Genomic DNA, 55,647 nt, shown 5'->3' with positions numbered 1-55,647 from the left:
CGGGGGGGGGGGGGGGGGGGGGGGGGGGGGGGGGGGGGGGGGGGGGGGGGGGGGGGGGGGGGGGGGGAAGGGGGGGGGGGGGGGGGCCCCCCCCCCCTCCCCCCACCCCCCCGGGACCATCCATACAGATCCACACCGGTCCGCGCAGGCCGACACCAGTCGGATTCGCTCGCACTGGCGACCTGATCGAACGACCGTGCGTCAGCCTGTCGACGACCCCCCAGCCCCTCCGTCCGTCAGCGCTTCGCGACGAACACGTGGGAGGCCACGTCCGCGTCCAGCTCCGCCGCCTCGCCCCCGCTGCCGACCAGCACACCGCCGGGCGACTCGGTCACGCTGACCACCGAACCGGGCTGTACGCCCGCCCGGCGCAGCGTGTACATCAGCTGCGCGTCCGTCTGGATCGGCTCACCGATCCGGCGGATCACCACGGTCTTGCCCTCCACGCCCGGGTCCAGCTCGGACAGGCTGACCATGCCCTCCTCCAGGAACGGATCGGCCTCGGCCTTCTCGCCCAGCTCCTCCAGCCCCGGGATCGGGTTGCCGTACGGCGATTCGGTCGGGTGGCGCAGCAGCTCCAGCACCCGCCGCTCCACCGCCTCGCTCATCACGTGCTCCCAGCGACAGGCCTCGGCGTGCACCTGCTCCCACTCCAGACCGATGACGTCGACGAGCAGGCACTCCGCGAGGCGGTGCTTGCGCATCACCCGCGTCGCCAGCTTGCGCCCCTCGTCGGTCAGCTCCAGGTGCCGGTCGCTGGCGACGGCCACCAGGCCGTCGCGCTCCATCCGCGCCACCGTCTGGCTCACCGTCGGGCCGCTCTGGTCGAGCCGCTCGGCGATGCGGGCGCGCATGGGGACCACACCTTCCTCTTCCAGTTCGAGGATGGTGCGGAGGTACATCTCCGTGGTATCGATCAGTCCGGACATTCGTGCCCCTCGGATTGCGTGCGCTGGCCCTGCTCCCAATTCTGACCCATCACGCCGACAACCGTCCCGTGTAGGACGTCAAGGGCCGTTCCGGACTGCCCGAAAACGCCCCTCCAGCCCCTCCGGGCACCTCTCATTGCGCCGCCCACCGGGCCTTTCGGCCCTTGGATGGAAGTTCGTATTGACACGCCCTTGGTCCAGACCGCACGGTGAGCGGCGGACACGGACGACAACCTCACCCACTCCCACCCCGGAAGGCCATCGGCGTATGAGCGAGAGCAAGCTGGCCGGTCAGTTCTTCGACGCCGCGATCGGTCTGCTGGAGCGGGTCCGGGACGAGGAGTCCGCCCGCATCAACGAGGCCGGAACCGTCATCGCGGACGCCGTGGCCGCCGGGAACAAGCTCTTCGCCTTCGGCGCCGGGCACTCCTCGCTCCCCGCCCAGGACGTGGTCTACCGGGCCGGCGGACTCGCCCTGATGAACTTCCTCGCCGTGCCCGGCACCGTCGGCATCGACGTCATGCCCGCCACCCTCGGCAGCGCCCTGGAGCGCGTCGACGGCCTCGCCGGGGCGGTCCTGGACAGCAGCCCGGCCAGTGACGGCGACGTCCTCGTGATCATCTCCCTCTCCGGGCGCAACGCCCTGCCGGTCGAGATGGCCATGAACGCCCGCGCGATCGGCCTCAAGGTCATCGGCGTCACCTCGGTGGCCTACGCGACCGGCACCAGGTCCCGCCACGTCTCCGGGACCTTCCTCAAGGACCACTGCGACATCGTCCTCGACAGCAAGATCGCGGTCGGCGACGCCGAGCTCACCCACGAGGGCATCGAAGCCCCCTTCGCCCCCGCCTCCACCGTCGTGACCAGCGCGATCATGCAGGCGGTCATGGCCGCCGCGGCCGGCGAGCTCGTCTCCCGCGGCGTCGAACCGCCGCTCCTGCGCTCGGGCAACGTGGACGGCGGCCACGAGTGGAACGGCCGCGTCATGCAGGAGTACGGCGACCGCATCTTCTTCCGCCACTAGGTCGCCGTTCCTGGCCGTGCCGGGGCCCATCACCGCCCCGCCAGGTCCAGATCCGCCGCGACACGGGCCGCCACCTCCTCCGCGTACGCCGCGTCCGCGCGCTCGAAGGCGGCCCGGGACGGCCCCCGCAGGAACGTCAGCGTCCCCAGGCTCCGGCCCCGGCTGCGCAGCACCGTGCACAGGGCGTGCGCCGCGCCCTCGGGCCAGCGCCGGGCGCCCGCCCACACCCCGTCGGCCTGCCCGCGCGGGGAACTGGTCCGCACCGACCCGGCCCGGTCCAGCGCCTGCAGCGCCGGGTGGCCCGCCTCGTAGCGCACCGGGATCGTCCCGGGCTCGGGCAGCCCGGGCAGTCCGGGCGGGGACGCCGCCCAGCGCAGCAGCCGCGCGGGGTCCCGTACCGGCTCCGGCTCCAGTACGTCCACCAGCGCGTGCTCGGCGAAGCCCGCCAGGGCGAACTCCAGCCGTACCGCCGCCGCCTCGGCCGGGTCCTCGCACTCGGCGGCGGCCCGCCCGGCCCGGTACAGCTGATGGGACCGGAACCGCAGCTGCGCCGTGTCCAGCTGCGCCTGGCGGGCCTCGGTGACGTCCTGGAACAGCAGCGCGACCCCGAGCGGTACGGGTTCCTCCGCGAGCGGCGACGCCAGGCGCAGGAACCCGCACCGCCAGCACCGCCGCCGCACGCCCTCGGGGCCCCGTACGGACACCCACAGCTCCGCCGGGGCCGGGGGCGCGCCCTCGGCCAGCACGTGCTGCAGGGCCCCCTCCAGCTCCTCCACCCCCTGCGCCAGCAGCTCCCCCAGCGGCCGCCCGAGCAACGCGGTGCGGCCGGAGCCGAAGGCGCGGGCGGCATGGGCGTTGACCACGGCGGGCCGCAGGTCCACATCCACGAGGACGACGCCCCAGGAGGCGTCCTCCATCAGCGCCTCGCTCAGGGCGATGGAACGCTCCAGGTCGATCTGCGCGTGCACCTCGCTGAAGGCGCAGTACACCCCGGCCGGTTTCCCGTCGGCGCCCGGCACCCCCGCGGACTGGGTCCGCACGAGCACCCGCCCGCCGCCCTTGGTCAGCAGCGCGAACTCGTGCACCTGCCGCCCCGGTACGTCCTGGGCGGCCATGAGCCGGTCCTGCACGTCCTGCGCGTCGGCGGGCCGCACGGCCCACCCCGCGAACCCCTTGCGCCCCACGGCCTCGATCGCCGACCACCCCAGGATCCGCTCGGCCTCACGGTTCCAATGGGTGATCACGCCGTCGGCGTCGAACGCGCACAAGGCCGCGTCCATCCCGTCCAGCAGCGCTGCGAGCAGATCGTCGGCGGTCTCATCACGTCCGGATGCAGTCACCTGGGCCCCCTGCAGGTGTTCGCGTGTGCGGCACGTCACGTCATTGAACTCGAACGTGACGCAGCACACACCCACTTCCCGCAATCATCCCGGTATGTCCGGGATGGAGGGGTCGGCCGGTCAGCCGAGGAGCACCACGAGGAACAGGATCCCGCCGACCGTGGCAGCACCGATCACCAGGTTCGCCCCGGCCGACCGCGCCCACCACTCCCGCCGCGCGGCGGCCCGGGCGATGCGCGCCTCCGCACCCGGATCCTGCTGCCACCCGGGGCCGCGCAGCCCGGTCCACACACCCCGGATGCGGGCCACTTCGGTACGGACCCCCTCGACTTCCCGGTCGTCCACGCACGGCAGGGAGACGCGCTTGCCCCCGGACAGGTAGGCGTACGCGGAGAGCTGCCCCGCGCCGGGCACCGCCCTCGCCCGCCCGGGCCAGGCCTCGGCCCGGATGTCGTGCAGCTCCGCCCACCGCAGCCGCCGCACCCGCAGGAGGCTCCGTACGGCGATCCCCTCCTCGTCCAGGACGGTGAACCGGCGCGGCCGGGCGTACGCCATGAAGGCGATGAACAGGCCCGTCAGGACAGGCAGCGCCACCCTCCACCAGAGCGGCAGGCTGTCGTGAGTGGACGACTGATAACACCCGCCCACCCAGACGAGCCCCATCCACGCGTACGCCCCCGCAGCCGATCCCGCCCTGACCCGGTACTCGCGCGGCAGCATCCCCTGATCCATGTGGCCCCCCGCCTCCGCGGCAAGGGTAGGCGAGCGGGGGCAACGGCCAACAGGTGTCGGCGAGTCCTGTGAGGGCCCCGATACGGGGAGTACGGTCGCTTGTGTGGCGACCAAGAAGATCACGGTCACGACCTCCCAGCAGCAGCTGCGGGAACTCGTCGACTGGCTCCAGGAGGAGCACGGCCCTGTCACCGAGGGCGAGCGCGCGGACGCGTTCGAGGACTTGGAGCGGCTCGACGCCGAACACGAACGCCGCCGCGACCCGGCGGCTCCGGAGGCCCTGGATACGCCTGCTGAATCGGCCCCGTAAATCGGTTGAGCGCGCTCCGCGGCGGTGCCTACAGTGGCCGCACACGAGAAGGGAGGTGGTTGCCGCAATGTACGGAAACCGGACGCGTGAGGTGGCTGCGGGCTAAAGCGCCCGTTGTCGCACGCACCCAGTGCGGTGCCCGGCGGAGTCGCCGGCGCCAATCCCAAGCAGTCACCCGACCCGCGAGCTCGCCGGTACGTCCGGCCGGCTTCCCCCACTGCAGGGGGGAAACCCGAGCTCGCGGGTCGTCTGCGTGTACGGGCCCCCTACGGGGTCACGGGCAGAGCCGTTCCACGCGCCAGGTGCCGGCCTCCAGGACGTAGCGGAGGCGGTCGTGGAGGCGGTTCTCGTGGCCCTGCCAGAATTCCACCGCGTCGGGAACCACGCGGATGCCTCCCCACTGCGGGGGGACCGGGACCTGTTCGCCCTCGGGGTAGCGGGCTTCCAGTTCCGCGTAGCGGCGGTCCAGTTCCGCGCGGGAGGCGATCACCGTGGACTGGTCGCTGGCCCAGGCGCCCAGCTGGGAGCCGTGGGGGCGGGAGCGGAAGTACGCCGCCGTCTCGTCGCGGCCGATGCGCGAGGCCGTGCCGGTGACGATGATCTGGCGGGCGATGGGGTGCCAGGGGAAGAGCAGGGAGACGAAGGGGTTGGCGGCCAGTTCGCGGCCCTTGCGGGAGTCGTAGTTCGTGAAGAAGACGAATCCGCGCTCGTCGACCTGCTTCAACAGGACCGTGCGCGAGCTGGGGCGGCCGTCCGGGGTTGCGGTCGCGACGACCATCGCGTTGGGTTCGAAGACGTTCGCCTCCGCAGCGTCGCGGAACCAGCGCGCGAACTGGCCCATCGGCTCCTCGGCGAGGCTTTCCTCGGCGACGAGCTGGGAGCGGTACTGCTTGCGCATGTCGGCAGGGTCAAGGTGCTGATCGGTCACGCGGCCATCCTGCCGCAGCGGCGCGTCCGCGACTGTGCCGTATGTCACGCTTCCCCGCGCCAAGCGGAACGTACAAAATCTTGGGGCCGGTCCGACGGTCCCGAACGGATGACCATCGGCCGTGCCGGGCATCAACGGGGATGACCGCGCCGGACCGCGAATCACGCCGGGAGCCGCGCGTGTTCGCACTATTTGAGGAGCCGCCTGATGTCCGACTTCGTACCCGGTCTCGAGGGAGTCGTCGCGTTCGAAACGGAGATCGCCGAACCCGACAAGGAAGGTGGGTCGCTGCGATACCGGGGCGTCGACATCGAAGACCTCGTGGGCCACGTCTCCTTCGGGAACGTCTGGGGCCTGCTGGTCGACGGTGCCTTCAACCCCGGCCTGCCGGCCGCCGAACCCTTCCCGATCCCGGTCCACTCCGGTGACATCCGGGTCGACGTGCAGTCCGCACTCGCCATGCTCGCCCCCGTGTGGGGGCTGAAACCGCTCCTCGACATCGACGAGCAGACCGCGCGTGACGACCTCGCGCGCGCGGCCGTCATGGCGCTGTCGTACGTGGCCCAGTCCGCGCGCGGCCAGGGACGCCCGATGGTCCCGCAGAGCGAGATCGACAAGGCCGAGTCCGTGGTCGAGCGGTTCATGATCCGCTGGCGGGGCGAGCCCGACCCGCGCCACGTCAAGGCCGTCGACGCCTACTGGACCTCGGCCGCCGAGCACGGAATGAACGCCTCGACCTTCACCGCGCGCGTGATCGCCTCGACGGGTGCCGATGTCGCGGCCGCGCTGTCCGGCGCGGTCGGCGCCATGTCCGGGCCGCTGCACGGCGGGGCGCCCTCGCGCGTCCTCGGCATGATCGAGGAGATCGAGCGCACCGGCGACGCCGTGGCGTACGTGAAGAAGGCCCTGGACAAGGGCGAGCGGCTGATGGGCTTCGGCCACCGCGTCTACCGCGCCGAGGACCCGCGCGCCCGCGTGCTGCGGCGTACGGCCAAGGAGCTGGACGCCCCGCGCTACGAGGTGGCCGCCGCGCTGGAGAAGGCCGCCCTGGAGGAGCTGCACGCGCGCCGCCCCGACCGGGTGCTCGCGACGAACGTGGAGTTCTGGGCCGCGATCATGCTGGACTTCGCGGAGGTCCCGGCGCACATGTTCACCTCGATGTTCACGTGTGCCCGTACCGCCGGCTGGTCCGCGCACATCCTGGAGCAGAAGCGCACGGGCCGCCTGGTCCGCCCCTCGGCCCGCTACACCGGGCCGGGCGTGCGCAACCCGCGCGAGATCGAGGGCTACGCGGACATCGCCTCGACCGCCTGATCGTGCCGGCCGGCCGGCTGCCCCCGCACAGGGCCGCCGCTCGTCGACGGGCGCCGCATCCCCTCGGGGTGCGGCGCCCGTCGCGTTCCCGGGGGCCTCAGCCCAGTTCCGAGTCCAGGATCCGGGCCCACTGGGCGACCACCCGCGCCCGGCGGGTGGTGTCGTCGGTGAGGACGTTGGCCAGGCCCAGGCCGCGGGCCATGTCGAGCAGGCCCTGCACGGTTTCCCGTACGCCCGGTACGGACTCGTCCGCGGCCAGGAGTTCCACGGCGATGCGGTGGGTCTCGCGGCCCACGCGGGCCTCCAGCTCGGCCACGCGGGGCCGCAGCTGTTCCTCGTGGGAGGCCGCGACCCACAGCTGGAGGGCGGCGCGGAACATCGGGCCGGTGTACAGGTCGATGAGCGCCCCGACCACGTCGGCGCGGGCCGCCGGGGCAGCGCCGCGCGGGAACAGGTCCAGCAGCGCGGTCGAGCGCACCTCCGCCATGTACTCGACGGCCGCGGTGAACAGTTCCTCGCGGGTGCGGAAGTGGTGCTGGGCCGCCCCGCGCGAGACGCCGGCCCGCTCGGCGACGACGGCGACGGTGGATCCGGCCCAGCCCTGTTCCGCGAGGCAGGAGACGGCCGCTTCGAGGAGGTGACGGCGGGTGACCCGGCTGCGGGCCTGCTTGGGGCCGGTCTCCGCGGTCACCGCAGCCATGACGGGTCCCGTCGCTCGAAGCGGGCGCTGATGCCCTCGCGGGCCTCGGCGGAGGCGAAGTACCGGGCGGACAGTTCGGTGAGGGCGGCTCCGTCCCGCTCCAGGGCGGCCCGTACCGGGGCGGTGACCAGACGTTTCGTCGCGGCCACGGCCTCGGGGCCGGCCTTGAGGAGGCCTTCCAGGACGGGGGCGAGCACCTTGTCGACGTCCGCGTCGGTGGTGTGGAGGGTGAGCAGGCCGATGCGGGTGGCTTCGGCGGCGTCGAAGACCTCGGCCGTCAGGAAGTAGCGGGCCGCCGCGCGGGGGTCCAGGCGCGGGAGCAGCGGCGCCGAGATCACGGCCGGGACCACGCCGAGGTGGGTCTCGGTGAAGGCGTACGTGGACCCGTGCCCGGCGGCGGCGATGTCGCAGACGCCGAGCAGCCCGAGGCCGCCCGCGCGGACGTGGCCGGTGACCCGGGCGACGACGGGCTTGGGGAGTTCGGCGATCTCCCGGAGCAGGGCCAGGAAGTCGGCCGGGTCGCAGGGGGACTTGAGGTCGGCGCCGGCGCAGAAGGTGGTGCCGGTGTGGGTGAGGACGACGGCACGGGTCGCCGGTGCGGTTGCCTCGGCGGCCAGGGCGGTGCGGAGTTCTTGGACCAGGGTGGCGGAGAGGGCGTTGCGGTTGGCCGGGGAGTCGAGGGTCAGGGTGGTGAGGCCGGGCGTTCGCGCGGCGTGGACCAGTGGGGGCATGTCTCCTCCGGAGGGGGTGATCGGTCGGTCGGGATCCCCTCCGGGGAGGGTATGCGGGTCGCCTGCGGCGGGCTCCGGTGGGCCGGGGCTGTGCGCCGCCGCGGGTGTGGGTGCCGCTGCGCGGGGCGGAGTCCCCTACCCGCCCTTCGCCCGTTCCCAGAGCTCTGCCCTGACCCGGTCCTCAAACGCCGGACGGGCTGGAGGGGTCCCGGGCTGCGCCCGGACCCCCTGGGGCTCCGCCCCGGACCCCCGGGAACGGCGCCGCACGCGGCAACGGGTCCGGGCGCAGCTCTGGGAACGGGCGAAGGGCGGGTAGGGGAACTCGCCCCGCAGGGCCCACCCAGCCGCACCCGCCCACCGGCACCCGCCGGGGACGGCAGTGGCGGGCACCCCGACCACGCACCGCCGGACGGAGTCCGGCGCAGCGGGGCGAAGCCCGCGCAGCGGTGCGAGCTCCGCGTCAGGAAGGTGTCAGTAGGACTTGGGGAGGCCCAGGGTCTGGTGGGAGATGAAGTTGAGGATCATCTCCCGGCTGACCGGGGCGATCCGGGCCACCCGCGAGGCGACGATGAGCGCCGCGAGGCCGTATTCGCGGGTGAGGCCGTTGCCGCCCAGGGTGTGGACGGACTGGTCCACCGCCCGGACGCAGGCCTCCCCCGCGGCGTACTTCGCCATGTTCGCGGCCTCACCCGCGCCCATGTCGTCGCCGGCGTCGTAGAGGTGGGCCGCCTTCTGCATCATCAGGCGGGCCAGTTCGAGGTCTATGTGGGCGGCCGCCAGGGGGTGCGCGATGGCCTGGTGGGCGCCGATGGGGGTCTTCCAGACCTGGCGGGTCTTCGCGTAGTCGACGGCCCGGGCGAGGGCGTAGCGGCCCATGCCGATGGCGAAGGCGGCGGTCATGACGCGCTCGGGGTTGAGGCCCGCGAAGAGCTGGAGCAGGCCCGCGTCCTCGTCGCCGACCAGGGCGGAGGAGGGGAGGCGTACGTCTTCGAGGACCAGCTCGAACTGCTTCTCCGCCGCCTGGAGTTCCATGTCGATGGGGGTGTAGGCGAAGCCGGGGGTTTCGCGGGGGACGATGAAGAGGCAGGGCTTGAGGCTGCCCGTGCGGGCGTCTTCCGTGCGGCCCACGATGAGGGTGGCGTCGGCGATGTCCACGCCCGAGATGAAGACCTTGCGGCCGGTCAGGACCCAGTCGTCGCCGTCGCGGCGGGCGGTGGTGGTGATGCGGTGGGAGTTGGAGCCGGCGTCGGGTTCGGTGATGCCGAAGGCCATGGTGCGCGTGCCGTCGGCGAGGCCGGGGAGCCAGGCCCGCTTCTGGTCCTCGGTGCCGAAGCGGGAGATGACCGTGCCGCAGATGGCGGGGGAGACCACCATCATGAGGAGCGGGCAGCCGGCGGCGCCGAGTTCCTCGAGGACGATGGAGAGTTCGGCGATGCCGCCGCCTCCGCCGCCGTACTCCTCGGGGAGGTTCACCCCGAGGTAGCCGAGCTTGGCGGCGTCCGCCCACAGTTCGTCGGGGTGGCCGCCCTCGCGGGCCGTGCGGGCGAGGTACTCGCGGCCGTACTTGCGGCCGAGGGCGGCGACCGCCGCGCGCAGGGCCTGGTGTTCCTCTGTTTCGAGAAGCGTGGTGCCGAGCGTCGTGGTGCCGGGGGTGGAGCTCATGCTTCCTCCTGGACTACGGCGAGCAGGGCGCCGAATTCGACCTGTTGGCCGGTGACGGCGTGGAGCGCGGTGAGCGTGCCGGAGGCGGGCGCGAGGATGCGGTGTTCCATCTTCATGGCCTCCAGCCAGAGCAGGGGCTGCCCGGCGGTGACGGCGCTGCCGGGGGCGAGGCCCTCGGCCACGCGGACGACGGTGCCGGGCATGGGGGCGAGCAGGGAGCCCGGTTCGGTGCGGTCCTGGGGGTCCTCGAACCGGGGGACGGGGGTCAGGGCGTGGGAGCCGAGCACGGAGTCCACGTACGCCGTGTTCGATTTTTGTTTCACGTGGAACAGCCGCCGGACGCCGTCGACTTCGAGGGTCACCAGGTGGCGTTCGGCGGACAGGATGCGCACGCCGGGGTGGTCGAGGAGCTCCGGGGGGCCGGTGCGCGACGGGTGGTAGCGGACTTCGTACTCGGTCCCCGCGGCCGTGTAGCGGCGGCTCTGCGGCTGGGAGCGGAGGTTGCGCCAGCCGCCGAGGCGGGTGGCGAGGGGGGCGTCCGGGTGGGGGGCGGACTCGGCGAGGGCGGCGGCGAGCGCACTGAGTACGGGGGCGCGGTCCTCCGGGGCGGCCTCGGTGAGGGCGGGCAGGTGGCGCTCGTAGAAGCCGGTGTCGAGCCGGGCTGCCGCGAACTCCGGGTGCCGCAGGGAGCGTACGAGGAGCTCGCGGTTGGTGGTCAGGCCGTGGATCCGGGCCCCGGCAAGGGCGTGGGCCAGGGCGCGGACTGCCTCGGCGCGGGTCGGGGCATGGGCGATGACCTTGGCGAGCATGGCGTCGTAGTGGACGGAGACCGTGTCCCCGTCGGTGAAACCGGTGTCCACGCGGACCTCGCCGGGGACGGCGAGGGTGTGCAGGGTCCCGGTCTGCGGACGCCAGTCCTGGGCCGGGTCCTCGGCGTAGAGGCGGGCCTCGACGGCGTGTCCGGCGGGCGCCGGGGGGTGCAGGGGCAGGGCGGCGCCCTCGGCGATCCGCAGTTGCAGCGCGACGAGGTCGATCCCGAAGACCGCTTCGGTGACGGGGTGTTCCACCTGGAGGCGGGTGTTCATCTCCAGGAAGTACGGGCGGCCGTCGGCGGTGACCAGGAACTCGACCGTGCCCGCGCCCTCGTACGAGACCGCGCGGGCGGCGGCCACGGCGGCCTCGTGGAGCGTGCTGCGCAGGGCCTCGGGGAGGCCGGGCGCGGGGGCTTCCTCGATGACCTTCTGGTGGCGCCGCTGGAGGGAGCAGTCGCGGGTGCCGAGCGCCCAGACGGTGCCGTGGGAGTCGGCGAGGATCTGCACCTCGACGTGGCGGCCGCGCTCCACGTAGGGCTCGGCGAAGACCTCTCCGTCGCCGAAGGCGGACAGGGCCTCGGCGGAGGCGGCTTCGAGGGATTCCTTGAGGGAGTCGAGGTCCCGGACCACCCGCATCCCGCGGCCGCCGCCGCCCGCCGCGGCCTTGAGGAGCAGCGGGAGGTCGGCGGCGGTGGCCGCGTGCGGGTCGACGGGGTCGAGCAGCGGGACTCCGGCGGCGCGCATCAGCTCCTTGGCCCGGGTCTTGGAGGCCATGGCCTCCATGGCCTCGGGCGGCGGGCCGACCCAGGTGAGTCCGGCGGCGCGGACGGCGCGGGCGAAGTCGGCGTTCTCGGAGAGGAACCCGTAGCCGGGGTGGACGGCGTCGGCGCCCGCCGCGAGGGCGGCGCCGATGACCAGGTCGCCGCGCAGGTAGGTGTCGGCGGGGGCCGCGCCGGGCAGCCGTACGGCCGCGTCGGCCGCGCGGACGTGCAGGGCGTCGGCGTCGGGGTCGGAGTGGACGGCGACGGTGGCCAGGCCCAGCGCGCGGGCCGTGCGGAAGACGCGGACGGCGATCTCGCCGCGGTTCGCGACGAGGAGGGAGTGCAGGGGCGGGTTCTGGGTCGGGTTCAGGGGCGGGTTCTGCGGCGGGTTCAGAGTCATGTGCGGGCTCACATCCGGAAGACGCCGAAGCCGCCACGGGCGCCCTCGACGGGGGCGTTGTGGACGGCCGAAAGGCACAGGCCGAGGACGGTGCGGGTGTCGCGGGGGTCGATGACCCCGTCGTCGTACAGCCGTCCGGACAGGAACATCGGCAGGGACTCGGACTCGATCTGCGCCTCCACGAAGGCGCGCATGCCGGCGTCGGCCTCTTCGTCGTAGGGCTGTCCCTTCGCCGCGGCCGACTGGCGGGACACGATCGAGAGCACCCCGGCGAGCTGGGCGGGGCCCATGACCGCGGACTTGGCGCTGGGCCAGGCGAAGAGGAAGCGGGGCTCGTAGGCGCGGCCGCACATGCCGTAGTGGCCGGCGCCGTAGCTGGCGCCGATGAGGACGGAGAGGTGGGGGACCTTCGAGTTCGAGACCGCGTTGATCATCATCGAGCCGTGCTTGATGATGCCGCCCTGCTCGTACTCCTTGCCGACCATGTAGCCGGTGGTGTTGTGGAGGAAGAGGAGCGGGATGTCGCGCTGGTTGGCGAGCTGGATGAACTGGGCCGCCTTCTGCGATTCCGCGCTGAACAACACCCCCTGGGCGTTGGCGAGGATGCCGACCGGGTATCCGTGCAGGCTGGCCCATCCGGTGACCAGGCTGGTGCCGTAGAGGGGCTTGAACTCGTCGAAGTCGGAGGCGTCGACGATGCGGGCGATGACCTCGCGCGGGTCGAAGGGGGTTTTCAGATCGGCGGGGACGATGCCGAGGAGTTCCTCCGGGTCGTGGAGGGGTTCTTCGGCGCGGGCCGGATCGGGGTGGGCCTTGCGGTGGTTGAGGCGGGCGACGACGCGGCGGGCCTGGCGGATGGCGTCGTGCTCGTCGAGGGCGTAGTAGTCGGCGAGGCCGGAGGTCCGGGCGTGCATGTCGGCTCCGCCCAGGGACTCGTCGTCGCTCTCCTCGCCGGTGGCCATCTTGACGAGCGGCGGGCCGCCCAGGAACACCTTGGAGCGGTCCTTGATCATGATGGTGTGGTCCGACATGCCGGGGATGTACGCGCCTCCGGCGGTGGAGTTGCCGAAGACGACGGCGATGGTGGGGACGCCGTCGGCCGAGAGCCGGGTGAGGTCGCGGAAGATGGCGCCGCCCGGGATGAAGATCTCCTTCTGGGAGGGGAGATCGGCGCCGCCGGACTCCACGAGGCTGATGCAGGGCAGTCGGTTCTGGCGGGCGATCTCGTTGGCGCGGAGCGCCTTCTTGAGCGTCCAGGGGTTGGAGGCGCCGCCGCGGACCGTGGGGTCGTTGGCGGTGACCAGGCATTCGACGCCCTCGACGGTGCCGATGCCGGTGACCATGGAGGCGCCGACCGGGTAGTCGCTGCCCCAGGCGGCGAGCGGGGACAGCTCCAGGAAGGGGGTGTCCGGATCGAGGAGCAGCTCGACGCGCTCGCGGGCGAGGAGCTTGCCGCGGGTCTGGTGGCGGGCGGTGTACTTCTCGCCGCCTCCGGCGAGGGCGGTGGCGTGCGCGGCATCGAGCTCGGCGAGGCGTTCCAGGGCGGCTGTACGGGCCTGCGCGTGCTCGGGGGCGAGCGGGTCGACGGCGCTCTTGAGGCGGGTCACGGGGTCCCCTCCGGGGTCGGGGTGGGTACGGGGGGCTCCGCGGATGCCTGCCGCAGGGCCGTGGAGGGCTCCGCCGGGGGTGCCGGCAGGGCTGCGGAGGGCTCCGCGGGGGGTGCCGAGGATCCGGGAGTCGCCGCGGGCGGTGTCGGGGCTGCGGGGGGCTCCGCGGGCGGGGCCGAGGATCCGGGAGGCGCCGCGGGCGGGGCCAGGGCTGCGGAGGGGGCCGCGGGCGGTGCCGAGGATCCGGGGGGCTCCGCGGGCGGTGTCAGGGCTGCAGAGGGGGCCGCGGGTGGTTGCAGCAGGGCTGCGGGGATGTCCGCGTGGCGGGAGCGGAGCCATTCGCCGAGGGCCTTGGCCTGGGGGTCGAAGCGGTGGCCGGAGGCCACGCCGTCGCCGAGGATCCGGGTGATGGTGAAGTTGAGGGAGCGGAGGTTGGGGAGCTCGGCGCGGGTCACTTCCAGTGGGGCCGTTTCGGGGAGCAGCGCCTTGAAGGCTTCGACGGTGAGGGTGGCGCGCAGCCACTCCCAGGCGGGGCCGCTCTCGGCCCACACGCCGACGTTGGCGTCCCCGCCCTTGTCGCCGCTGCGGGCGCCGAGGATGGTGCCGAGCGGCACCCTGTGGGTGGGCGCGGTGGGCGCCGCCGGCGCCGCCTGATCCGGGGTGGCCCGGGCCTCCCGCTCGGGGACTCCCGGGGCCTGCGGCTCGGGGGTGGTGGGCCCTGCGGGGCTTTCCCCCACCCCGCCCCTTCCCGAAACCGGGGGCTGCGCCCCCGGACCCCCGGGGGCGGACTCCGCCCCTGACCGTCCCGGAACCACAGGCTGCGCCCCAGGACCCCCGGGGCCGGACTCCGCCCCTGACCGTCCCGAAACCGGGAGCCCAGCCCCCGGACCCCCGGGTCGGGGCTGCGCCCCCGAATCCCCAAGGCCGGACTCCGCCCCTGACCGTCCCGGAACCACAGGCTGCGCCCCTGGGCCCCCCGGGCCGGACTCCACCCCTGGCCGTCCCGGAACCACAGGCTGCGCCCCTGGGCCCCCCGGGCCGGGCTCCACCCCTGGCCGTCCCGAAACCGGGAGCCCAGCCCCCGGACCCCCGGGGCCGGGCTGCGCCCCGGCGCCTTCGCGGGGGCCGGCACCGGGGTCCCGCGCCTCAAGCGCCGGAGGGGCTGAAGGTGCAGACGGGACCGGGATTCCGGCGCCGCCGGGGGCATTTGGGGTGCGGGTCTGGGCGGAGGTCGGGGAGCGGGGGAAGGGTGGGGAGGGGACGTGCCCCGTAGGGGTGTGGTCCGCGCGCACCGGGAGGCGGGTGCTGTCCGGTAGGACCGCCGTGTGGGGGACCTCGCCCGAGGCGACCGCGGTCGCCTCGAAGACTCCGTACGGCTGGGCCGGGGACGGTGGGGCCGTTACGTGGAAGCCCGGGTAGCTGGCCAGGGCCAGTTCGATGGCCGCCGAGGTCAGGGCCCGGCCCACCCTGTCGGGAGACGGGTCGCGGACGACCAGGCGGAGCAGTGCGCTCGCGGTCTCCTCCGTCTCCGCATCCTCGTGGTCCGTGCGGGACAGCGTCCAGGAGACCGACTCCACCGGCTCGAGCAGCGCGGCCAACTGCTCCCGGACCAGCGCGGCCTTCGCGTCCACGTCCAGGCCCGTCAGGACGAAGACGACCTCGTTGCGCCAGCCGCCAACGCGGGTCACGCCCACCTTGAGGGTGGCGGGCGGGGCTTCGCCCAGGACCCCGGAGATCCGGACCCGGTCCGCGCCCGCGTCCGTCAGCCGGACCGTGTCCAGGCGGGCCGTCACGTCGGGGCCGAGGTAGCGGACTCCCTGGGTTTCGTAGAGGAGTTGCGCCGTGACCGTACCGACGCAGACGATGCCGCCCGTGCCCGGGTGCTTCGTGATGACCGACGAGCCGTCCGATGCGATCTCCGCCAGCGGGAATCCCGGGCGGGACACGTCGTGCCGGGTGAAGAAGGCGTAGTTGCCGCCCGTGGCCTGCGTGCCGCACTCCAGTACGTGGCCCGCCACCACCGCTCCCGCCAGCCGGTCGTGGTCCTCCGGCGCCCAGTCGAACCACCACGCCGCGGGCCCGCTCACCAGGGCCGCGTCGGTGACCCGGCCGGTCACGACCACGTCCGCGCCCGCCCGCAGGCAGGCCGTGATCCCGCCGCCGCCGAGGTAGGCGTTCGCGGTGAGTGCGCCTTCCCCGGACGGCAGCGGGTACGGCATCAGGTCGTCGCCCTCCACGTGCGCGACCGAGACGGGGACGGACAGCTTCGCGGCCAGCGCGCGTACCGCTCCGGCGAGTCCCGCGGGGTTCAGGCCGCCCGCGTTCACGACGATCCGTACGCCCCGCTCGTGGGCGAGGCCGAGGCACTCCTCCAGCTGGCGCAGGAAGGTCTTGGCGTAGCCGAGCTCCGGGTTCTTCAGCCGGTCGCGGCCGAGGATCAGCATGGTCAGCTCGGCCAGGTAGTCCCCGGTCAGTACGTCGAGGGGGCCGTCCGTCAGCATCTCGCGCAGGGCGTCGAAGCGGTCTCCGTAGAAGCCCGACGCGTTGCCGATCAGCAGGGGGCGCCGGGTCACCGGGAGGCCTCCGGCGCGCGCCCCGGGCCGGCCGGGCCGGCGAAGGCCTGGGCGATGCCGAGCCAGCGGTCGGCGTCGGGGCCGGTCGCCGTCAGGGACAGGTCGGCTCGGTGGGCGCGCTGGGTCACCAGCAGGCAGAAGTCGAGCGCCGGTCCGGTGACCCGCTGGGGCGCGTCCTCGGGGCCGTACGTCCACACCTCGGCGCGGTCTCCCGGAGCCGTCAGTTCCACCCGGAACGCCTCCGCCGGCGCGGGCAGTCCCCGTACCGCGTACGCGTAGTCGCGCGCCCGCACTCCGATCCGCGCCACGTGCCGCAGCCTGGCCGTCGGTACGCGGCGCACCCCGAGGGCGTCGGCGATGTCCTGGCCGTGGGCCCAGGTCTCCATCAGGCGGGCGCTCGCCATCGACGCGGCCTTCATCGGAGGCCCGTACCAGGGGAACCTGGCGTCGGGGGAGGCCGCGGCGAGGGCCTCGCCGAGTGCGGTACGGCCGTCCCGCCAGCGGGCGAGCAGCTCGGCGGGGGCCAGTGCCGCGCCCTCCTCGGCGCCCGCGTCGACGAAGGAGTCGGGGGCCTTCAGCGCCTCCTCGACGAGCCCCGCGAAGGCGGCGGCGTCGGTGAGGGCGAGCAGCGAGGCCCGGTCGGTCCAGTGCAGGTGGGCGATCTGGTGGGCGAGGCTCCAGCCGGGCGCGGGCGTGGGCTTCGCCCAGTCGGGGGCGGGCAACTCCCCTACCAGAACATCGAGTTCCCGGCCCTCCTCGCGGAGATCGGCGAAGACGGCGAAGGCGTTCTCGACAGCGGACGGATCGGGCACGGGTGCGCTCCCCTTCTCGGCGTGAGGGGAAGCGTGGCAGCCGGCACGAAAACAATCAAGCGTGCTTGCATTTATTTTTTCGAAGCGAACGGGGTTGGGTGAGAGTCGACTTGGGCGGCAGCATGGTCGGCCACACCGTCGCGACGGTCCCGGGCGTGCCCTGCGGGGGGCCGTCCCCCACCCGCCCTTCCACCGTTCCCCGGGCTCCGTCCGGACCCTTGCCGGGTGCGGCGCCGTCGCCGGGGGCCGGCCCCCGGACCCCCGTCTGGGGCGGTGCCCCGAGGAACCCTCGCTCGAGGGTCCCCTTGCGCGCCGCCTGCCTCCGCGGCGAGGATCCCCGTCACGGCCGAGCGCAAGACGGGGACGGGGACATGGACGCGTACGGGGACGAAGGCGGGCTCGCGGGCTCCGTCAAAGGCGTGATGTTCGACTTCTCCGGCACCCTCTTCCGCGTCGAGCCCACCGAGGACTGGCTGCGCGCGGTCGTGGCGGACGCCGGGATCGACCTGCCCGAGGCGGAACTCACCGCCTGCGCGGCCCTGCTGGAAGAGGCCGGCGCCCTTCCGGGCGGCGCCTCGCCGCGGCGGCTGCCGGCCCGGCTGGAGCCCTTGTGGCGGGAGCGGGACCTGAGCCCCGAGCAGCACCGGGCCGCCTACACCGCCCTCACCCGCGAGGTGCCGCTGCCCTCCCCGGAGCTGGCCGACGCCCTCTACGACCGGCACTGGACCCCCGCTGCCTGGCGGCCCTACCCCGATACCGCGGCCACGCTCGCCGCCCTGCGCGAACGGGGCGTCCCCGTCGCCGTCGTCAGCAACATCGGCTGGGACCTGCGGCCCGTCTTCCGCGCCCACGGGGTCGACCGGTTCGTCGACGCCTACGTGCTCTCCTTCGAGCACGGGGTCCAGAAGCCCGACCCCCGCCTGTTCCAGGTCGCCTGCGACGCCCTCGGAGCGGCGCCCGCGGACGTGCTCATGGTCGGCGACGACGCCGTCGCCGATACGGGGGCCGCGGCGCTGGGGTGCCCGGTCCGGCTGGTCGAGCACCTGCCCGTCGAGCAGCGGCCGAGCGGACTGGGCTCGGCGCTCCGGCCGCTCGGACTCCTCTGACGCGCAGCCGCGCGGAAGGAATCAAGCCGCGGTGCCCTCCAAGGCTGATCGGGGATTCCTGGCTCAGGCATCCACTTGGGGCAGCGCCCCAGGTGGTCTTACGCCCTCAGCACCAGCCGGGTTGAGACCAGCCCGGACCAGCATCACGCGTGCGGAGTTCTTGTCCCTGGGGGACGCGGCTCCGCACTCGGTGCAGGCATATGTTCGCATCGAGAGAGGTAGTGCGTGCTTGGTTCTCGCTCCGCACTGCGCACAGTCCATCGTGGTGTGCGCGGGGTGTACCAGGTACACGGCCCGGCCGTGCTTCCGAGCCATCTCGATCAGGGCCGTCTTCGTCGCGGCGATCGCCGCGTCGGCCGCCTTACGGGCCATGGTGGACTTGGCCAGGAACTTCGGACGGAAGTCCTCCACGGCCAGTGCGTCGTGGTCGCGGACGACGGACTTGGCCCACTTGCGGCCGGTGTCCCGGCGTTGCCGGGCCACCTTCTTGTGCAGCTTCGCGACGTGCTTCTTCGCCGCCTGGTAGCCCTTCGACCCGGGCTTGCCCTTCGCCGGCTTACGGCGGGCCATCATCCGCTGATAGCGGACCAGGCCGGCGGAGGCCTTCCTGCCGTACTCCGCGTGCGGGAGGTCGTGGTCGTCGCTCTTCCACTTCGGCATCCCGGCCCGCTGCCGCACCGGCAACCGGCCCTTAATATCCTTCTGCGCCTTGGCCCGGGACTTCGCGAAATCCCGGATCAACTGCTGCTGCACAACCGAGGACCCATCCCGAAGCCAGGCATTCCCGGTGCGGGCCTCAGTCAGCATCTTGTCGAGCTGCGCCGGGCCACAGGTCCGCTTGTCCGCACCCTCGGGCCGGCCCTTGTTCCACAAGTGCGTCTGCTTCGACTTCGCGCAACACTCGTTCCAGACCCAGCGGCACCGGTCCCACTCACCCATCAGGGCGGCGAGCGCGGTGGACGACACGCGGACACGGAAAGTCCACCGGCATACCCGGCATCCCCCGCCATCGGTGTCATCGCCATCCCAACAAGCTAGCCCCGCCCACTGACAACAGCCGAGAGCCGGCCTGGACGCGAGCGGGGAGGGACAGGGCCGCTGACGGGAACAAAGCCACGGTTGAGGCCTTCCCTCCGGTGCGGGCTGCTGGGATGCTCCCCGCATGACGACTCCTCGGATGTACTTCGCCGTCGCCGCCCTGAGCGCCCTCGCGCTGGGCGTGGCCATGGCCAGCGGCTGGGGCCAGGACTTCCCGGACGGGGAGCACGCCGAAGCGAACGTCCAGCACGCCGACGTGACTCCCCTGCCGGCCGGCGACATCATCTGGAACTGACCGGACCGGCTTGGCCTGAACTCGTCCCACCCCACTCCTATTTGCCACTCAAACCTCCCTGGAACAACGGGAGTCGGTATAGCGTCATCGCCGACCATGACGGGCACGAGGTACGAGGTACCGGGCACGGGGGGCTGGAGCGACATGAGTGTCGACGTTCGCTATCGGGTGGAACGGATCGCGCTGGCCCTGATGTCCACATCGGGCGTCGTGGTACTGATCGCGGACCTCCTCGGGTGGCTCGACGCACTCGCTCCCGGGGGTGCGCTCCCCAAGGTGACCCTGCTCATCCTGAGCACGGTCACCGTGTTCCTCCTGCTGGAGATCGACCGGCTGCGCAAGCTCGACGTGGTCGAGGCGCAGGTCACCCGGCTCGACGAAACCCTCCGGACGCAGATCGCCAGGCTCGACACCAGCTTCCAGGCACAGCTCGCCAAGCTGGACATCGAGACCGTCGCGGAGCAGCTCAAGCAGGAGAACTACCTCGGCGTGATCCGGGTGCACCCGGATTTCCCCGACGTGGAGTTCAACGCGTTCGTGGAGGGCGCCACCCAGGAAGTGGCCATCCTGCAGACCTTCGTCCCCAACCTGGCTCACCTCCAGCCCTCGCTGGAGAAGGCTCTGGTGGACCACGGCGTCCCGGTGCGCATCATGCTCCTGTACCCCTCCTCCCCCGTGGCGGGGCTGCGCGACGAGGCACTGCGTTCCGTACGGGACCCCGCCCTCACGCTGGACGTGAAGGCCCGGGTGGAGATGTCCCTGGCCGGCCTCGCGGAGCTGCACAGGGCGGTCGGGCCGGCGGGACGCGCCCTGCTCAGGGTGCGGGTGTACAACTCCCTGCCGTCCATCGCCGTGCACAAGGCCGACGAGCACTTTCTGGTCAGTTCGTTCCTGCACGGCCAGCTGGCCGTCGACTCCACCCAGACCGAGATCGACGGCGGCGACACCACGATGGGACGGCAGGTCCAGAAGGAGCTCGACACGCTGTGGGAGATCGGCCGCGACGTGGCGCTCCCCGACTGGCGCGAGTCGCTCAGGAACATCAGCTGGTGATCCGGCCCCGGCACTAGTCCCAGATTCAGATCCAGATCCAGATCCACGGGAAGGGTACGGCCATGCACGACTTGGGCGCTCCGGGCCGGCAGGACCGGCTGCACAGGCCGGACGAGCTGGACGAGCTGGATGAGCTGGATGAGCTGGACGGCTTCGAGAACGGGCTGATCGAGCGCTTCGAGGAGCATCCGGTCCTCGCGAACATCACCCGGCTGCCCGACGAGGACTTCACCGCGCTCCTGCTCCAGCGGCGCTTCGTATCGCTCGCCTTCACACCGTCCTACGACCTGGCCATCGACCTGCTGCGCGACGAGGAGGGGCTGCGGATCGCCCGGTTCATCCTGCGCGAGGAGTACCCGGGCGCCACGGGGCACGCGCCCTCGCACCGCGAGGACATGACGGAGGACCTGCGCCGGCTCGGAGTGTCCAGGGAGGCCCTCGTGGCGTCGAGGCCCACGGCCGCGACGCAGCGCGCCATCACCGACACCCTCGAGCTGATCGCGGAGGCCGGCGGCCACGCCGACGCAGATCTGCGGCTGCTGACCTTCCTCCGCTTCTGGGGCGAGGTGCTGGTCTCCGTCGAGTACGGGCGGCTGTGGGAGCGGATGGGGCCGCTGTTCACAAGCGAGGGCGGCGGGCTCAACCGTTCGCGCTTCTACCACCCGCACCTGGTCCACGACGCGAAGACGCATTCGCTCGCGACCGTGTCCATGCTGTCCGACACCCACTCCGACCGGCTGGCCGCCCGGGTGACCGAACTCCTCGGCCGAGCAGACGGGACGGACACGGCTGACAGGGCTGACACGGCTGACAGGGCTGACACGGCTGACAGGGCTGACAGGGCTGACAGGGCTGACAGGGCTGACGGCTTCAGGGAGACCGAGGAACGGGCGCTGCGGCTCAAGTCCGGCTTCTACGACCAGTTCCTGCCCGCGCTGGACCCGTCGCCGACAGCCTGAGCAGCGGAAACGTCCCGCAGGTGGGCCTACGGGCGGGTCTGCGAGCGGACCGCGCCCATGCTCGCCACGATGACCAGCGCGATCGCCGCCGCGTCGAGCGCCGACAGCGCCTGGTTCAGGATCAGGAACCCGGCCGTCGCGGCGATCGCGGGCTCCAGGCTCATCAGGATCGCGAAGGTCGGCGCCGGGAGCCTGCGCAGGGCGAGCAGTTCCAGCGTGTAGGGCAGGACCGAGGACAGCAGCGCCACGCCGAGGCCCAGGAGCAGGGTGCTGGGGCTCAGCAGGGCCGAGCCGGCCTCGATCACGCCGAGCGGCAGGGACAGTACGGCGGCCACGGCCATGGCCAGCGCGAGCCCGTCGGCCTGCGGGAACCGGCGGCCGGTCCGCGCGCTGAACACGATGTACGCAGCCCACATGCCGCCCGCCGCGAGGGCGAAGGCCACGCCCAGCGGGTCGAGCCCGCCGAGGCCGCCTCCGCCGTGGGTGGACAGCAGGACGACTCCGGCGAGCGCCAGCCCGGCCCACAGCAGGTTGAGCAGGCGGCGGGAGACCACGACGGAGAGCACCAGCGGGCCCAGCACCTCCAGGGTGACGGCGGGGCCGAGCGGGATGCGGTCGATGGCCTGGTAGATGAAGCCGTTCATGCCGGCCATGGCCACGCCGAACCACACCACGGTCGACCAGTCGGAGCGGGAGTACCCGCGCACCTTGGGCCGGCAGACGAGCAGCAGCACCAGCGCGGCCGCGGCGAGCCGCAGCGTGACCACGCCGGCCGCGCCCGCCCGCGGCATGAGCATCACCGCGAGGGCCGCGCCGAACTGCACCGAGACGCCCGCCGTGACCACCAGGGCGACGGGACCGAAGCGGGCCCGGAAGGAGCCGTCCGCGGGGGCGGCTGCCGTCGTTTGCGGGGGCGGGGTGGGCGTGGCGGTGCTCGTGGCGGTGCTCGTGGGTGAGGAGGGTGCGGGCATTTATCCAGATTAGGGGGTCGGTAAGGAGCGTGCTTCCGTGTTTTGCCTTACATCTTGTGTACGTCCGGTTCCGGCAAGCCCTCCGCCAGGACCTCCGCCAGGTGGCGGGCCCGGCCGCCGGCCAGCTGCGCGATCTGGGTCCGGCAGGAGAACCCGTCCGCCAGCACCTCCGTACCCGGAGCGGCCGCCCGCAGCGACGGCAGGAGCTGCTCCTCGGCGCAGGCCACGGAGACCTCGTGGTGGCCGGGCTCGAAGCCGAAGTTGCCCGCGAGCCCGCAGCAGCCGCCACTGAGCCCGCCCGTCAGCCCGGCGCGCTCGCGCAGCCTGCGGTCGGGGGCGTCGCCGAGAACGGCGTGCTGGTGGCAGTGGGTCTGGCCGGCGACCGGCCGGTCGAGGCGGGGCGGCTGCCAGTGCGGGGCGTACTCCTCCAGGGTCTCGGCGAAGGTTCGGACGGCCGCTGCGAGACGGGGTGCGCGGGGGTCCTCCGGGAGCAGGGCGGGCAGATCGGTGCGGAGCGCTGCCGCGCAGCTCGGTTCGAGGACGGTGACGGGCCCTGGCGGGTCGCCTACGGCGTCCAGGGTGCGGCGCAGGACCCTGCGGGCGGCGTCCAGGCGGCCCGTGGAGATGTAGGTCAGCCCGCAGCAGACGCGCCCCGTCGGCAGCGCGGTCTCCAGGCCGGCGGCCCGCAGCACCCGCACGGCGGCGTGGCCGGCCTCGGGCGCGAGGTACTCCGTGAACGTATCGGGCCACACCGTCACAACGGCTCCCCTCGCGGGCACCCCCGAACCCCCGTGCACGGGCGCAGCCCGCGCCGCGCGCCAGCCGCGGGTGAACGGGGTCCGGGCCAGCGGGGGAAGGGGCCGGGACCGCTCCAGCCCGGGGACGCGGAGGAAGCGGGACAGGAGGTTCAGGGGGCCGGTCAGGCGGAGGGTGGCGAGCAGGCGGAGCAGGGTGGGCAGGCCGCCCAGGAGGTAGTGGGAGAGCGGGCGCAGCCGGCCGGCCCAGTGGTGGTGGAGGAACTCCGCCTTGTAGGAGGCCATGTCGACCCCCACCGGGCAGTCGCTGCGACAGCCCTTGCAGCCGAGGCAGAGGTCCAGCGCCTCGGCCACCTCCGCCGAACGCCAGCCATCCCGGACGATCTCCCCGGCCAGCATCTCGTGCAGCAGCCGGGCCCGCCCCCGCGTGGAGTGGCGTTCCTCCCCCGTGGCCCGGTACGACGGGCACATCACCCCCGGCCCCCCGACCTCCGTCGACCGGCATTTCGCGACGCCGACGCACCGCGCGACCTCCCCCGCGAACCGGGAGGGCGGCAGCACCGCGAAGCGGAGGTTCTCGTCGAGGCGGGCCGGGCGGACCAGGATCCCGGGGTTCATGCCGCCCGCCGGGTCCCAGAGCCGCTTGTACGACTCGAAGAGGCCGATCACCGCCGGCCCGTACATCCGCGGCAGCAGCTCCGCCCGTGCCTGTCCGTCCCCGTGCTCCCCGGACAGGGAGCCCCCGTGCGCGACCACCAGGTCGGCGAGGTCCGAGGAGAAGGCCCGGAAGCGGGCCACGCCCGGCGGTGTCACGAGGTCGAAGTCGATCCGTACGTGGACGCAGCCCTCGCCGAAGTGGCCGTACGGGGATCCGCGCAGCCCGTGCTCCGCCAGCAGGGCCCGGAATTCCCGCAGGTAGGCGCCGAGCCGGGCGGGCGGTACCGCGCAGTCCTCCCACCCCGGCCAGGCCATCGTCCCGTCGGGCATGCGGGTGGCCGTGCCCGCCGCGTCCTCGCGGATCCGCCACAGGGCCCGCTGCGCCGCCGGGTCGGTGAGCAGCAGGCCGTCCACGGCGTCGGAGGCCCGCAGCAGGGCCCGGGCGGCGCCCTCGTCGGGCATCTCCGCGAACAGCCAGGCCCCGCCCCGCGGGAGCCCGGAGGCGGCCGGGCCGACCAGGTCGGCGGCCATCCCCTCCACGGTCAGCGGCCCGTACCCGAGCAGCCCCGCCGCGGCCTGCGCCGCCGCGCTCTCGTCGGCGTACCCGAGGACGGCCAGCGCCGGGGCGGCCGGCAGTTCCACGAGCCGTACCAGTGCCTCGGTCACCACCCCGAGCGTTCCCTCGGTCCCGCAGAACGCCCGGGCCACTTCCACACCCCGCTCGGGGAGCAGCGCGTCCAGGTCGCCGTAGCCGGAGATCCGGCGCGAGAAGCCGTCGGCCGGGCCGCCCGCCATGCCGGTGCGCAGGACGGCGAGGTTTCCGGAGACCAGCTCGCGCAGTCCGCCGGGCGCGCCCTCCCAGCCGGTGCCGAGCCGGTAGGAGGCGCCGCCGTACGCCGTCACCGCCAGCTCGGCGACGTTGTCGGCGGTGGTCCCCCAGGCCACCGAGTGGGCCCCGCAGGCGTTGTTGCCGATCATCCCGCCCAGCGTGCAGCGGGAGTGCGTGGAGGGGTCCGGTCCGAAGGTCAGCCCGTGCGGGCGGGCCGCGTCCCGCAGCCGGTCGAGGACCAGGCCGGGCTGGACGACTGCGGTGCGGGCGGCCGGGTCCAGGGAGACGAGGGCGTTCATGTGCCGGTTGAGGTCGAGGACGATGCCGACGCCCGTGGCCTGGCCCGCGATGGAGGTGCCGCCGCCGCGCGGGACGACGGGGACCCCGGCCGCGGCGCACACCGCGAGCGCGGCGGCCACGTCCTCGGCGTCGCGCGCGCTGACGACGCCGATCGGGACGCGGCGGTAGTTCGAGGCGTCCATCGTGGTCAGGGCGCGGGCTGCGGCGCCGAAGTCGACCTCGCCGCGCAGGTTCTTCCGCAAGGTCCGTTCGAGTTCACCGGGTGAGGTCACGGCGGACAGCCTCCCACCGGCTCGCTCCCGTCTCCCACCGACTCGCGCCCGTCCCCCACCGGCTCACGCCCGTCAACGTCATCTCATCGGGTGGACGCGGCTCCAAGGGGTGGACCCGGACCGGATACGCTCCGCTTGTGGCCGAGATCCAGATTCCCGCTGACATCAAGCCCGCCGACGGACGCTTCGGCGCGGGCCCCTCCAAGGTGCGGACCGAGGCGCTGGACGCCCTCGCCGCCACCGGTACCTCCCTGCTCGGAACCTCCCACCGCCAGGCTCCGGTCAAGAACCTGGTCGGATCGGTTCGCCAGGGACTCCGGGACCTCTTCTCCCTCCCCGAGGGCTACGAGGTGATCCTGGGCAACGGCGGCTCCACCGCCTTCTGGGACATCGCGACCGCCGGTCTCATCGAGCGGAAGTCGCAGCACCTCACCTTCGGTGAGTTCTCCTCCAAGTTCGCCGGCGCCGCGAAGTCCGCGCCGTGGCTGGACGCCCCGTCGGTGATCTCCTCCGACCCGGGCACCCACCCGGACCCGGTGGCCGAGGCGGGCGTGGACGTGTACGCGTACACCCACAACGAGACCTCGACGGGTGTCGCGGCGCCGATCAAGCGCGTCGCGGGCGCCGACGAGGGTTCCCTCGTCCTGGTGGACGCGACCTCGGGCGCCGGCGGTCTGCCGGTGGACATCACCGAGACCGACGTCTACTACTTCGCCCCGCAGAAGTCCTTCGCCTCCGACGGCGGCCTGTGGCTGGCGGCGTTCTCCCCGGCGGCCCTGGAGCGCGCGGCCCGCGTGCACGCCTCGGGCCGGCACATCCCGGAGTTCTTCTCGCTGCCGACGGCGATCGACAACTCGCTGAAGAACCAGACGTACAACACCCCGGCGCTCTCCACCCTCTTCCTGCTGGACCAGCAGCTGGAGTGGATGAACAGCCAGGGCGGTCTGGAGTTCACGACCGGCCGTACGTCGGCCAGCGCGGCCCACCTGTACGGCTGGGCCGAGGCGTCGAAGTACGCCAGCCCCTTCGTCGCGGACTCCGCCAAGCGATCGGCCGTCATCGGCACGATCGACTTCTCGGACGACATCGACGCGGCGGCGGTCGCCAAGGTGCTGCGCGCCAACGGCATCGTGGACACCGAGCCCTACCGCAAGCTCGGCCGCAACCAGCTCCGTATCGCCATGTTCCCGGCGATCGACCCGGCGGACGTGCAGGCGCTCACCGCGTGCGTGGACTTCGTGATCGAAGCCCTCTGACCCGTACGGTCCGAGCCCGTCCGAGCCCGTCCGACACGCTCCGGAGCCCCCGGTGACACCTCGTCACCGGGGGCTCCGCCATGTCCGCACCCCGCCCGCCGGCGTCCCGGGTCGGCTCCGAGTCGGTTCTGCGTCGGTTCTGAGTCGGTTCTGAGGCGGTCCTGAACGACCCCTGAAGGACGAAGTCCGCCGCACGGCCCGGACCTCCGGGACCTTGGTCCCAAAAATCGGGGCAAAGAGCCCGCAAACGGAAGATCGCCGCGACCTCCGCGGCCTGCGGTTTCCTGCCCCGGGACCTTCGGCAGGGGCCCCTCCCGGCGCCTCCGGGAGCTGCAACCAACCACCCCAGGATGTCCCTCATGTCTGGTGTGCCGGGAACGAACCCCGGCCCGTTCAGGAGGAACCCCATGCGCAAGGCACTTACCTTCTCGGCGATCGCCCTCGCCTCGTCGATGGCCCTGGCAGCCCCCGCCGTCGCGTTCGCCGCCGACTCCACCCCGACGGCGTCGAGCAGCCCCTCCACCGGCACGGTCTCCGCCCCGGTGGCCCTGAAGCTCTCGGCCTCCTCGGCCAAGGCCGGCGACTCCGTCCAGATGTCGATGGAGGTCCCGGACGGTTCGACGAACCTGTCCATCTCCTCCAAGGCCCTGAAGGACGTCAAGATGACGGACGGCCGCGGCGCCACGGCCACCGTCGCCGAGGTCCCCGCCGGCAACTACGGCATCTCCCTCACCGGTACGGGCCCCGACGGCAAGAAGCTCCAGGCCACCGCGCAGCTCACGGTCAAGGCCGACGCCCCGAAGCCGACCGAGTCCTCCGTCAGCCTGTCCAAGGACAACGGCAAGCCGGGCGACAAGATCCAGGTCACCATCAAGACGGCGGCGAACGAGAAGAGCGCGTTCGTCAAGTCCGACGCCTTCGGCGGCCAGGTCAACCTGAAGAGCAACGGCAAGGGCGTCTGGACCGGCACCGCGGTCGTCGCCAAGGACGTCAAGTCCGGCTACTACGGCGTCGAGGCCTACGCGGGCGGCAAGAAGTTCGACACCGTCAAGTTCTCCACCGACGCCACCGGCCCGGTCAACCCGAAGCCGAAGCCGACCCCGGTCGACCCGAGCCACCACAAGACCCCCAAGGGTTCCGTGAACACCGGCCAGGCCCCGCTCGGCTGGGTCCCCTCGGACGCCGCGAACCATGGCTGAGCAGTCCACCCCTGAACGCGCCCCCCGCCGGAGCGGCCGCGCACTGCGCGTGGCCGCCCTGGCGGGCGCCTCGGCGCTCACCGTCTTCCTGATCTCTTCCTGCTCCTCCGGCGGTGACGCCTCCGGCGGCGCGGTCAAGAACAACCCGGCCGACGCCAAGGCCGCCTCGGTGCTGAACCCCTCCGTCCCGGACCGCATCGTGATCCCGGACATCAAGGTCGACGCCCCGCTCGACACCGTCGGACTCGACGCCCAGGGCGCCATGAAGGAGCCCGACTTCGCCAAGCCCATGGACGCGGCCTGGTACAAGGAGGGCCCGACCCCCGGGGAGAAGGGCGCGGCCGCCATCGTCGGGCACATGGACACGCCCCAGACCGCCGAGGCCGTCTTCTACAACCTCAAGAAGCTGAAGAAGGACGAGAAGATCGAGGTCCACCGCGACGACGGCTCCACCGCCGTCTTCGCCGTGGACGAGATCGACACGTTCAAGAAGGACCGGTTCCCGACCGACAAGGTCTACGGGGACACCCACGGCAAGGCCGAGCTCCGCCTCATCACCTGCGGCGGCAACCTCACCAAGGACCGCCACTGGGACGCCAACGTGGTGGTGTTCGCCCACCTCGTCGGCAAGGCGTAGCCCCGCCCTTCTCCCCGCGGCCTCCCAGTGGCGGTCCTTGGCGGCTACGTGGCGACTACTTGGCCACGGCGAAACGCATGAGGGCCTGCTCGTCGCCCGGCTTGATCTTCCCGGTCTGGTTGATGACGTGCAGCTTCCAGCCGGCCCCGTCCCGGACCGCCTTGGCCACGGCGCAGCCGTTGTCGCTCCCGAGCAGGCTCGGCCAGATGTCGGCGACCTGCTGGGTGCTGCCGCCCGTGCCGTCGTACACCTTGAAGCTGATGTTGCGGGCGCTCTGGAAGGAACTGCCCTTCTTGTACGCGGCGGCGACGAAGACGATGGACGTGACGTTGCCCGGTACCCGGGCGAACTCGACGGTCACCGTCTCGTCGTCGCCGTCGCCGTGGCCGGTCTGGTTGTCCCCGCTGTGGAGCAGCGAGCCGTTGCCCATGGGGTCCAGGGAGTCGAGACCCGCGAGGCGGACGGGGTCCGCGCCCTGCATGGCGATGGCGATCAGGTCAAGGTCCGTCCCGACCTTCCGCTTGAGCTTGCCCAACAGGCCGCCGCTGCTGCCCACAGTGGGGTCCCACGAGACCCCGATGGACAGGTGGGTTACGCCGCCCAGGTCCGCGGGGCCGTCTTCCTTGGTGAGCGTGATCATGCGCAATCCTCACAAATAGCTGTGCGATACCGACTCATGAAGTCTGCCTGAAGCCGGTTCGTTTGCGGAGCCGCTCGACGCACGCGATACCTTCAGGACCTCGGCGTCCGCCTTCCGCGGATGCCGTACGGCGCAGAACAGCGCAGTACAGCTTGGAGGCAGCAGCGTGAGCGTGCGAGTGACGGCGGCCCAGGACGGCGTGGACCCCTTCGGCACGGCCCGGCTGCGACGCGGGGTGCTCGACGCCTGGGGCGCCGGCCCGGCCCGGTTCCGCGAGGACGCCAACGCCGAGGAGGACCTGGCGCTCGGCGGCTACCGCGACCGGCTCGTCGTCGAGCTCGCGCAGAACGCCGCCGACGCGGCCGCCCGCGCCGGGGTCCCCGGCCGGCTGCGGCTCACCCTGCACGCCGGCACCGACCAGCCCGACGGGCACGCGCTGCTCGCCGTCTCCAACACCGGCTCCCCGCTCGACGCCACCGGCGTGGAATCGCTGTCCACGCTGCGCGCCTCCGCCAAGCGCGACGATTCCTCCGGGAGCGTCGGCCGCTTCGGCGTCGGCTTCGCCGCCGTCCTCGCCGTCTCCGACGAGCCCGCCGTCCTCGGCCGCCACGGCGGAGTCCGCTGGTCCCTCGCCGAGGCGCGGGAACTGGCCCGCGGAGCCTCCGTCGGCAGCTCCGGGCTCGGCGAGGAACTGCGCCGCCGCGACGGCCACGTCCCGCTGCTGCGCCTCCCGCTGCCCGCCGAGGGCACCGCGCCCGAGGGCTACGACACCGTCGTGGTCCTCCCGCTGCGCGACGCCGCCGCCGAGGAACTGGCCGGACGGCTGCTCGCCGCCGTGGACGACGCCCTGCTGCTGACGCTGCCCGGACTCGCCGAGGTCGTCGTGGACACCCCCACCGGGGGCGTCCGGACCCTGACCCGCCGCGTCGAAGGCCCGTACACCGTCATCGCCGACTCCGCCTCGGACACCGCGTCCGGCCGCAGGCGATGGCGCACCGTCCGCCACTCCGGCCCCATCGAGAAGGCGCTGCTCGCCGACCGGCCCGTCGAGGAGCGGCTGCGGCCCGTCTGGGCGGTGTCCTGGTCCGTGCCCGTCGACGCCGAAGGCGCCCCGGTCCGCCCCGCGACCGCCGCCGTGGTCCACGCGCCGACCCCGACCGACGAACCGCTCGGCATCCCCGCGCTGCTCATCGCGACCCTGCCGCTGGACACCACCCGCCGGCACCCCGCGCCGGGGCCGCTGACCGACTACCTCGTGGAGCGCGCGGCCGACGCGTACGCCGAACTGCTCGGCTCCTGGGACCCGGTGAGCACCGCGCTCGTGGACCTCGTACCGGGCCCGCTCGGCAAGGGCGAGCTCGACGGGGCCCTGCGCGCCGCCGTCATCGCACGCCTGCCCCGTACGGCCTTCCTCGCGCCCGCCGCCCCGCCCGAGCCCCCAGCCGAGGGGGAACCGCTGGAGCGGGCCGCGCTGCGCCCCTTCGAGGCCGAGGTGGTGGAGGGCGCGGGCGCCGACACCGTACGGGTCCTCGCGGAGGTGCTGCCGACCCTGCTCCCGGCCGGGCTGGAGCGCCGCCCCGAACTGCGCACCCTGGGCGTCGGCCGGCTGCCGCTGGGCGAGGCCATCGAGCGGATCGCGGGCATCGAGCGGACCCCGGAATGGTGGTACCGCCTCTACGACAGCCTCGCCGGGGTCGACCCGGACCGGCTCTCCGGCCTCCCCGTGCCGCTGGCCGACGGCCGCACCGCGATCGGGCCCCGGCACCTGCTGCTGCCCGGCGCGGACGCCCTGCGGTCGGACAGCCCGCGTTCGGGCAGCCCGCAGAGCCTGGCCCGGCTCGGCCTGAAGGTGGCCCACCCCGACGCGGTGCACCCGCTGCTGGAGAAGCTCGGCGCGCTCCCGGCGAGCCCGCGCGCCGTCCTGACCACCCCGCAGGTGCGGGCGGCCGTCGCGGCCTCCCTGGACTCCGGGGAGATCTGGGACGAGGACGCCCTCGACCCGGAGGAACTGGCCGACATCGTCCTCGGCCTGGTCCGCGACGCCGAACTCTCCCCCGGTGACGAGCCGTGGCTGGGGGCGCTCGCCCTGCCCGACGAGGACGGCGAGCCGACCCCGGCCGGCGAGCTGCTGCTGCCCGGCTCCCCGCTGGCCTCCGTGGTCCGCGAGGACGAAATCCCTTACGTGGACGCCGAGTTGGTGGAACGCTGGGACGAACGGACCCTCACCGCCGTGGGCGTCCTCGCCACCTTCCAGCTGGTCCGCGCCACCGACGTGGTCCTGGACCCCGACGAACTGGAGCCCCGCGACGGGGACTTCGCGGAGCCCGACGATGCCGGCCTGCTCGACGCCGTCGACGTCTGGTGCGAGGACCTCCTGGACCAGCTCCCCGACACCCCGGTGCCGCCGGTCGCCACCGAGCTGGTCGCCGTACGCGACCTCGACCTGGTCGACGACGACTGCTGGCCCCAGGCCCTGGCCATGCTGGCCCAGCCCCCGCTGCGCGACGCCCTGACCCAGCCGGTGCGGGTCCTGCTCCCGGACGGCACCACCCGCTCCGTGCGCTCGTACACCGCGTGGTGGCTGCGCGACCACCCGGTCCTGGACGGCCGCCGCCCGGCCGGCCTGCGCTCGGCGGGCGGCGACCCGCTGCTGGCGGGCCTCTACACCCCGGCGGACGCCACCGGCTTCGAGGACGAGCAGGTCCTGCGGGCCCTGGGCGTACGCACCACCGTGTCCGCCCTGCTGGAGGAGCCGGGCGGAGCCGCCGAGCTGCTGGGCCGCCTCGCCGACCCCGACCGGGAGGTCGGCGGACGCCAACTGCACGGCCTGTACGGGGCGCTGGCCGAGCTGGACCCCGAGCAGGTCACCCTGCCCGACGAGCTGCGCGCGGTCGTGGACGGCGAGGTGGTCGTGGTGGACGCGGCCGAGGCGCTGATCGCGGACGCCCCCGACCTGCTCCCCCTGACGGCCGGGCTCCCGCTGCTGCCCGTGGCCCCGTCCCGGGCCGCCGACCTGGCGGAGCTGTTCCAGGTCCGGAGCCTCTCGGAGACGGTGCCGGCCGAGGTCACCACCGAGGGCGAGGAGCACCAGGTCCCCGAGCCGGTGCACCAGCTCCTGGGCCCGGCCACCCCCAAGAGCTACTGGGAGCACGAGGAACTCCTGGCGGGCGGCATCGAGCTCGACTGGCGCCGCACTGCGGACGGCACCCTGCACGCCTCCACCCTGGAGGGCGTGGCGGCGGCCCTCGCCTGGGCGGCGGGCCAGTGGCCGCGCCGCTTCGAGGTGGCGGCCCTCCTGGAGGATCCGTCGCGCACGGCGGAGCTGGCCCGGGACCGCTGGTTCGACTGAGCCGGCCCGCGGCCGTCGGCGACTGAGCCGCCCCGCACCCTTACGGCCATGCGGGCGCGCCGGGGATCACGGGGCCATGTCCTCTCCCCATGTCCTGATCGGGCGCGGCGGCCGCCGCGGCACGTCGGCCACCCTGCCGGCCACCTGCGGATCCAGCAGGGCCCGCAGTACACGCTCATCCCCCTCGCGGCCGTCCAAACGGCCCGCGCGGGGGATGAGTTGCTCGTCGAGATCGTACTGACCGACGGCGCCACCCACCGGGTGAGCGGCGGCAATCCGACCGCCACCGCGGCCTTCGCCGCCGCCCTCAACCGCACCCTTCCCGAGGACCGGGACCCGGCCGGCAGCGCCCTGGCCACCACCGGGTCCCTACCCGGCGGGGAGCCGATCCGGATCACCTGGAGGGCCCACGGCCGGACCGCCGCGATCGTGCTCGCCTACCTCGGCTACACGATCTGGGCCGGCGTCACCCGCGGAGCGTTCGTCGCCGTCAACGTGGCCGTCATCGGGATACCGGTCTTCCTCGGCCTGGCCGCCCTCGCCGCCGGGGTCTTCAGGTCCCGGGTTCCCTCGTCCCGGTGGTGGTGAGGTACACCGCCGCCTGCCTGTGCACGTTCGCGATGCTGGCCCTCGCCGCGTTCATGACCTACGAGACGTTCCGGTGATCCCGCCGGGCGGCCCGCCCGTCACCCCACCGGGGTGAGCAGTGCGTCCGCGATGGCCGTTCGGGCGTACAGGACCGAGCGGCCGGCGCGGTGGCCGGTGACCAGGCCCGCGTCGCGCAGGGCCGTGAGGTGCTGGGAGACCGCGGCGGCGGACAGGCCGCTGTGCCGGGCCAGTTGGGTGGTGGAGGCCGGGGTGTCGAGTTCGGTGAGCAGCATGGTGCGGGAGCGGCCCAGTACGGCGGCCACCGCGTCGGTGGCCTTGGTCGCGCGGGGCTCCCAGAGGGTGCCGATCCCCCGTGCCGGGTAGGCCAGTTGGAGCGGATCGGGGGCCACCGAGCGGGTCAGGACCCGGGGCCAGGCGAAGGCGGAGGGAACCAGCAGCAGTCCGGAGCCGGTCTGTTCGCGGGTCAGCGCGCAGTGGCGGCGGACCATGCGCAGGGTTCCGGCGTCCCACCTGACGGTTTCGTGGAGTTCGCCCAGGACATGGGCGGTGCCGTGCTCGGCGACCTGCCGGGCCCGGTGGAACACGTCGGCGTCCAGGAGCTGGCGGATCCGGGGCCAGTAGGGCGCGAGCGCGAGTTCCCAGTAGGTCTGGATCTCGTCGGTGACCTTCTCCAGCACGGCCTCGGGGTCCTCGTGGAGCAGCCTCAGGCGCGGCGCCGGGCGGTCCGGCCGACGGCCGGCCGGACGGTACTTCGTGGCGATCGCGGTCAGGTCGGAGCGCACGTTCTCCGGGTCGCCGGCGCGGATGGCGGCCAGCTCGGCGGCCAGGTCCGGGTAGGGGCCGGCCGGGGTCGGGTTGAGGAAGTCCGCGAGGTAGCCGCCGCCCGGGATCAGGGCGGCGAGCCAGCCCCGGTCCAGGCCCGCGCTCCGCAGCCGGGGCCTCACCTGCTCGGCCCAGCGGCGGTGCAGCGGCGGATCGGACTCGGCGTACAGCAGCCGGAAGCTGGTGACGACCTCCCACATGGGAGACACCGCGAAGCGGGTCTGCGCCAGTTCGGCCGCCGAGAAGTTCAGTTCGTATTCCATGGCGCTGCCCCCGTAGCCCTGCCCCATCACCCACCGGCTCCCGGTGGATTCGGTCCCAGCTTAATCAATAGGGCATCCGGTGGCCCCGGCGCAGGCTCGTTCCATGCCCTCCTCCTTCCGCGGACTCCCGCCCCTCGTCTGGACCCTGTTCGCCGGTTCGATCGTCAACCGTATCGGCTACCTCGTCACCCCGTTCCTCGTCTTCCTCCTCGCCGACCGCGGCATCACCGGATCCGACATCTCCTTCGTCCTCGGCGCGCTCGGCGCCGGCCACCTGCTCGGCCCGGCCGTCGGCGGGCTGCTGGCCGACCGGATCGGCCGCCGTCCGACCATGCTGATCGGCCTCATCGGCTCCGCCGTCGCCCAGGGCGCGCTGTTCCTGGCCCCGGGGCTCTGGACGCTGGCCGCCTCCGCACTGCTGCTCAGCACCGCCGGAGCCACCGTCCCGCCCGCCGCGTTCGCCCTGCTGGCCGACGCGGTGGACTCCGGCTGGCGGCAGCGGGCGTACGCCCTGTTCAACTGGGGCGTCAACATCGGCACGGCCGTCGCCGGCGTCCTCGGCGGCTTCCTCGCCGCGCACGGTTACTGGCTCCTCTTCGCCGTCGACGCCGGTTCCGCGCTCGTCTACGCCACCGTGGTCGCGACCCGGCTGCGCGAGCCGGCCCGCACCGCTCCGGCCAAGGCCTCGGGCCTGGGCTACGGGGTGGTCCTGCGCGACCGGCTGCTGCTCCTGCTGCTCCCGCTGCTCGGGATCCAGCTGTTCGTGTACTCGCTGACCGAGGTGGCGCTGCCGCTGGCCGTCCGCGACAGCGGGCTCTCGCCGGCCGTGTACGGGGCCCTGGCCGCGGTCAACGCCGTGCTCGTCGTGGCCCTGCAGCCGTTCGTGACGGCCAGGCTGTCGGGGCTGCCGCAGCTCCCCGTGCAGGCGGCGGGCAGTGCGCTGATCGCCGCCGGGGTGGCGCTGACCGGGCTCGCGGACTCCGTCACGGGGTACGTGGTCTCGGTGGTCGTCTGGTCGCTCGGCGAGGTGGCCGTGGCCGGCATCGCGGCCTCGCTGGTCGCCGACCTGGCTCCGGCCGACGCCCGGGGCCGCTACCAGGGTGCCTTCAGCTGGACCTGGGGCCTGGCCCGCTTCTCCGCCCTCACCCTGGGCGTCGCCCTCTACACCGGGGTCGGCCCGGCGGTCCTGTGGTGGGGGGCCCTGGTTGCCGGCCTGCTCGCCGCGGTGGCGATCCTGGGCCTGCGCGGCCGGATCGCGACGCGTAGGGAGCGGGACCTTGACCTGGCGGCGTAGGGCAACCCAGGGGGCTATACCGCCTCGACCACGACAGGGTGCCCCGACAGGAGCCGCCCCAGGTCGTCCACGTCCGAGGTGAACACCGTCACCTGTGCGCCTCGCCTCGACTTCGCGACAGCGACGGCAGCAAGGACGGCGTCGACGGCGTACTTGTGGCCGTGCAGCCCCGCCTCCGTGAGGAGTGCACGAGCGAGGCCGACGACCGGGTCATCCGCGTGGACGACTTCGATGCGGGACAGGGACCAGTCCCAGAGTCGGGGCGCCTTGCCCGGCCGTGGATCCCATGCCTCCAGCGTCGTGAGCCCCGAGGTGACGACCGGCACCTTGCGATCCCAGGCCTTGTTGACCAGACCGACGATGGCCCGATCCCCGCGCACCGCTTTGGACAGCGCCTCGGAGTCGAAAACGAACAGCCGCGGGCGATGAACGGGCGCGGGCTTCGACCGCGGCGTCATGCCGCAGCCTGTCCTGAGTCGTGGGTCACCTCGGCTCCGGCTCTCAGCGCATCGTGCTTGGCGTCGATCTCGGCGAGCCACTCGTCCGTGGCACGGAGTTCCTCGTCGGTCAGGGCGCCGTACTCCTCCTGAAGGCCGGCCGACAGCTCACCCAGCTTGTCCACCGCGTCCCTGCCGGCCGCCGCTTCCGTGATGTACGCCGACACCCCGCGCGCGTCCACCCGGGAGCGGATGGACTCCAGGAGTTCCTCAGGCACGGTGATCGTGATCTTCTTTGTAGCCATACAGCAAGTATGACGACCTCGCGAACCGCCCGTCCAGTCCCCTCATGGGTGAATCCGACCGGCCCGCCCCGGCTACGCCGGGAACCTGCGGTCCACCCACCGGAAGGTGAACTCGATGAGGGCGGCCGCGACGGCGGCGATGCCCACGGCGGTCCACGGCATCACGGCGCCCTCCAGCTTGAGCTGGAAGAACTCCTGGAGCCAGGGCACGACGAGCACGATCAGGAACGCCCCGCCCATCGCGCCGACCAGGCCGACCCGCCACCAGGTGTAGGGGCGGGCGATGATCGCCAGGACCCACATCGAGGTCAGGAACAGCGCGAGCGTCGCGGCGCTGGTCTCGGCCTTGAGGGCGTCGGGGCCCGTGTAGTGGTGACGGGCGATCACGTACGTCACGAAGCAGGCGACCGCGGCGATGATCCCGCCCGGGATCGCGTACCGCATCACGCGTTTCACGAAGTGCGGCTTGGCCCGCTCCTTGTTGGGGGCCAGCGCCAGGAAGAAGGCCGGGATGCCGATGGTCAGCGTGGACAGCAGCGTCAGGTGGCGCGGCAGGAACGGGTACTCGACCTGGGAGCAGACCACCAGGACGGCCAGCAGTACCGAGTAGACCGTCTTCGTGAGGAAGAGGGTGGCGACACGGGTGATGTTGCCGATGACCCGGCGGCCCTCGGCCACCACGGAGGGAAGGGTGGAGAAGCTGTTGTTGAGGAGGACGATCTGCGCGACGGCCCGGGTGGCCTCCGAGCCGGAGCCCATCGAGACGCCGATGTCGGCGTCCTTGAGCGCGAGGACGTCGTTGACCCCGTCGCCGGTCATCGCGACGGTGTGGCCCCGGGACTGGAGGGCGGCGACCATGTCGCGCTTCTGCTGCGGGGTGACCCGCCCGAAGACGGCGTTCTGGTCGAGCACCTCGGCCATGGCGCCCTGGTCGGTGGGGAGCTTGCGAGCGTCGACGGTGTTCTCCGCGCCGGGCAGGCCCAGCTTCCCGGCGACCGCACCGACCGAGACGGCGTTGTCGCCGGAGATGACCTTGGCCTTGACGTCCTGGTCCTCGAAGTAGCGCAGGGTGTCGGCGGCGTCGGGGCGCAGCCGCTGCTCCAGTACGACGAGGGCGGTCGGCTTGACCCCGGTGGCCACGGCCGGGTCGTCGAGTTCGCGGGCGGCACGGCCCAGCAGGAGGACCCGTAGGCCCTGCTCGTTGAGCTCGTTGATCTCCTCCAGGGCCGGGTCTCCGGCCGGGAGCAGCACGTCGGGGGCGCCGAGCAGCCAGGTGTTGTTCTCGCCGTCGCCCTCGCTGAAGCTGGCGCCGCTGTACTTGCGGGCGGAGGAGAAGGGGAGCGATTCGGTGCAGCGCCACTCGGCGCTGTCGGGGTAGGCGTCGATGATCGCCTGGAGGCTGGCGTTGGGGCGGGGGTCGCTCTCGCCGAGCGCGCCGAGGACCTTCTTGACGTACGCGGCGTCCGCGCCGCCGAGCGGGCGGCACTCGGTGACGTCCATGCCGCCCTCGGTGAGGGTGCCGGTCTTGTCGAGGCAGACCACGTCCACGCGGGCGAGCCCCTCGATGGCGGGCAGCTCCTGGACCAGGCACTGCTTGCGGCCGAGCCGGATGACGCCGATGGCGAAGGCGACGGAGGTGAGGAGGACGAGGCCTTCGGGGATCATCGGGACGATGCCGCCGACGGTGCGGGCGATGGCGTCCTTGAGGTTGTTGTCCTTGACGATCAGCTGGCTGATGATCAGGCCGATGGAGGTCGGGACCATCATCCAGGTGACGTACTTGAGGATGGTGGAGATGCCGGAGCGCAGCTCGGAGTGGACGAGCGTGAAGCGGGAGGCCTCTTCGGCGAGCTGGGCGGCGTAGGCCTCGCGGCCGACCTTGGTGGCGGTGAAGGCGCCGCCGCCGGCGACGACGAACGAGCCCGACATGACGGGGTCGCCGGGCTTCTTCAGGACGGGGTCGGCTTCGCCGGTGAGGAGGGATTCGTCGATCTCCAGGCCGTCGGCCTCGCCGACGAGCCCGTCGACGACGACCTTGTCGCCGGGACCGAGCTCGATGACGTCGTCGAGGACGATCTCGGAGGTGGAGATCTCGGCGGTGCGGCCGTCGCGGCGGACGCTGGGTTTGGCTTCGCCGATGACGGCGAGGCTGTCCAGGGTCTTCTTGGCGCGCATCTCCTGGATGATGCCGATGCCGGTGTTCGCGATGATCACGAAGCCGAAGAGGCTGTCCTGGATCGGGGCGACGAAGAACATGACCACCCACAGGACGCCGATGATGGCGTTGAAGCGGGTGAAGACGTTGGCGCGGACGATGTCGGCCGTGGAGCGGCTGCTGCGGACGGGGACGTCGTTGACGGCTCCGCGGGCGACGCGCTCGGCGACTTCGGCGGTGGTCAGCCCGGCCGGCTTGAACCGGGGTGCGGGCGGTTGGACCGGGTGTACGGGATCGAGCTCGGCCCCCGCGTCGATGGCGGTCCCGGCGGGTGCGGGGCCGGCGCTGGCGCGCGGCTCCGGTCCCTCTGATTCGATCTGCGCCCGCTCGGTCATGGTTTCGACGTTAAGGGGCGTTTCCCTCCTCCACCCGCCGAAGAGTCCGAAGATCCGACTTCTGGATGAGCCAGATCGTCCTCGGGTAGCCCCTCACGACCCGCAGCCGGGGCCGCACGGCGGCCCCGGCAGGGGCGCGGGGAACTGCGCGCCCAGCCACAGCGGACCCGCGCGCATGGATCCACCCCGTCCACGGAGGCCGTCGGAACGGCACGAGGACCGCGGGCAGACCTCCCACACGCGGAACGCGCCCACCCCCGGGGCCGCGGGCTAGCCCGCCTGGGGAGCCGGGCCCGCCTGGTCGACATCGTTCCGAGCGGCCAGCTCAGCCGCGTGCCGCTTCAGAGCGGCGTCGCGGCCGCGGACGTACCAGAGGCCGATCAGGCCGAGGACCCCGCCGACCGCGCAGGTCCAGACCCACCACAGCATGCCCCGGTCCGCGAACCACCCGTAGAAGGGGAGCTGGAAGAGGAAGAGGGCGAACCAGATGATCGTGCCGCCGGCGACGGTGCCGACGATCGGACCCTCGAGGGGCTCGGGGGCCTCGTGCTGCGCAGTCCATTTCGCCATGGGGCAAGTCTAGGGGGTGCGCCTCGGGCCTCCGCGGGAGAAGGAGCGGGGCCTGGTGCGTACGCTCGCAAGGCGCCGGTGCGGCCTAGTAGCGGAGCTACTCGGCCGTATCGGCAACGCGGCGAGCGTGCGCACCAGGCCCCGCGACGCCGCGGAGGCCCGAGGCGCACCCCCTAGGCCGGTCGGCGGAAGGTCTACGCGCGGAGATAGACGCTCCTTCGTTCATGTGTTCATACTGAAACGGTTTGGGCTTGGCCCGTTTCAGCCGTAGGAACCCACCACTGAGGACCAGGACCCCCATGAGCACGTCGGCCCCTGTGGACCGCTACTTCAAGATCTCCGAGCGCGGCTCGACCATCGGCCGCGAGGTCCGCGGCGGGTTCGCCACCTTCTTCGCGATGGCCTACATCATCGTGCTGAACCCGATCATCCTGGGCAGCGCGAAGGACATGTACGGCAACCAGCTCGACGGCGGCCAGCTGGTCACCGCCACCGTGCTGACCGCCGCCTTCACCACCCTCCTGATGGGCGTGATCGGCAACGTCCCGATCGCACTGGCGGCCGGCCTCGGCGTCAACACCGTCGTCGCCCTCCAGCTCGCCCCGCGCATGAGCTGGCCCGACGCCATGGGCATGGTGGTCCTGGCGGGCTTCGTGGTGATGCTGCTGGTCGCCACCGGGCTGCGCGAGCGGGTCATGAACGCGGTCCCGCTCGGCCTGCGCAAGGGCATCGCGATCGGCATCGGCCTGTTCATCATGCTGATCGGCCTGGTCGACTCGGGCTTCGTCAGCCGCATCCCGGACCTCGCGCACACCACGGTCCCGATCCAGCTCGGCAGCAACGGCCACCTGCACGGCTGGCCCGTCCTGATCTTCGTGGTCGGCGTCCTGCTGACGCTCACCCTGATCATCCGCAAGACCCCCGGCGCCATCCTGATCTCCATCGTGGCCATGACCGTCGCCGCCCTGGTGGTCCAGCTGGTCACCAAGCTCCCGGACACGGCCTGGGGCCTGACGGTCCCGGAGTGGCCGGGCAACCCGGTGGCCGCGCCCGACTTCGGCCTCATCGGTCAGGTCAGCCTGTTCGGCGGCTTCGGCAAGGTCGGCATGCTGACGGGCGTCCTGTTCGTCTTCACCGTGCTGCTGTCCTGCTTCTTCGACGCGATGGGCACCATCCTCGGCGTCGGCGACGAAGCGAAGCTGACGAAGCCGGACGGCTCCTTCCCCGGCATCAACCGGGTGCTGTTCGTCGACGGCATGGCCGTCGCCGCGGGCGGCGCCTCCTCCTCCTCGGCCACCACCTGCTTCGTGGAGTCCACGGCCGGCGTCGGCGAAGGGGCCAGGACGGGCCTGGCGAACATCGTGACGGGCGGCCTCTTCGCCGTGTCGCTGTTCCTCACGCCGCTCGCCACGATGGTCCCCTCGCAGGCGGCCACCCCCGCCCTCATCGCGGTCGGCTTCCTGATCATGGCCGGCTCGGTCAGGGACATCGACTGGAACGACTTCACCATCGCCGTCCCGGCCTTCCTGGCCATGGTGATGATGCCGTTCACGTACTCGATCACCAACGGCATCGGCATCGGCTTCGTGGCCTTCTCCGCACTGCGGCTGGCGACCGGCCGGGGCCGGGAGGTCCCGGTGGCCATGTACGTCGTGTCGGCGGTCTTCGTCTTCTACTACGCGATGCCGGCGCTGGGCCTCACGTAAGCCCGTAGAACTTCTCCGTCTCGTCGACGGCCGCCTTGAAGCGTTCGTCGAAATCGTCGCGAATGAGCGTCCGGACCACATAGTCCTGGACGCTCATTCCTCGTTTGGCGGCATGAGTCCGGAGCCTGTCGAGGAGCTCCCCGTCTATGCGCATGCTCAGCACATGTGTCCCCATGCCGAAAGAGTCGGGGCACAGGGCATGGACGCGTGTCACTTTCCGGAGCCGACTCACCCGTACGAGTGACACGAGATAAGTGGTGTTCCTTAGGGAGGGTAATGAGTTACTCTAAAGACATGCACGACCTTTCCCATGGTGCTGACGCAGCAGCCGTGAACGACCTCCGCTCCGCCGTCATGCGGCTGGGCCGGCGCCTCAAGCACCAGCGCGTCGACGAATCGCTGAGCCCGACCGAGATGTCGGTGCTCGGCACCCTCGCCCGCTGCGGCCAGGCCACCCCCGGTGAGCTGGCCCGTCGCGAGCACGTGCAGCCGCCGTCCATGACGCGCATCGTCGCGTTGCTGGAAGCCAAGGGACTGGTCACGCTGGAACCGCACCCCGACGACCGCCGCCAGAAGGTGGTCCGCCAGACGGAGGAGGCCGAAGCGATGCTCGAAGAGAGCCGCCGCAAGCGCAACGCCTTCCTCGCCGGGCTCGCGGCCGAGCTGACCGAGGACGAATGGGCGAAGCTGCGCGAAGCCGCGCCCGTCCTGGACAAGCTCGCGCACCTATAGGAACGACGCCAGGAGGCGACCCCTTTTGAGTACGGGACCCGGAGCAGACTCCGCCCCCGGCCACACACCCACCACTACGCGCACGCCGAGCGACACGAAGAACGCGAAGAAGAACGCGAAGAACTCGATGTTCAGCTCGCTGAAGATCCGGAACTACCGGCTCTTCGCCACGGGCCAGGTCGTCTCGAACACCGGCACGTGGATGCAGCGCATCGCCCAGGACTGGCTGGTCCTGTCGCTGACCGGATCCGCTTCGGCGGTCGGCATCACCATCGCGCTGCAGTTCCTGCCGATGATGCTGTTCGGGCTCTACGGAGGCGTACTCGCCGACCGGCTCCCGAAGCGGCCGCTGCTGCTCCTCACCCAGGCGGCCATGGGCCTCACCGGCCTCGCACTCGGTGTCCTCACCCTCGCCGGCCACGTCAACGTCTGGCACGTCTACCTCGCCGCTTTCCTGCTCGGCCTGGTCACCGTCGTCGACAACCCGGCCCGGCAGACCTTCGTCTCCGAGATGGTCGGCAAGGACCAGGTGGCCAACGCGGTCAGCCTGAATTCGGCCAACTTCCAGTCCGCGCGACTGGTCGGCCCCGCCATCGCCGGTGTCCTCATCACCGCCGTCGGCTCCGGCTGGGCCTTCCTGCTCAACGGCCTGTCCTTCGCGGCGCCGATCGCGGCCCTGATGCTGATGCGGACGCGAGAACTGCACCAGGTCGAGGTCCAGCCCCGCGCGAAGGGACAGCTCCGCGAAGGCCTGCGGTACGTCGCCGGGCGGCCCGAGCTCATCTGGCCGATCGTGCTCGTCGGCTTCATCGGCACCTTCGGCTTCAACTTCCCGATCTGGCTGTCCGCCTTCGTCAGCAAGGTCTTCCACGGCGACGCGGGCACCTACGGGCTCTTCAACACCCTGATCGCGGCGGGCTCCCTGGCGGGTGCGCTGCTGGCGGCCCGGCGCGGCCTCTCGCGCCTGCGGCTGCTGGTCGCGGCGGCGGTGCTCTTCTCCGTCCTCCTGCTGGTGACGGCCTTCGCGCCGAGCTTCTGGCTGTTCGCGGCGCTCCTCGTCCCCATCGGGGTCTTCGGCCTGACGGTGAACGTCACCGCCAACTCCAGCGTCCAGATGGCCACCGACCCCGAGATGCGGGGCCGGGTGATGGCCCTGTTCATGATGGTCTTCACCGGCGGCACCCCGATCGGGGCCCCGCTGGTCGGCTGGGTCACGGACACCTACGGCGCGCGGATCGGCATGGCCGCGGGCGGCGTCGTTTCGCTCGCCGCAGCCGTGACGATCGGCCTGGTCCTCTCCCGCATCGGCAACCTCCGCCTCAGCGTGAACCGCCACGGCGTGACCTTCGTCCCCTCGGACCGCCGCCAGCTGGCCACGGCGGCGTAGTGCCCGACGCCGGAGGGGCTGGACGCATCCAGCCCCTCCGGCGTTCACGTGCGCGCCGGCGCCGGCAAAATCCAGCCCCTCCCGGCGTTTGAGGAGCGGGGGTCCGGGGGCCGGCCCCCGGCAACGGCGCCGCACGGCGACCACGTCGCTAGGCTCGGCACCATGAGACTGTTCGCAGCCGTCATCCCGCCCGAGGCGGCCATCTCGGAACTGGCCGGGGCCGTCCGCGGCCTCCACGACGACCACCTCCGCTGGACCGCGGAAGCGGGCTGGCACTTCACCCTCGCCTTCATGGGCGAGGTGCGGGAGGAGGTCCTCCCCGAACTGCACACCCGCCTCGCCCGCGCGGCAGCACGGACCGCGCCCTTCCCCCTCCGGATCCACGGCTCCGGCCACTTCGGCCACCGCTCCCTGTGGGCCGGCGCCGCCGGGGACCTCGACGCCCTGCGCATGCTCGCCGAGCGCGCCGACGCCGCCGCCCGGCGCTCCGGGGTGCCCATGGACCAGCACCACCGGTACACCCCCCACCTCACCCTCGGCCGGCTCCGCGACGAGCGGCACGACGTCCGCCCCTACTGCACGGCGCTGGCCGGCTTCGAGGGCACCGGCTGGCAGGTCGGCGAGCTCAGCCTGGTCCGCAGCAACCTGCCCGACTCCGGGGTCCCCGGCGAACAGCCCCGCTACGAGGTCGTCGGCTCCTGGAAACTGGGAGAGTCCGCCCCTCCGTCCGAGGGGCGGACTCTGTCGCGTTAGGCTCGACGGGTGGATCCCAAGACCAGAAACCGCGTCATGGCCGGTGTGCTCGTACTGATGTTCCTCGTCGTGGCGGTGGCCGCCGCGGTGGGCTAGTAGGCCGCTAGGCCCGCGGACCGCCTTCTACCAGGCGAAAGCCTCCGGAGCCGGCCCCGGCCCCGGGAAGACCTCGTCCAGCCCGGCCAGCACCTCCGGCGACAGCTCCAGCTCCACCGCCCGCAGCGCGGACGCGAGCTGCTCCGGCGTACGCGGCCCGACGATCGGGCCGGTGACCCCGGGACGCGTCAGCAGCCAGGCCAGGGCGACCTCGCCGGGCTCCAGTCCGTGCTTGTCCAGCAGGTCCTCGTACGCCTGCACCTGCGCCCGTACGGAACTGTTCGCGAGCGCCTCGGCCGAGCGGCCGCTCGCGGTCCGCCCCGACTCCGACGCCTTGCGGATGGCCCCGCCCAGCAGCCCCCCGTGCAGCGGGGACCACGGGATGACGCCGAGCCCGTACTCCTCGGCCGCCGGGATGATCTCCAGCTCCGCCCGCCGCTCGGCGAGGTTGTAGAGGCACTGCTCGCTGACCAGGCCGAGCCGCCCCGAGCGCGCCGCGGCCTCGTTCGCCTGGGCGATCTTCCAGCCGGGGAAGTTCGAGGACCCGGCGTAGAGGACCTTGCCCTGCTGGATCAGGACCTCGACGGCCTGCCAGATCTCCTCGAAGGGCGTCAGCCGGTCCACGTGGTGGAACTGGTAGATGTCGATGTAGTCGGTGTTCAGGCGCTTGAGGCTGGCGTCGACGGCCCGCCGGATGTTCAGCGCCGACAGGCGGTCGTAGTTGGGCCACGGGTCGCCCTCGGCGGCCATGCTCCCGTAGACCTTGGTGGCGAGGACCGTCTTCTCGCGACGGCCGCCGCCCTGGCCGAACCAGGTACCGATGATCTCCTCGGTACGGCCCTTGTTCTCGCCCCACCCGTACACGTTGGCCGTGTCGAAGTAGTTGATGCCTGCGTCGAGGGCGGTGTCCATGAGGGCATGGCTCTCCGGCTCGCCCGTCTGGGGGCCGAAGTTCATGGTGCCGAGGACAAGTCGGCTGACCTTGAGACCGGTGCGTCCGAGCTGCGTGTACTCCATGGGCCACTAGCCAACTGCCTGGAGTGCGCTCGAAGCAAGACCCGCTCGTGAAGGGCGTGTTACGTGTCCTGCCGCGGCCGGTACGGCCCGCCGATGCCCCACGCCTGATGGAGGACCGCCGCGAACTCCCCCGCCAGGCGGTGCTCGCCGGAGGCGTTGGGGTGCGTGCCGTCGTAGGTGTCCCCGTCGAGCTCGTACGCCTGCGGGCGCGCGGCCAGCAAGATCGGCGAGGCGGGGGTCGACAGGTCGGCGACCGCCTTGGCGAGCAGCTCGTTGAAGAGCTCGACCTGCTGCGCGAAGGGCGCGTCGTCCCGGGCCCGGACGTTGGGTATGACGGGCAGCAGGACCATCCGTATCCCGGGGCGGGCGGCGCGGGCCTCGGCGATGAACCGCCGGGCGTTGGCGGCGGTGCCCTCGGCGGCGGTGTAGAAACCCAGGTCGATCAGTCCGAGGGAGACCAGCAGTACGTCGGCCCCGGACGCGCGGACGGCGGGCCCGATGAGCGGGGCCATGTGCTGCCAGCCCTCGCCCCAGCCGGCCAGGTGGCGGCGGGCCTCGGCGGGAAAACCGGGGTCGGCGTAGGCCTCGCTGGCCGGCGCGTCCGCGAGGGCGTCGTAGAGCCCGCTGCGGGGGCCGACGATCTCGTAGGGGCCGCCGAAGGTGGTGTCGAGGTGCTGCCACATCCGGTAGCGCCAGGTGTAGTCGCCGGCGCATCCGACGGTCATGGAGTCCCCGACGAACATGAAACGCATCCGGACATCTTCGCGGATCAAGGGGCCGCGGCCCCTGTGATGCCGGACACGCGGGACGGGCTGGCAGGGTAGGGGGATGCGCCCGCACCTGCTGCCCCTGACCGCCGCCGTCGCCGCTGCCCTCGCGTTGGTGCCCTCGGCCGCCGCCGCGTCCGGGTCCGCCGCGTCCGGGTTCACGATCACCGACCCCCGGATCAAGGAGTCGAGCGGGCTCGCGGCCAGCCGGATCCACCCCGGCGTCTACTGGACGCACAACGACAGCGACGACGGCCCCTACGTGTACGCCGTGGACTCCGCGACCGGGAAGACGGTCGCACGGATCACCCTGACCGGCATCGGCAAGCCCCGTGACATCGAGGGGATCTCGCTGGGCCCCGACGGGCGGCTGTACGTCGGCGACATCGGGGACAACCTGGGCGGCTCCTGGAACCACGTGTGGATCTACCGGTTCGCCGAGCCGAAGACGCTTGGCGACGCCACGCTCAAGGCCGAGCAGTTCACGGTGAAGTACGCCGACGGGCCGCGGAACGCGGAGGCGCTGATGGTGCACCCGGTGACGGGGCGGGTGTACATCGCGAGCAAGGACGAACGGGCCGGCGGGCTGTACGAGGGACCGGAGTCCCTGTCCACCTCCGGTACGAACACCTTCCGGCGGATCGGTGACGTCCCGTGGGTCACGGACGGGGCGTTCTCCCCCGACGGGGGGCGGCTCGCGCTGCGGGGGTACTTGTGGGCGAAGACGTACCCGTGGAAGGACGGGCGGCCGGCGGGGGACGGGGAGTCGGTGGCGGCGCCCTGGCAGGGGCAGGCGGAGTCCGTGACGTACGCGGCGGACGGGTCCGCGCTGATGTTCGGGGCGGAGGGGGCGAACAGTCGGGTCGTCGCCGTGCCGGTCGCCTCCGGCGTTGCGCCGTCGCCGTCAGCCTCCGGCTCCGGCTCCGGTGCTCCCCCTCCCTCGCCGGGTGCGCCCGCCGCCCCCCAGGACGGGAGCTTCACGAAGGGCGCCCTCGTCCTGGTGGCGGCCATCACGCTGACCCTGGCCGCGAAGCGGCTCCTGCGGCGCCGGCCCAAGGCCTGACCCTGCGGGGCGGGTGGGTGGGCCCTGCGGGGCTGTCCCCTACCCGCCCTTCCACCGTTCCCCGGGCTGCGCCCGGACCCGTCCTGGGGCTCCGCCCCAGACCCCGGTCCTCAAACGCCGGACGGCTTGAACGCCTCGTCCAGGCGGTATTCCTCGGCGTCCGCGTGGTAGCCGTACAGCTCTCCGTAGCGGCCCCAGTCCGTCGCCGTTTCCAGTTGCTGTTCCAGCTGCTCGCTCGTGTAGTGGTGCGAGAGGAGGTCGCGGAAGAAGCCGGCCCGCTGGGTGCCGCCCCTCGATCGCTGCAGGGTCGTGTGGATCAGGTGGACCAGCGGGACCTCCATCGCTCCTTCCGCGAACAGCTCCTTCGACTCCTGTACGTCGGCCCCCGCGAAGGCGGTGCCGCGGGCCGTCAGGACGAGGTGCAGGTCCCGTACCTCGGCGAGGCCCAGCAGTTCCAGTCCGTCCACCAGGGGCAGTACGTCGTCCACCTCCAGGCCCAGTTCGTCGGCGAGGTCGGCGAGGTCCTCGCTGCCGTCCCCGGTGCCCCGCTGGAGCACGATCTCGGCGAGGCCCGCCATGCCGTCGACGCTGGCCGCCGGGAGCGGGGTGTTGGCCGGGGTGCGCTTGGCCGGCGGGGCCGCGGCCGGGGTCTTGGCGGTGCGGCCGGTCATCACCGCGTACACGGCGTCCACGATCCGCTCGAAGTCGGCGGTGCTCCGGTCCCGGGGGCGGGCCAGGTCCACCGCGAAGGTCTCCTTGATGGTTCCGTAGGGCCGCGAGCCCAGCACCACCACCCGGTCGGCCATCAGCACCGCCTCCTCGATGTTGTGCGTGACCAGCACCACCGCCTTGGCGGGGAAGCGGTCGGAGGCCCACAGCTCCATCAGCTCGCCGCGCAGGTTCTCGGCGGTGAGCACGTCCAGGGCGGAGAACGGCTCGTCCATCATGAGGACGTCCGGCTCCACGACCAGCGCCCGCGCGAAGCCGACGCGCTGGCGCATCCCGCCGCTGAGCTCCTTCGGGTAGGCCGACTCGAAGCCGTCGAGGCCGATCAGGTCGATCGCCTCCACCGCCTGCCGGGCCCGAGCCTCGCGGTCCATGCCCTTGGCTTCCAGGCCCAGTTCCACGTTCTGCTGCACCGTCAGCCAGGGAAGCAGCGCGAAGGTCTGGAACACCATCGCCGTGCCCGGGTTCGCCCCGCGCAGCTTCTCGCCCCGGTAGGTGACCGAGCCGGAGCTGGCGGGGATCAGCCCGGCGAGGCAGCGCAGCAGGGTGGACTTGCCGCTGCCCGACTTCCCGAGGAGGGCGACGATCTCGCCCTCGCGGATCTCCAGGTCGATGCCGCCGAGCACGGGCAGCTCCCCGTCGGCGCCGGCGTAGGACTTGGTGAGGGCGGCGGCCTGGAGGATCGTGGTCGCGGTCATGCGGGGCGGGCTCCTCGGTTCAGCGGTTCAGCGGTTCAGCGGTTCAGCGGTTCGGCGGTTCGGCGGTTCAGAGGGAGTAGCGGCGCTCCGCGAGCCGGTACAGGGGACGCCAGAACAGCCGGTTGAGGCCGACGACGTACATGCTCATGACGGCGATCCCGGCGATCAGCTCGGGGAAGTCCCCGGCCTCGGTGGCGTGGAAGATGTACGCGCCCAGCCCGGTCGCGGACAGGGTCGTTCCGGCGAAGGTGACGACCTCGCCGACGATGGAGGCGTTCCAGGCGCCGCCCGAGGCGGTGATGCCTCCGGTGACGTAGGAGGGGAACACGGCCGGGATGATCAGGCGCTTCCAGCGCTGGAGCCCGCGGACGCCGAGGTCGTCCATGGCCTCCTTGAGGTCGGAGGGGATGGCCATGGCTCCGGCGATGGCGTTGAAGAGGATGTACCACTGCGCGCCGAGGGCCATCAGCAGGATGCAGCCGATGTTGATGTTCAGCCCGGTCTTGAGGAAGAACCAGACGGCCACCGGGAAGAGCAGGTTCGCGGGGAAGCTCGCCAGGACCTGCACCACGGGCTGGGCGGTCTTCGTGAGCCGGGGCGAGGAGCCGATCCACACGCCCACGGGCACCCAGACGACGGTGGCGGCGGCGACGAGCACGATCACCCGGACGAAGGTGATCAGCCCGAGGACGAGGGGCTCCCCGAAGACGCCGAGGCCGGTCTCGCGCTGGAGGTAGCGCACGAGGTCGTACAGGCCCCACAGGATGACGGCTCCGGCGACGACGGTGAAGACCACGTCGCCGGTCCGGCGGCGGGCCGGGTCCACGGACAGCGCCATGTCGTCGCGGCCCAGTACGCGGGCGGCCCGGCCGGTGGCGTCGCGGGCGGGGGCGGTGGCGCGGCCGAGCAGGCGGGGCCAGTGGGAGCGGCGCAGGAAGTCCAGTACCCAGCTGCGCTGGACGTCGGTGGACTCCGACTGCTCGTTCTTGTACTTCTCCGCCCAGGCGGTGAGGGGCCGCCAGAAGAGGAAGTTGACGGTGACGATGGTGACGGTCATCGCGAGGATGACCCAGCCGATCTTCCCGAGGTCGCCCTCGCCGATCGCGGTGCCCGCGTACGAGCCGAGGCCGGGGACGGCGTACTCCTGCCCGGAGACGGAGACCGCCTCGGAGGCCACGAGCATGAACCAGCCGCCGGCGAAGCTCATCATGCCGTTCCACACCAGGTCGATGACCCCGGCGGGGACCTCCACGCGCCAGAAGCGCATCCAGCGGGTGAAGCCGAACGAGCGGGAGACCTCGTCGAGTTCGCGGGGGAGGGAGGTCAGGGTGGCGTAGAACCCGAAGGTCATGTTCCAGGCCTGCGAGGTGAAGATGGCGAAGATGACGGCGACCTCGAGGCCGAGGAGCGAGCCGGGGAAGAGCGCGACGAAGAAGGTGACGAGGACGGAGAGGAAGCCGAGGACGGGGACGGACTGGAGGATGTCCAGGGCCGGGATCAGCACCCGTTCCAGGCGGCGGCTGCGGGCGGCGGCGTAGGCGTAGGCGAAGGTGAAGACCACGGAGGCGGCCAGCGCGATGAACATGCGCAGGACGCTGCGGGCCGCGTAGTACGGGAGCTTCGCGGGGTCCGTGTCCACGTCGGGGACGTCGGCGGGGTCGAAGTTGACGGTGGTGCCCTTGCCGACCTGGAGGATCGCGTACCCGAGCACCAGGAAGGCGGCGGCCACGGCGAAGTCCACCCAGGACAGGCGGGTGCGCGTGGGGGCCGCCTGTCCGGTGTGGGCCTCGGGGCGCGCGGAGGTCTTCATCCCGCCCAGCGGAACACGCCGGACGACCGCCCACATCCCAGGTCAGCCAACCGGGCGAGGTTCTCCGGGGGCGTCCGCGGCCCTGCGCGGGAGGGTCAGCCACAGGGCCGCGGCCATGGCGGTGACCGCGGCGAGCGAGGCCAGGGTGTAGGCGAGGCTCACGCGGGTGGAGACCTCGCCGGGGAGCAGGGTCGCGCCCGCGAGGACCAGGGTGGCCACGGCCCAGCCGAGCAGTTGCAGGCGGTGCTCGTGCAGGACCAGGAGGGCCTGGCCCAGCACCATGGCCAGCATGTAGAAGAGGGTCCCGGCGGAGATCCAGAAGAACACGTCGCGCCCGAGGCCCGCCTCGGCCTTGAAGAGCACCTCGATGAGCCACGGGCCGAGCAGGGTGGCCGGGACGCCGCCGGCCAGGCCGAGCGCGGTGACGACCAGGGAGGTCCGCCCGAGCAGCCGGGAGAAGCCGGCCCGGTCGCCGGCGGCCGCCGCGGTGGACAGCCCGGAGAGCAGCGAGGCCTGGAGCGAGCCGAAGACGAAGAGCGGTACCCGGGCCAGCACGATCGCGTTCAGCAGACCCGCGACGACCGCGCCGTCCCCGGGCGCGAGGAGCTTGGTGCTGACCACGGCGGCGTTGACGACGACCTGGGACAGCAGGGTGGAGACGACGAGCGGGCCGAGCCCGCCGAGCAGCCCCGGCCACCGGCCGGACGGTCCCCGGCCGGACGGCCCCCGGTCGGACGGCCCCCGGTCGGACGCCTCCCGGCCGAGCCCGCGCAGGGCGGGCACCGAGGTGGCCAGGACGGCGGCGAGCGGGGCGGCGGCGAGGATCAGGGCGAAGGCCAGCGGGGAGCGGACCCCGGCGAGGGCGAAGCCCACGGCGAGGCCGATGCGCAGGACGCCGTCGATGCCCAGCTGCCGGCCGAACGGGCCGAACCGGCCGAGGCCGGCCAGGACCCCGCGGCTGATGTTGCCGATGGCCATCGCGGCGAAGGCCAGGCCGAGCGCGCCGACCATCTCGGTGTGCCCGTAGAAGAACGCGTCGGCGAGCGGGCGGGCGGCCCAGGTCAGCCCGGCCGCCTGCAGGGCGAGCATGCCGAGGGTGAGCCCGGCGATCCGGCGCAGGACGCCGGAGACTCCCGTACCGGCGACGCGGTGTGCGGCGACGATCCGGGTGAGCTCCTGCTCCACGGGGAAGAACAGGCCGATGCCCACGGACATGAGGATCGTCCAGAGCACCGAGAGGGCGGCCATGCCGTCGGTGTCGAGGCTGTGGCCCGCCGCCATGAGGTGGATGTAGGAGGCGGCGCCCAGGACGACCGTGCCGCTGATCACCAGCAGGGTGCCGGGGGGCAGGGTGCCCGCGATCCGCGCGAGCGGGGACCGCTTCACGGTCACGGCCGCGCCCGGATCGCTCAGCGCTGCGTCCGGATCGCTCAGCGCTGCGCCCGGATCGCTCACCGCTGCGCCCGGAGCACTCGCTGCATCCGGATCGCTCACGGCTGCGTCCGCGGCGCTCACCCCCGCGTCCGGACTGCTCACGGCTGCTGGGCGGCCTTCAGCTTGAGCGGCTCCCACCAGGCGCGGTTCTCGCGGTACCAGGCGATCGTCGAGGCGAGGCCCTCTTCGAAGCCGACCTGCGGTGCGTAGCCGAGCTCCTCGCTGATCTTGGTGATGTCGAGGGAGTAGCGCAGGTCGTGGCCCTTGCGGTCCTCCACCGGCTCGACCATGTCCCAGTCGGCGCCGGCGGCGTCCAGCAGCAGGCCGGTGAGCTCCTTGTTGGTGAGCTCGACGCCGCCGCCGATGTTGTAGACGTGACCGGCACGGCCCTTGTGCAGCGCCAGCTCGATGCCGCGGCAGTGGTCGGCTACGTGCAGCCAGTCACGGATGTTGCCGCCCGTGCCGTAGAGCGGGACCTTCTTGCCGTCGATCAGGTTGGTGGTGAAGAGCGGGATGACCTTCTCGGGGAACTGGTACGGCCCGTAGTTGTTGGAGCAGCGCGTCACCACGACGTCCATGCCGTGCGTGCGGTGGTAGGCCAGCGCCAGCAGGTCGGAGCCCGCCTTGGAGGCGGAGTACGGGGAGTTCGGCGCGAGCGGCCACTCCTCGGTCCAGGAGCCCTCGCTGATCGAGCCGTACACCTCGTCGGTGGAGACGTGGACGAAGCGGCCGACACCGTGCTTGCGTGCGGCGTCCAGCAGCACCTGCGTGCCCACGACGTTGGTCATCACGAAGGGGCCCGCACCGGCGATGGAGCGGTCCACGTGGGACTCCGCGGCGAAGTGGACCACCGCGTCGTGGCCGGCCATGACCTGGTCGACGGCGTCCACGTCACAGATGTCACCGCGGACGAACGCGTAACCGGGGTGGCCCGCCACGGGCGCGAGGTTCTCCTCGACGCCCGAATAGGTCAGCTTGTCGAAGACCGTGACCGTGGCGGCAGGGTCTGCCGAGAGGAGGGAGCGTACGAACTGCGAGCCTATGAAACCGGCGCCACCGGTCACGAGAATGCGCATAGTGCGGTCACTGTACTGGGCCGTCCGGGTGCGGTGAGCCCCCGCGTTGAAGGGGGGCGGACCCCGCTCCGGCACGGCACGGACTGTTCATTGAGCCGTCCCGCTACGGCCCTCTGGGCGAGGCGTGAGGCGGGCATCCTGCCGGATTACGAGGAATTCCCGGCCCCCGTCGGTCACTGAGCGACGGCCACCGGACACCTCGCGTCCCGTCCCCTGCGAAGGACCCGGTGCACGCCCCATGACCACTCTCGAAATCATGCTGCCGTACTACGGCGACGTGGCCCTGATGCAAGCCGCGGTGCGCAGCGTGCTGGCCCAGACCGATCCGAACTGGCGGCTCACGGTGGTGGACGACGGCAAGGAGCCGTCCGTACCCGGCTGGTTCGCGGAGCTCGACGACCCGCGCGTCTCCTACCAGCGCAACGAGCAGAACCTGGGCGTCACCGGCAACTACCGCAAGTGCCTGGGGCTGGTCCGCGAAGCCCACTTCGTGTGGCTGGGCTGCGACGACATCATGCTGCCCGCGTACGTGGCCACCATCCGGGCCGCGCTCGCCAAGCACCCCGGCATCGGCATGATCCAGCCGGGCGTGGAGGTCATCGACGGCGCGGGCAAGCCCACCGAGGGACTCGTCGACCAGTCCAAGCGCCGCCTGTACAAGCCCGGGTTCAAGGGCGAGGTGCTGATGGGCGGCGAGGAACTCGCCACGAGCCTGCTGCGCGGGAACTGGCTGTTCTTCCCCTCCATCTGCTGGCGCACCGACGCCGTCGTCAAGGCCGGTCTCCGGGACAACCTGGAGGTCACCCAGGACCTCGCCCTGGTCATCGACCTGCTCCAGGACGGCGAGCGGATGCTCGTGTCGGACACCCTGTGCTTCCAGTACCGCCGGCACGCCGTCAGCGCCTCCTCCCGGCAGGCCTTCACCGGCGTCCGCTTCGAAGAAGCGAACCGCTTCTTCATGGACGTCGCCGACCGGCTGGACGCCGCGGGCTGGACGAAGGCCGCCAAGGCCTCCCGGCTGCACCTGTCCTCCCGGATCCACGCCCTGACGATGCTCCCCGGCGCGCTGAAGAACAAGCAGAGCGAGGGCGCCCGCACCCTGCTGCGGCACGTCGCCGGCGCCGACCACCGCGCCGCCGCCGACCACCGCTGACGGCGCGCACTCCCCGACAGCCCCCAGCCACACTCCCCTCCCGACGTCCGGAGCCAACGCCCATGCCGCTCACCAGCCAGCCCCTGCCCCGTGTGGCCGTCCTCGGAGCCACCGGCTTCATCGGCCGGGCACTGTGCGCCACGCTCGACGAGCGCGGCCACGGCCTGCTCGCCGTCGCCCGCAGGCAGCCGACCCTCACACTGCCGGGCGCCTTCACCGCCTTCGACCTCACCCTCGACCCGCCGGCCGAGCTGGCCCGGATCCTCGGGGCACACCGGATCGACGTCATCGTCAACGCGGCGGGCGGCGACTGGGGCCTGACGGACGAACAGATGGTCCCGGCCAACCTCGGCATGGTCGAGCGCCTGCTGGAAACCATCGAGGGCATGGCGAAGCCGCCGCGGCTGGTGCACATCGGATCCGTGCACGAGTACGGGCTCTTCCCGATCGGCACGAGCTACACCGAGGACTCCCCCGCACGCCCCTCGACGGTCTACGGACACCTCAAGCTCCGGGCCACCGAGCTGATCACCGAGGCCGTCCGCGACCGGGGCCTGGACGCCCTCGTCCTGCGCCTGGGCAACGTCGTAGGAGCGGGCCAGCCCGTACACAGCCTCCTCGGCGTCATGGCGGGCAAGCTGGCCGAAGGCCGGGCGGCCGGCGGTGCGGAGCTGTCGCTGATGCCCCTCACCGCCCAGCGCGACTTCCTCCACCTCCTGGACGCGGTCGAGGCCATCGCCACCGCCCTCGCCCCGGCGCGCCCCTGCCCGCCGGTCCTCAACCTCGGGCTCGGCCGGGCGACGTCCGCCCGCGAGATGGTCGAACTCCTCATCGAGGAGAGCCGCGTACCGACGCGGATCGTGGAGGTGCCCGCCCCGGACGGCAGCGGCCCGGAGACCGAGTGGCACCAGCTCGACATCTCCGCCACCGAGCGGACGCTGGGCTGGAAGCCAGGCCGGACCCTGCGCGACGCCGTCGCCGAACTGTGGGCCGCCGTCTGCCCGGTCGGCGTCTGATCCCCCTTCAAGGAAGTCTGACTCCCCCATGTCTCGCAGCGCACCCGTGTCCCGCAGTGCACCTGTGTCCCGCAGTGCACCCGTGTCCCGCAGCGCACCCGTCCTGCCCGGCCGGCGCGGAACCCTCGGTGAGCTGTACTCGCCGCGGACCAACAGCTTCGGCGTCCTGCGCCTGGTCCTCGCCTCGTCGGTCGTGGTCTCACACGTGTGGCCGATCGGGTGGGGCCCCCTGGACCCGGTGTGGAAGTACAGCGGGGCGCAGACCGACGTCGGCAAGATGGCCGTCATCGGCTTCTTCGTCCTGTCGGGGTTCATGATCACGGGCAGTGGCGCCCGCAGCACCTCCGGCCGCTACGCCTGGCACCGCGCCCTGCGCATCCTGCCCGGCCTGTGGGGCTCGCTCCTCGTGTCCGCGCTGGTCGTCCTCCCCCTCCTGTACGCCCACCTCCACGGCTCGACCGACGGGTACTGGAACCACCCCGAGGGCCCGGTCAGCTACCTCCAGGGCACGTGGAACACCTCGGTCAGCACCCACTGGGACATCTCCGGCGTGCTGGGCGAAGGAAAGGCCCGCGGCACCAACTTCGACCCCGGCGTCAACGGCGCCCTGTGGTCCCTCAAGTACGAGCTCTTCTGCTACCTGATGATCGGCGTGCTGGCCGCCTCCGGCGCGCTCCAGCGCGCCCGCAGGCTCGTCCCGCTGTCGGCGGCCGTACTGGGCCTCCTGATCCTGCGGGACTGGGTCACCGCCCCCTCGCCGCGCGGCATCCCCGGTGACATGCAGGCCGCCGTACAGGTGCCGCTCCTGGGCTCCATGTCGGTGCACTTCCTCATCCACCTGTGCTTCGTGTTCCTGATCGGCGCCACGTTCCAGCTGTACCGCGACCGGGTGCCGGTCCACGACGGCCTGGCGCTCCTCTGCGCCGCGGTGCTTCTCGGCACACTCGTCTCCGGCGGGGTCTTCGTCTTCGGCTACCCCGCGTTCGCGTACCTGCTGCTGTGGCTCGCGATCCGGCTGCCGCGGCCGTTCCAGAGCATCGGGCGCAAGCGGGACTACTCGTACGGGATCTACATCTACGGCTTCACCGTGGAACAGGCGCTGGCCCTGCTGGGCTACGCGAAGTACGGCAAGCCCGTCTTCCTGCTGCTGGCCATGGCCGGCACGGTGCTGCTGGCGGCGCTGTCCTGGCACCTGATCGAGGCGCCGGCCATGAAGCTGAAGAACTGGACGCCGTGGTTCGTCCGCAGGCTCCAGCGGCGCGGAACCACTGCGGTGCAGCCCCAGACCCAGCCGCGGACCGCCGTGGCCGAACCGGAGCAGGAGCAGGAGCCGGAGCCGGCCCCGGCGGCCACCACCGGCTGACGCGGCGGGAGAACCAGAACGGCGCGGGCCGGCCCCAGCGGGCCGGCCC

Annotated in this window: 47 protein-coding genes and 1 pseudogene; 21 read left to right on the top strand and 27 right to left on the bottom strand. The window is 72.6% G+C overall.

Going from position 1 to position 55,647, the window contains the following annotated elements:
* Positions 1–236: 236 nt before the first annotated feature.
* Positions 237–929: a metal-dependent transcriptional regulator gene (locus tag ACFWBW_RS21645; protein WP_385374803.1), complete on the bottom strand. Its 693-nt coding sequence runs from the start codon at positions 927–929 to the stop codon at positions 237–239.
* 268 nt (positions 930–1,197) lie between these two features.
* On the opposite strand from ACFWBW_RS21645, the gene ACFWBW_RS21640 reads away from it, so the two are divergent.
* The gene (locus ACFWBW_RS21640; protein WP_385374801.1) at positions 1,198–1,953 is read left to right on the top strand and encodes an SIS domain-containing protein; all 756 of its coding nucleotides are present in this window, start codon (positions 1,198–1,200) and stop codon (positions 1,951–1,953) included.
* A 29-nt stretch (positions 1,954–1,982) separates the two neighbouring features.
* Here ACFWBW_RS21640 and ACFWBW_RS21635 read toward each other — a convergent pair whose 3' ends face one another.
* Together ACFWBW_RS21635 and ACFWBW_RS21630 are read right to left on the bottom strand one after the other, a co-directional pair.
* The gene (locus tag ACFWBW_RS21635; RefSeq protein ID WP_385374799.1) at positions 1,983–3,293 is read right to left on the bottom strand and encodes a PAS domain-containing protein; all 1,311 of its coding nucleotides are present in this window, start codon (positions 3,291–3,293) and stop codon (positions 1,983–1,985) included.
* A 120-nt stretch (positions 3,294–3,413) separates the two neighbouring features.
* Positions 3,414–4,025: a hypothetical protein gene (locus ACFWBW_RS21630; protein WP_385374797.1), complete on the bottom strand. Its 612-nt coding sequence runs from the start codon at positions 4,023–4,025 to the stop codon at positions 3,414–3,416.
* Positions 4,026–4,128: 103 nt separating this feature from the next.
* Here ACFWBW_RS21630 and ACFWBW_RS21625 point away from each other — a divergent pair, with 103 nt between their 5' ends.
* A complete protein-coding gene (locus ACFWBW_RS21625) occupies positions 4,129–4,335 on the top strand; it encodes a hypothetical protein (protein WP_385374795.1) in 207 nt (68 codons plus the stop codon).
* A 274-nt stretch (positions 4,336–4,609) separates the two neighbouring features.
* On the opposite strand, the gene pdxH is transcribed toward ACFWBW_RS21625, so the two are convergent.
* Complete coding sequence (pdxH, locus tag ACFWBW_RS21620) at positions 4,610–5,233, bottom strand: pyridoxamine 5'-phosphate oxidase (RefSeq protein WP_385374876.1); 624 nt, start codon at positions 5,231–5,233, stop codon at positions 4,610–4,612.
* A gap of 237 nt (positions 5,234–5,470) precedes the next feature.
* Between pdxH and ACFWBW_RS21615 the strand changes: the two genes are divergently transcribed.
* Positions 5,471–6,577, top strand: a complete 1,107-nt coding sequence (locus ACFWBW_RS21615) for a citrate synthase 2 (RefSeq protein WP_385374793.1) — start codon at positions 5,471–5,473, stop codon at positions 6,575–6,577.
* Between the two features lie 97 nt (positions 6,578–6,674).
* Here ACFWBW_RS21615 and ACFWBW_RS21610 read toward each other — a convergent pair whose 3' ends face one another.
* The 7 genes and pseudogenes from ACFWBW_RS21610 to ACFWBW_RS21580 all read right to left on the bottom strand — a co-directional run bounded on the left by ACFWBW_RS21610 (position 6,675) and on the right by ACFWBW_RS21580 (position 16,635).
* On the bottom strand, positions 6,675–7,277 hold the full coding sequence (locus ACFWBW_RS21610) for a TetR/AcrR family transcriptional regulator (RefSeq protein WP_385374791.1): 603 nt from the start codon (positions 7,275–7,277) through the stop codon (positions 6,675–6,677).
* Complete coding sequence (locus ACFWBW_RS21605; protein ID WP_385374789.1) at positions 7,265–8,008, bottom strand: enoyl-CoA hydratase family protein; 744 nt, start codon at positions 8,006–8,008, stop codon at positions 7,265–7,267. The genes ACFWBW_RS21610 and ACFWBW_RS21605 overlap by 13 nt, the downstream gene beginning before the upstream one ends.
* A gap of 471 nt (positions 8,009–8,479) precedes the next feature.
* Complete coding sequence (locus tag ACFWBW_RS21600; protein ID WP_385374787.1) at positions 8,480–9,670, bottom strand: acyl-CoA dehydrogenase family protein; 1,191 nt, start codon at positions 9,668–9,670, stop codon at positions 8,480–8,482.
* Complete coding sequence (locus ACFWBW_RS21595; RefSeq protein ID WP_385374785.1) at positions 9,667–11,643, bottom strand: acetyl/propionyl/methylcrotonyl-CoA carboxylase subunit alpha; 1,977 nt, start codon at positions 11,641–11,643, stop codon at positions 9,667–9,669. Before ACFWBW_RS21595 ends, ACFWBW_RS21600 begins: the two co-directional genes overlap by 4 nt.
* Before the next feature lie 8 nt (positions 11,644–11,651).
* Positions 11,652–13,250, bottom strand: a complete 1,599-nt coding sequence (locus ACFWBW_RS21590; protein ID WP_385374783.1) for an acyl-CoA carboxylase subunit beta — start codon at positions 13,248–13,250, stop codon at positions 11,652–11,654.
* Between the two features lie 299 nt (positions 13,251–13,549).
* Positions 13,550–15,751: pseudogene (locus ACFWBW_RS21585) on the bottom strand (acyclic terpene utilization AtuA family protein); the annotation flags it as partial.
* Between the two features lie 68 nt (positions 15,752–15,819).
* The gene (locus ACFWBW_RS21580) at positions 15,820–16,635 is read right to left on the bottom strand and encodes a TIGR03084 family metal-binding protein (RefSeq protein WP_385374781.1); all 816 of its coding nucleotides are present in this window, start codon (positions 16,633–16,635) and stop codon (positions 15,820–15,822) included.
* A gap of 371 nt (positions 16,636–17,006) precedes the next feature.
* Here ACFWBW_RS21580 and ACFWBW_RS21575 point away from each other — a divergent pair, with 371 nt between their 5' ends.
* Complete coding sequence (locus tag ACFWBW_RS21575; protein WP_385374779.1) at positions 17,007–17,741, top strand: HAD family hydrolase; 735 nt, start codon at positions 17,007–17,009, stop codon at positions 17,739–17,741.
* 63 nt (positions 17,742–17,804) lie between these two features.
* On the opposite strand, the gene ACFWBW_RS21570 is transcribed toward ACFWBW_RS21575, so the two are convergent.
* Positions 17,805–18,680, bottom strand: coding sequence for an RNA-guided endonuclease InsQ/TnpB family protein (locus ACFWBW_RS21570; protein WP_385374874.1), 876 nt, complete (start codon positions 18,678–18,680; stop codon positions 17,805–17,807).
* Positions 18,681–18,903: 223 nt separating this feature from the next.
* On the opposite strand from ACFWBW_RS21570, the gene ACFWBW_RS21565 reads away from it, so the two are divergent.
* The 3 genes from ACFWBW_RS21565 to ACFWBW_RS21555 all read left to right on the top strand — a co-directional run bounded on the left by ACFWBW_RS21565 (position 18,904) and on the right by ACFWBW_RS21555 (position 21,086).
* Positions 18,904–19,074: a hypothetical protein gene (locus tag ACFWBW_RS21565; protein ID WP_385374778.1), complete on the top strand. Its 171-nt coding sequence runs from the start codon at positions 18,904–18,906 to the stop codon at positions 19,072–19,074.
* A gap of 144 nt (positions 19,075–19,218) precedes the next feature.
* A complete protein-coding gene (locus tag ACFWBW_RS21560) occupies positions 19,219–20,127 on the top strand; it encodes a hypothetical protein (protein ID WP_385374776.1) in 909 nt (302 codons plus the stop codon).
* Between the two features lie 62 nt (positions 20,128–20,189).
* A complete protein-coding gene (locus ACFWBW_RS21555; protein ID WP_385374774.1) occupies positions 20,190–21,086 on the top strand; it encodes a hypothetical protein in 897 nt (298 codons plus the stop codon).
* Positions 21,087–21,112: 26 nt separating this feature from the next.
* On the opposite strand, the gene ACFWBW_RS21550 is transcribed toward ACFWBW_RS21555, so the two are convergent.
* Both ACFWBW_RS21550 and ACFWBW_RS21545 read right to left on the bottom strand, forming a co-directional pair.
* Entirely contained in the window at positions 21,113–22,057 is a 945-nt protein-coding gene (locus ACFWBW_RS21550) for a DMT family transporter (RefSeq protein WP_385374772.1), read from the bottom strand.
* 47 nt (positions 22,058–22,104) lie between these two features.
* Positions 22,105–24,870: an FAD-binding and (Fe-S)-binding domain-containing protein gene (locus ACFWBW_RS21545; protein WP_385374770.1), complete on the bottom strand. Its 2,766-nt coding sequence runs from the start codon at positions 24,868–24,870 to the stop codon at positions 22,105–22,107.
* 137 nt (positions 24,871–25,007) lie between these two features.
* Between ACFWBW_RS21545 and serC the strand changes: the two genes are divergently transcribed.
* From serC to ACFWBW_RS21530, 3 genes are all read left to right on the top strand, one after another.
* Positions 25,008–26,126 (top strand): phosphoserine transaminase, encoded by a 1,119-nt coding sequence (serC, locus tag ACFWBW_RS21540; RefSeq protein WP_385374768.1) that lies wholly within the window; start codon positions 25,008–25,010, stop codon positions 26,124–26,126.
* Positions 26,127–26,533: 407 nt separating this feature from the next.
* Entirely contained in the window at positions 26,534–27,325 is a 792-nt protein-coding gene (locus ACFWBW_RS21535; protein ID WP_385374766.1) for a hypothetical protein, read from the top strand.
* Complete coding sequence (locus ACFWBW_RS21530) at positions 27,318–27,962, top strand: class F sortase (RefSeq protein ID WP_385374764.1); 645 nt, start codon at positions 27,318–27,320, stop codon at positions 27,960–27,962. Before ACFWBW_RS21535 ends, ACFWBW_RS21530 begins: the two co-directional genes overlap by 8 nt.
* A gap of 55 nt (positions 27,963–28,017) precedes the next feature.
* On the opposite strand, the gene ACFWBW_RS21525 is transcribed toward ACFWBW_RS21530, so the two are convergent.
* Entirely contained in the window at positions 28,018–28,602 is a 585-nt protein-coding gene (locus tag ACFWBW_RS21525; RefSeq protein WP_385374762.1) for a TerD family protein, read from the bottom strand.
* Positions 28,603–28,768: 166 nt separating this feature from the next.
* On the opposite strand from ACFWBW_RS21525, the gene ACFWBW_RS21520 reads away from it, so the two are divergent.
* Both ACFWBW_RS21520 and ACFWBW_RS21515 read left to right on the top strand, forming a co-directional pair.
* Entirely contained in the window at positions 28,769–31,951 is a 3,183-nt protein-coding gene (locus ACFWBW_RS21520; RefSeq protein ID WP_385374760.1) for a sacsin N-terminal ATP-binding-like domain-containing protein, read from the top strand.
* A gap of 219 nt (positions 31,952–32,170) precedes the next feature.
* Positions 32,171–32,539, top strand: a complete 369-nt coding sequence (locus ACFWBW_RS21515) for a hypothetical protein (protein WP_385374758.1) — start codon at positions 32,171–32,173, stop codon at positions 32,537–32,539.
* Positions 32,540–32,637: 98 nt separating this feature from the next.
* Here ACFWBW_RS21515 and ACFWBW_RS21510 read toward each other — a convergent pair whose 3' ends face one another.
* On the bottom strand, positions 32,638–33,645 hold the full coding sequence (locus ACFWBW_RS21510) for a DUF5937 family protein (RefSeq protein WP_385374756.1): 1,008 nt from the start codon (positions 33,643–33,645) through the stop codon (positions 32,638–32,640).
* Between the two features lie 103 nt (positions 33,646–33,748).
* Between ACFWBW_RS21510 and ACFWBW_RS21505 the strand changes: the two genes are divergently transcribed.
* Complete coding sequence (locus ACFWBW_RS21505; RefSeq protein WP_385374754.1) at positions 33,749–34,939, top strand: MFS transporter; 1,191 nt, start codon at positions 33,749–33,751, stop codon at positions 34,937–34,939.
* Between the two features lie 14 nt (positions 34,940–34,953).
* Here ACFWBW_RS21505 and ACFWBW_RS21500 read toward each other — a convergent pair whose 3' ends face one another.
* The 4 genes from ACFWBW_RS21500 to ACFWBW_RS21485 form a co-directional block, all read right to left on the bottom strand.
* Positions 34,954–35,397 (bottom strand): hypothetical protein, encoded by a 444-nt coding sequence (locus ACFWBW_RS21500; RefSeq protein WP_385374752.1) that lies wholly within the window; start codon positions 35,395–35,397, stop codon positions 34,954–34,956.
* A complete protein-coding gene (locus ACFWBW_RS21495; RefSeq protein WP_385374750.1) occupies positions 35,394–35,681 on the bottom strand; it encodes a hypothetical protein in 288 nt (95 codons plus the stop codon). Before ACFWBW_RS21495 ends, ACFWBW_RS21500 begins: the two co-directional genes overlap by 4 nt.
* A gap of 72 nt (positions 35,682–35,753) precedes the next feature.
* Entirely contained in the window at positions 35,754–38,231 is a 2,478-nt protein-coding gene (locus ACFWBW_RS21490) for an HAD-IC family P-type ATPase (protein WP_385374748.1), read from the bottom strand.
* Positions 38,232–38,501: 270 nt separating this feature from the next.
* A complete protein-coding gene (locus tag ACFWBW_RS21485; protein ID WP_385374746.1) occupies positions 38,502–38,801 on the bottom strand; it encodes a DUF2530 domain-containing protein in 300 nt (99 codons plus the stop codon).
* Between the two features lie 299 nt (positions 38,802–39,100).
* On the opposite strand from ACFWBW_RS21485, the gene ACFWBW_RS21480 reads away from it, so the two are divergent.
* Complete coding sequence (locus ACFWBW_RS21480; RefSeq protein ID WP_385374744.1) at positions 39,101–40,507, top strand: NCS2 family permease; 1,407 nt, start codon at positions 39,101–39,103, stop codon at positions 40,505–40,507.
* Here ACFWBW_RS21480 and ACFWBW_RS21475 read toward each other — a convergent pair.
* Entirely contained in the window at positions 40,500–40,682 is a 183-nt protein-coding gene (locus ACFWBW_RS21475) for a hypothetical protein (protein WP_030156886.1), read from the bottom strand. The genes ACFWBW_RS21480 and ACFWBW_RS21475 overlap by 8 nt on opposite strands.
* A gap of 119 nt (positions 40,683–40,801) precedes the next feature.
* Here ACFWBW_RS21475 and ACFWBW_RS21470 point away from each other — a divergent pair, with 119 nt between their 5' ends.
* The 3 genes from ACFWBW_RS21470 to thpR all read left to right on the top strand — a co-directional run bounded on the left by ACFWBW_RS21470 (position 40,802) and on the right by thpR (position 43,379).
* Entirely contained in the window at positions 40,802–41,239 is a 438-nt protein-coding gene (locus tag ACFWBW_RS21470; protein WP_385374742.1) for a MarR family winged helix-turn-helix transcriptional regulator, read from the top strand.
* Positions 41,240–41,264: 25 nt separating this feature from the next.
* Positions 41,265–42,626: an MFS transporter gene (locus tag ACFWBW_RS21465; protein WP_385374740.1), complete on the top strand. Its 1,362-nt coding sequence runs from the start codon at positions 41,265–41,267 to the stop codon at positions 42,624–42,626.
* A 162-nt stretch (positions 42,627–42,788) separates the two neighbouring features.
* Complete coding sequence (gene thpR, locus ACFWBW_RS21460; RefSeq protein WP_385374738.1) at positions 42,789–43,379, top strand: RNA 2',3'-cyclic phosphodiesterase; 591 nt, start codon at positions 42,789–42,791, stop codon at positions 43,377–43,379.
* A gap of 123 nt (positions 43,380–43,502) precedes the next feature.
* On the opposite strand, the gene ACFWBW_RS21455 is transcribed toward thpR, so the two are convergent.
* Both ACFWBW_RS21455 and ACFWBW_RS21450 read right to left on the bottom strand, forming a co-directional pair.
* Entirely contained in the window at positions 43,503–44,492 is a 990-nt protein-coding gene (locus ACFWBW_RS21455) for an aldo/keto reductase (protein WP_385374736.1), read from the bottom strand.
* A 59-nt stretch (positions 44,493–44,551) separates the two neighbouring features.
* On the bottom strand, positions 44,552–45,244 hold the full coding sequence (locus ACFWBW_RS21450; protein ID WP_385374734.1) for a GDSL-type esterase/lipase family protein: 693 nt from the start codon (positions 45,242–45,244) through the stop codon (positions 44,552–44,554).
* Positions 45,245–45,320: 76 nt separating this feature from the next.
* Between ACFWBW_RS21450 and ACFWBW_RS21445 the strand changes: the two genes are divergently transcribed.
* Positions 45,321–46,322: a WD40 repeat domain-containing protein gene (locus ACFWBW_RS21445; protein WP_385374732.1), complete on the top strand. Its 1,002-nt coding sequence runs from the start codon at positions 45,321–45,323 to the stop codon at positions 46,320–46,322.
* A 110-nt stretch (positions 46,323–46,432) separates the two neighbouring features.
* Here the strand turns inward: ACFWBW_RS21445 and ACFWBW_RS21440 are convergent, their stop codons facing one another.
* The 4 genes from ACFWBW_RS21440 to rfbB form a co-directional block, all read right to left on the bottom strand.
* Positions 46,433–47,746, bottom strand: a complete 1,314-nt coding sequence (locus tag ACFWBW_RS21440) for a nitrate/sulfonate/bicarbonate ABC transporter ATP-binding protein (protein ID WP_385374730.1) — start codon at positions 47,744–47,746, stop codon at positions 46,433–46,435.
* A 67-nt stretch (positions 47,747–47,813) separates the two neighbouring features.
* Positions 47,814–49,556, bottom strand: a complete 1,743-nt coding sequence (locus ACFWBW_RS21435) for an ABC transporter permease (RefSeq protein WP_385374728.1) — start codon at positions 49,554–49,556, stop codon at positions 47,814–47,816.
* 42 nt (positions 49,557–49,598) lie between these two features.
* Positions 49,599–51,050: a lipopolysaccharide biosynthesis protein gene (locus tag ACFWBW_RS21430; protein WP_385374726.1), complete on the bottom strand. Its 1,452-nt coding sequence runs from the start codon at positions 51,048–51,050 to the stop codon at positions 49,599–49,601.
* Positions 51,051–51,088: 38 nt separating this feature from the next.
* On the bottom strand, positions 51,089–52,066 hold the full coding sequence (gene rfbB, locus ACFWBW_RS21425; RefSeq protein WP_385374724.1) for a dTDP-glucose 4,6-dehydratase: 978 nt from the start codon (positions 52,064–52,066) through the stop codon (positions 51,089–51,091).
* Positions 52,067–52,304: 238 nt separating this feature from the next.
* Between rfbB and ACFWBW_RS21420 the strand changes: the two genes are divergently transcribed.
* From ACFWBW_RS21420 to ACFWBW_RS21410, 3 genes are all read left to right on the top strand, one after another.
* Positions 52,305–53,219, top strand: a complete 915-nt coding sequence (locus ACFWBW_RS21420) for a glycosyltransferase family 2 protein (RefSeq protein WP_385374722.1) — start codon at positions 52,305–52,307, stop codon at positions 53,217–53,219.
* A gap of 62 nt (positions 53,220–53,281) precedes the next feature.
* Positions 53,282–54,235 (top strand): NAD-dependent epimerase/dehydratase family protein, encoded by a 954-nt coding sequence (locus tag ACFWBW_RS21415; protein ID WP_385374720.1) that lies wholly within the window; start codon positions 53,282–53,284, stop codon positions 54,233–54,235.
* Between the two features lie 82 nt (positions 54,236–54,317).
* Positions 54,318–55,598: an acyltransferase family protein gene (locus ACFWBW_RS21410; RefSeq protein WP_385374718.1), complete on the top strand. Its 1,281-nt coding sequence runs from the start codon at positions 54,318–54,320 to the stop codon at positions 55,596–55,598.
* Positions 55,599–55,647: the final 49 nt, after the last annotated feature.

This window comes from Streptomyces sp. NPDC059957, assembly GCF_042730015.1.
Classification (GTDB): domain Bacteria; phylum Actinomycetota; class Actinomycetes; order Streptomycetales; family Streptomycetaceae; genus Streptomyces.
The sequence above is the reverse complement of the archived record's forward strand: the minus strand, read 5'-3'. Positions and strand labels throughout refer to the sequence as shown.

Coding starts and splice junctions, on each gene's coding strand:
- ACFWBW_RS21615 (WP_385374793.1), top strand. CDS start 5,471: ATGTCCGACTTCGTACCCGGTCTCGAGGGAGTCGTCGCGTTCGAAACG.
- ACFWBW_RS21475 (WP_030156886.1), bottom strand. CDS start 40,682: ATGGGGACACATGTGCTGAGCATGCGCATAGACGGGGAGCTCCTCGAC.
- pdxH (WP_385374876.1), bottom strand. CDS start 5,233: ATGCGCAAGCAGTACCGCTCCCAGCTCGTCGCCGAGGAAAGCCTCGCC.
- ACFWBW_RS21495 (WP_385374750.1), bottom strand. CDS start 35,681: ATGGCTACAAAGAAGATCACGATCACCGTGCCTGAGGAACTCCTGGAG.
- ACFWBW_RS21470 (WP_385374742.1), top strand. CDS start 40,802: ATGCACGACCTTTCCCATGGTGCTGACGCAGCAGCCGTGAACGACCTC.
- ACFWBW_RS21510 (WP_385374756.1), bottom strand. CDS start 33,645: ATGGAATACGAACTGAACTTCTCGGCGGCCGAACTGGCGCAGACCCGC.
- ACFWBW_RS21565 (WP_385374778.1), top strand. CDS start 18,904: ATGACGACTCCTCGGATGTACTTCGCCGTCGCCGCCCTGAGCGCCCTC.
- ACFWBW_RS21505 (WP_385374754.1), top strand. CDS start 33,749: ATGCCCTCCTCCTTCCGCGGACTCCCGCCCCTCGTCTGGACCCTGTTC.
- ACFWBW_RS21555 (WP_385374774.1), top strand. CDS start 20,190: ATGCACGACTTGGGCGCTCCGGGCCGGCAGGACCGGCTGCACAGGCCG.
- ACFWBW_RS21570 (WP_385374874.1), bottom strand. CDS start 18,680: ATGGGTGAGTGGGACCGGTGCCGCTGGGTCTGGAACGAGTGTTGCGCG.
- ACFWBW_RS21605 (WP_385374789.1), bottom strand. CDS start 8,008: ATGCCCCCACTGGTCCACGCCGCGCGAACGCCCGGCCTCACCACCCTG.
- ACFWBW_RS21550 (WP_385374772.1), bottom strand. CDS start 22,057: ATGCCCGCACCCTCCTCACCCACGAGCACCGCCACGAGCACCGCCACG.
- ACFWBW_RS21645 (WP_385374803.1), bottom strand. CDS start 929: ATGTCCGGACTGATCGATACCACGGAGATGTACCTCCGCACCATCCTC.
- ACFWBW_RS21455 (WP_385374736.1), bottom strand. CDS start 44,492: ATGGAGTACACGCAGCTCGGACGCACCGGTCTCAAGGTCAGCCGACTT.
- ACFWBW_RS21480 (WP_385374744.1), top strand. CDS start 39,101: ATGAGCACGTCGGCCCCTGTGGACCGCTACTTCAAGATCTCCGAGCGC.
- ACFWBW_RS21500 (WP_385374752.1), bottom strand. CDS start 35,397: ATGACGCCGCGGTCGAAGCCCGCGCCCGTTCATCGCCCGCGGCTGTTC.
- ACFWBW_RS21485 (WP_385374746.1), bottom strand. CDS start 38,801: ATGGCGAAATGGACTGCGCAGCACGAGGCCCCCGAGCCCCTCGAGGGT.
- ACFWBW_RS21435 (WP_385374728.1), bottom strand. CDS start 49,556: ATGAAGACCTCCGCGCGCCCCGAGGCCCACACCGGACAGGCGGCCCCC.
- ACFWBW_RS21525 (WP_385374762.1), bottom strand. CDS start 28,602: ATGATCACGCTCACCAAGGAAGACGGCCCCGCGGACCTGGGCGGCGTA.
- ACFWBW_RS21450 (WP_385374734.1), bottom strand. CDS start 45,244: ATGCGTTTCATGTTCGTCGGGGACTCCATGACCGTCGGATGCGCCGGC.
- ACFWBW_RS21610 (WP_385374791.1), bottom strand. CDS start 7,277: ATGGCTGCGGTGACCGCGGAGACCGGCCCCAAGCAGGCCCGCAGCCGG.
- ACFWBW_RS21490 (WP_385374748.1), bottom strand. CDS start 38,231: ATGACCGAGCGGGCGCAGATCGAATCAGAGGGACCGGAGCCGCGCGCC.
- ACFWBW_RS21420 (WP_385374722.1), top strand. CDS start 52,305: ATGACCACTCTCGAAATCATGCTGCCGTACTACGGCGACGTGGCCCTG.
- ACFWBW_RS21640 (WP_385374801.1), top strand. CDS start 1,198: ATGAGCGAGAGCAAGCTGGCCGGTCAGTTCTTCGACGCCGCGATCGGT.
- ACFWBW_RS21575 (WP_385374779.1), top strand. CDS start 17,007: ATGGACGCGTACGGGGACGAAGGCGGGCTCGCGGGCTCCGTCAAAGGC.
- ACFWBW_RS21535 (WP_385374766.1), top strand. CDS start 26,534: ATGCGCAAGGCACTTACCTTCTCGGCGATCGCCCTCGCCTCGTCGATG.
- ACFWBW_RS21440 (WP_385374730.1), bottom strand. CDS start 47,746: ATGACCGCGACCACGATCCTCCAGGCCGCCGCCCTCACCAAGTCCTAC.
- ACFWBW_RS21600 (WP_385374787.1), bottom strand. CDS start 9,670: ATGAGCTCCACCCCCGGCACCACGACGCTCGGCACCACGCTTCTCGAA.
- ACFWBW_RS21560 (WP_385374776.1), top strand. CDS start 19,219: ATGAGTGTCGACGTTCGCTATCGGGTGGAACGGATCGCGCTGGCCCTG.
- ACFWBW_RS21445 (WP_385374732.1), top strand. CDS start 45,321: ATGCGCCCGCACCTGCTGCCCCTGACCGCCGCCGTCGCCGCTGCCCTC.
- ACFWBW_RS21415 (WP_385374720.1), top strand. CDS start 53,282: ATGCCGCTCACCAGCCAGCCCCTGCCCCGTGTGGCCGTCCTCGGAGCC.
- thpR (WP_385374738.1), top strand. CDS start 42,789: ATGAGACTGTTCGCAGCCGTCATCCCGCCCGAGGCGGCCATCTCGGAA.
- rfbB (WP_385374724.1), bottom strand. CDS start 52,066: ATGCGCATTCTCGTGACCGGTGGCGCCGGTTTCATAGGCTCGCAGTTC.
- ACFWBW_RS21630 (WP_385374797.1), bottom strand. CDS start 4,025: ATGGATCAGGGGATGCTGCCGCGCGAGTACCGGGTCAGGGCGGGATCG.
- ACFWBW_RS21595 (WP_385374785.1), bottom strand. CDS start 11,643: ATGACTCTGAACCCGCCGCAGAACCCGCCCCTGAACCCGACCCAGAAC.
- ACFWBW_RS21530 (WP_385374764.1), top strand. CDS start 27,318: ATGGCTGAGCAGTCCACCCCTGAACGCGCCCCCCGCCGGAGCGGCCGC.